General features: G+C 65.7%; 52 protein-coding genes, 2 tRNA genes, 1 other RNA gene and 1 pseudogene (1 of these 56 cut by a window edge). 32 read left to right on the plus strand and 24 right to left on the minus strand.

What is annotated here, in order from left to right:
- Positions 1 to 220 (plus strand): annotated as a pseudogene (locus AC1DT7_RS16735) (IS110 family transposase); the annotation flags it as partial.
- A 266-nt stretch (positions 221 to 486) separates the two neighbouring features.
- Here AC1DT7_RS16735 and thiE read toward each other — a convergent pair.
- The 4 genes from thiE to AC1DT7_RS16755 are packed head-to-tail and all read right to left on the minus strand — an operon-like array spanning position 487 to position 3,134.
- Complete coding sequence (gene thiE / locus AC1DT7_RS16740; RefSeq protein ID WP_478037168.1) at positions 487 to 1,167, minus strand: thiamine phosphate synthase; 681 nt, start codon at positions 1,165 to 1,167, stop codon at positions 487 to 489.
- Positions 1,160 to 1,837 (minus strand): O-methyltransferase, encoded by a 678-nt coding sequence (locus AC1DT7_RS16745; protein ID WP_478037169.1) that lies wholly within the window; start codon positions 1,835 to 1,837, stop codon positions 1,160 to 1,162. Before AC1DT7_RS16745 ends, thiE begins: the two co-directional genes overlap by 8 nt.
- Complete coding sequence (locus AC1DT7_RS16750) at positions 1,834 to 2,220, minus strand: putative quinol monooxygenase (protein WP_478037170.1); 387 nt, start codon at positions 2,218 to 2,220, stop codon at positions 1,834 to 1,836. Before AC1DT7_RS16750 ends, AC1DT7_RS16745 begins: the two co-directional genes overlap by 4 nt.
- Positions 2,221 to 2,225: 5 nt before the next feature.
- Positions 2,226 to 3,134, minus strand: coding sequence for a class I fructose-bisphosphate aldolase (locus AC1DT7_RS16755; RefSeq protein ID WP_478037171.1), 909 nt, complete (start codon positions 3,132 to 3,134; stop codon positions 2,226 to 2,228).
- 289 nt (positions 3,135 to 3,423) lie between these two features.
- On the opposite strand from AC1DT7_RS16755, the gene AC1DT7_RS16760 reads away from it, so the two are divergent.
- Both AC1DT7_RS16760 and AC1DT7_RS16765 read left to right on the plus strand, forming a co-directional pair.
- Positions 3,424 to 3,945 carry a TlpA family protein disulfide reductase gene (locus AC1DT7_RS16760; RefSeq protein WP_478037172.1) on the plus strand — a complete coding sequence of 174 codons (522 nt, stop codon included), beginning with the start codon at positions 3,424 to 3,426 and terminating at the stop codon, positions 3,943 to 3,945.
- A gap of 375 nt (positions 3,946 to 4,320) precedes the next feature.
- Complete coding sequence (locus tag AC1DT7_RS16765) at positions 4,321 to 4,812, plus strand: hypothetical protein (protein WP_478037173.1); 492 nt, start codon at positions 4,321 to 4,323, stop codon at positions 4,810 to 4,812.
- Positions 4,813 to 5,040: 228 nt separating this feature from the next.
- Here AC1DT7_RS16765 and AC1DT7_RS16770 read toward each other — a convergent pair whose 3' ends face one another.
- The 3 genes from AC1DT7_RS16770 to gap are packed head-to-tail and all read right to left on the minus strand — an operon-like array spanning position 5,041 to position 7,710.
- Positions 5,041 to 6,243 (minus strand): phosphoglycerate kinase, encoded by a 1,203-nt coding sequence (locus AC1DT7_RS16770; RefSeq protein ID WP_478037174.1) that lies wholly within the window; start codon positions 6,241 to 6,243, stop codon positions 5,041 to 5,043.
- Positions 6,240 to 6,695: an MOSC domain-containing protein gene (locus AC1DT7_RS16775; protein WP_478037175.1), complete on the minus strand. Its 456-nt coding sequence runs from the start codon at positions 6,693 to 6,695 to the stop codon at positions 6,240 to 6,242. Before AC1DT7_RS16775 ends, AC1DT7_RS16770 begins: the two co-directional genes overlap by 4 nt.
- Positions 6,696 to 6,699: 4 nt before the next feature.
- Positions 6,700 to 7,710: a type I glyceraldehyde-3-phosphate dehydrogenase gene (gap, locus tag AC1DT7_RS16780; RefSeq protein WP_478037176.1), complete on the minus strand. Its 1,011-nt coding sequence runs from the start codon at positions 7,708 to 7,710 to the stop codon at positions 6,700 to 6,702.
- 166 nt (positions 7,711 to 7,876) lie between these two features.
- Here gap and AC1DT7_RS16785 point away from each other — a divergent pair, with 166 nt between their 5' ends.
- From AC1DT7_RS16785 to AC1DT7_RS16810, 6 genes are all read left to right on the plus strand, one after another.
- Entirely contained in the window at positions 7,877 to 8,077 is a 201-nt protein-coding gene (locus AC1DT7_RS16785; protein WP_478037177.1) for a hypothetical protein, read from the plus strand.
- On the plus strand, positions 8,077 to 8,379 hold the full coding sequence (locus AC1DT7_RS16790; RefSeq protein WP_478037178.1) for a cell division protein ZapA: 303 nt from the start codon (positions 8,077 to 8,079) through the stop codon (positions 8,377 to 8,379). Before AC1DT7_RS16785 ends, AC1DT7_RS16790 begins: the two co-directional genes overlap by 1 nt.
- An 11-nt stretch (positions 8,380 to 8,390) precedes the next feature.
- Positions 8,391 to 8,547, plus strand: a non-coding RNA gene (gene ssrS / locus AC1DT7_RS16795) — 6S RNA.
- Positions 8,548 to 8,720: 173 nt separating this feature from the next.
- The gene (locus AC1DT7_RS16800; RefSeq protein WP_478037179.1) at positions 8,721 to 9,269 is read left to right on the plus strand and encodes a 5-formyltetrahydrofolate cyclo-ligase; all 549 of its coding nucleotides are present in this window, start codon (positions 8,721 to 8,723) and stop codon (positions 9,267 to 9,269) included.
- Positions 9,266 to 9,481 carry a DUF2842 domain-containing protein gene (locus tag AC1DT7_RS16805; protein WP_478037180.1) on the plus strand — a complete coding sequence of 72 codons (216 nt, stop codon included), beginning with the start codon at positions 9,266 to 9,268 and terminating at the stop codon, positions 9,479 to 9,481. Before AC1DT7_RS16800 ends, AC1DT7_RS16805 begins: the two co-directional genes overlap by 4 nt.
- Before the next feature lie 119 nt (positions 9,482 to 9,600).
- Positions 9,601 to 12,036, plus strand: coding sequence for a protein kinase domain-containing protein (locus AC1DT7_RS16810; protein ID WP_478037181.1), 2,436 nt, complete (start codon positions 9,601 to 9,603; stop codon positions 12,034 to 12,036).
- A 27-nt stretch (positions 12,037 to 12,063) separates the two neighbouring features.
- Here AC1DT7_RS16810 and AC1DT7_RS16815 read toward each other — a convergent pair whose 3' ends face one another.
- Complete coding sequence (locus tag AC1DT7_RS16815; protein WP_478037182.1) at positions 12,064 to 12,567, minus strand: ECF-type sigma factor; 504 nt, start codon at positions 12,565 to 12,567, stop codon at positions 12,064 to 12,066.
- A 231-nt stretch (positions 12,568 to 12,798) separates the two neighbouring features.
- Between AC1DT7_RS16815 and AC1DT7_RS16820 the strand changes: the two genes are divergently transcribed.
- From AC1DT7_RS16820 to AC1DT7_RS16830, 3 genes are all read left to right on the plus strand, one after another.
- Positions 12,799 to 15,462 carry a YadA-like family protein gene (locus AC1DT7_RS16820; protein ID WP_478037183.1) on the plus strand — a complete coding sequence of 888 codons (2,664 nt, stop codon included), beginning with the start codon at positions 12,799 to 12,801 and terminating at the stop codon, positions 15,460 to 15,462.
- Between the two features lie 68 nt (positions 15,463 to 15,530).
- Positions 15,531 to 16,001: a DUF3617 domain-containing protein gene (locus tag AC1DT7_RS16825; RefSeq protein WP_478037184.1), complete on the plus strand. Its 471-nt coding sequence runs from the start codon at positions 15,531 to 15,533 to the stop codon at positions 15,999 to 16,001.
- 88 nt (positions 16,002 to 16,089) lie between these two features.
- Positions 16,090 to 16,422, plus strand: coding sequence for a hypothetical protein (locus AC1DT7_RS16830; RefSeq protein WP_478037185.1), 333 nt, complete (start codon positions 16,090 to 16,092; stop codon positions 16,420 to 16,422).
- Positions 16,423 to 16,514: 92 nt separating this feature from the next.
- On the opposite strand, the gene AC1DT7_RS16835 is transcribed toward AC1DT7_RS16830, so the two are convergent.
- Positions 16,515 to 16,591: transfer RNA gene (locus tag AC1DT7_RS16835), tRNA-Asp, on the minus strand.
- A gap of 167 nt (positions 16,592 to 16,758) precedes the next feature.
- Complete coding sequence (locus tag AC1DT7_RS16840) at positions 16,759 to 17,883, minus strand: AI-2E family transporter (RefSeq protein WP_478037246.1); 1,125 nt, start codon at positions 17,881 to 17,883, stop codon at positions 16,759 to 16,761.
- 183 nt (positions 17,884 to 18,066) lie between these two features.
- Between AC1DT7_RS16840 and glpK the strand changes: the two genes are divergently transcribed.
- Both glpK and AC1DT7_RS16850 read left to right on the plus strand, forming a co-directional pair.
- Positions 18,067 to 19,557, plus strand: a complete 1,491-nt coding sequence (glpK, locus tag AC1DT7_RS16845) for a glycerol kinase GlpK (protein ID WP_478037186.1) — start codon at positions 18,067 to 18,069, stop codon at positions 19,555 to 19,557.
- A complete protein-coding gene (locus tag AC1DT7_RS16850) occupies positions 19,554 to 20,360 on the plus strand; it encodes a hypothetical protein (protein WP_478037187.1) in 807 nt (268 codons plus the stop codon). Before glpK ends, AC1DT7_RS16850 begins: the two co-directional genes overlap by 4 nt.
- Before the next feature lie 23 nt (positions 20,361 to 20,383).
- Here the strand turns inward: AC1DT7_RS16850 and AC1DT7_RS16855 are convergent, their stop codons facing one another.
- Positions 20,384 to 21,205, minus strand: coding sequence for a class I SAM-dependent methyltransferase (locus AC1DT7_RS16855; protein WP_478037188.1), 822 nt, complete (start codon positions 21,203 to 21,205; stop codon positions 20,384 to 20,386).
- 195 nt (positions 21,206 to 21,400) lie between these two features.
- On the opposite strand from AC1DT7_RS16855, the gene AC1DT7_RS16860 reads away from it, so the two are divergent.
- Positions 21,401 to 21,865, plus strand: a complete 465-nt coding sequence (locus AC1DT7_RS16860; protein WP_478037189.1) for a YcxB family protein — start codon at positions 21,401 to 21,403, stop codon at positions 21,863 to 21,865.
- Positions 21,866 to 21,897: 32 nt separating this feature from the next.
- On the opposite strand, the gene AC1DT7_RS16865 is transcribed toward AC1DT7_RS16860, so the two are convergent.
- Positions 21,898 to 23,604: a class I adenylate-forming enzyme family protein gene (locus AC1DT7_RS16865; RefSeq protein ID WP_478037247.1), complete on the minus strand. Its 1,707-nt coding sequence runs from the start codon at positions 23,602 to 23,604 to the stop codon at positions 21,898 to 21,900.
- A gap of 202 nt (positions 23,605 to 23,806) precedes the next feature.
- Between AC1DT7_RS16865 and AC1DT7_RS16870 the strand changes: the two genes are divergently transcribed.
- The 7 genes from AC1DT7_RS16870 (at position 23,807) to AC1DT7_RS16900 (ending at position 32,309) form a co-directional block, all read left to right on the plus strand.
- Positions 23,807 to 25,027 (plus strand): serine hydrolase domain-containing protein, encoded by a 1,221-nt coding sequence (locus tag AC1DT7_RS16870; RefSeq protein ID WP_478037190.1) that lies wholly within the window; start codon positions 23,807 to 23,809, stop codon positions 25,025 to 25,027.
- 57 nt (positions 25,028 to 25,084) lie between these two features.
- Positions 25,085 to 27,115 (plus strand): 3-hydroxyacyl-CoA dehydrogenase NAD-binding domain-containing protein, encoded by a 2,031-nt coding sequence (locus AC1DT7_RS16875; protein WP_478037191.1) that lies wholly within the window; start codon positions 25,085 to 25,087, stop codon positions 27,113 to 27,115.
- Positions 27,112 to 28,425, plus strand: a complete 1,314-nt coding sequence (locus AC1DT7_RS16880; RefSeq protein WP_478037192.1) for an amidase family protein — start codon at positions 27,112 to 27,114, stop codon at positions 28,423 to 28,425. Before AC1DT7_RS16875 ends, AC1DT7_RS16880 begins: the two co-directional genes overlap by 4 nt.
- A complete protein-coding gene (locus AC1DT7_RS16885) occupies positions 28,422 to 28,859 on the plus strand; it encodes a VOC family protein (protein WP_478037193.1) in 438 nt (145 codons plus the stop codon). Before AC1DT7_RS16880 ends, AC1DT7_RS16885 begins: the two co-directional genes overlap by 4 nt.
- A 4-nt stretch (positions 28,860 to 28,863) precedes the next feature.
- Positions 28,864 to 30,045: an acyl-CoA dehydrogenase family protein gene (locus AC1DT7_RS16890; protein WP_478037194.1), complete on the plus strand. Its 1,182-nt coding sequence runs from the start codon at positions 28,864 to 28,866 to the stop codon at positions 30,043 to 30,045.
- Positions 30,046 to 30,150: 105 nt separating this feature from the next.
- A complete protein-coding gene (locus AC1DT7_RS16895) occupies positions 30,151 to 31,278 on the plus strand; it encodes an acyl-CoA dehydrogenase family protein (protein WP_478037195.1) in 1,128 nt (375 codons plus the stop codon).
- A gap of 140 nt (positions 31,279 to 31,418) precedes the next feature.
- Complete coding sequence (locus AC1DT7_RS16900) at positions 31,419 to 32,309, plus strand: acyl-CoA thioesterase (protein ID WP_478037196.1); 891 nt, start codon at positions 31,419 to 31,421, stop codon at positions 32,307 to 32,309.
- 289 nt (positions 32,310 to 32,598) lie between these two features.
- On the opposite strand, the gene AC1DT7_RS16905 is transcribed toward AC1DT7_RS16900, so the two are convergent.
- Entirely contained in the window at positions 32,599 to 32,904 is a 306-nt protein-coding gene (locus AC1DT7_RS16905) for a hypothetical protein (protein WP_478037197.1), read from the minus strand.
- Between the two features lie 243 nt (positions 32,905 to 33,147).
- Positions 33,148 to 33,414 (minus strand): helix-turn-helix domain-containing protein, encoded by a 267-nt coding sequence (locus tag AC1DT7_RS16910; protein WP_478037198.1) that lies wholly within the window; start codon positions 33,412 to 33,414, stop codon positions 33,148 to 33,150.
- A gap of 66 nt (positions 33,415 to 33,480) precedes the next feature.
- Here AC1DT7_RS16910 and AC1DT7_RS16915 point away from each other — a divergent pair, with 66 nt between their 5' ends.
- Positions 33,481 to 33,894 (plus strand): helix-turn-helix domain-containing protein, encoded by a 414-nt coding sequence (locus tag AC1DT7_RS16915; protein WP_478037199.1) that lies wholly within the window; start codon positions 33,481 to 33,483, stop codon positions 33,892 to 33,894.
- Between the two features lie 6 nt (positions 33,895 to 33,900).
- On the opposite strand, the gene AC1DT7_RS16920 is transcribed toward AC1DT7_RS16915, so the two are convergent.
- From AC1DT7_RS16920 to AC1DT7_RS16940, 5 genes are all read right to left on the minus strand, one after another.
- Positions 33,901 to 34,701 (minus strand): SDR family NAD(P)-dependent oxidoreductase, encoded by an 801-nt coding sequence (locus tag AC1DT7_RS16920; RefSeq protein WP_478037200.1) that lies wholly within the window; start codon positions 34,699 to 34,701, stop codon positions 33,901 to 33,903.
- 265 nt (positions 34,702 to 34,966) lie between these two features.
- Positions 34,967 to 35,731, minus strand: a complete 765-nt coding sequence (locus tag AC1DT7_RS16925; protein ID WP_478037201.1) for an SDR family oxidoreductase — start codon at positions 35,729 to 35,731, stop codon at positions 34,967 to 34,969.
- Positions 35,732 to 35,827: 96 nt separating this feature from the next.
- On the minus strand, positions 35,828 to 36,895 hold the full coding sequence (locus AC1DT7_RS16930; protein WP_478037202.1) for a phosphotransferase family protein: 1,068 nt from the start codon (positions 36,893 to 36,895) through the stop codon (positions 35,828 to 35,830).
- Positions 36,895 to 37,980, minus strand: coding sequence for a Zn-dependent alcohol dehydrogenase (locus tag AC1DT7_RS16935; protein WP_478037203.1), 1,086 nt, complete (start codon positions 37,978 to 37,980; stop codon positions 36,895 to 36,897). Before AC1DT7_RS16935 ends, AC1DT7_RS16930 begins: the two co-directional genes overlap by 1 nt.
- 95 nt (positions 37,981 to 38,075) lie before the next feature.
- Positions 38,076 to 39,353: an acyl-CoA dehydrogenase family protein gene (locus tag AC1DT7_RS16940; RefSeq protein WP_478037204.1), complete on the minus strand. Its 1,278-nt coding sequence runs from the start codon at positions 39,351 to 39,353 to the stop codon at positions 38,076 to 38,078.
- Between the two features lie 142 nt (positions 39,354 to 39,495).
- Between AC1DT7_RS16940 and AC1DT7_RS16945 the strand changes: the two genes are divergently transcribed.
- The 5 genes from AC1DT7_RS16945 (at position 39,496) to AC1DT7_RS16965 (ending at position 45,234) form a co-directional block, all read left to right on the plus strand.
- On the plus strand, positions 39,496 to 40,740 hold the full coding sequence (locus AC1DT7_RS16945) for a TetR/AcrR family transcriptional regulator (protein WP_478037205.1): 1,245 nt from the start codon (positions 39,496 to 39,498) through the stop codon (positions 40,738 to 40,740).
- A 64-nt stretch (positions 40,741 to 40,804) separates the two neighbouring features.
- A complete protein-coding gene (locus AC1DT7_RS16950) occupies positions 40,805 to 41,989 on the plus strand; it encodes an acyl-CoA dehydrogenase (RefSeq protein WP_478037206.1) in 1,185 nt (394 codons plus the stop codon).
- A 139-nt stretch (positions 41,990 to 42,128) separates the two neighbouring features.
- Positions 42,129 to 43,265: a CaiB/BaiF CoA transferase family protein gene (locus AC1DT7_RS16955; RefSeq protein WP_478037207.1), complete on the plus strand. Its 1,137-nt coding sequence runs from the start codon at positions 42,129 to 42,131 to the stop codon at positions 43,263 to 43,265.
- Entirely contained in the window at positions 43,262 to 44,401 is a 1,140-nt protein-coding gene (locus AC1DT7_RS16960) for a CaiB/BaiF CoA transferase family protein (RefSeq protein ID WP_478037208.1), read from the plus strand. The genes AC1DT7_RS16955 and AC1DT7_RS16960 overlap by 4 nt, the downstream gene beginning before the upstream one ends.
- 71 nt (positions 44,402 to 44,472) lie before the next feature.
- A complete protein-coding gene (locus AC1DT7_RS16965) occupies positions 44,473 to 45,234 on the plus strand; it encodes a class II aldolase/adducin family protein (RefSeq protein WP_478037209.1) in 762 nt (253 codons plus the stop codon).
- Positions 45,235 to 45,387: 153 nt separating this feature from the next.
- Here AC1DT7_RS16965 and AC1DT7_RS16970 read toward each other — a convergent pair whose 3' ends face one another.
- A complete protein-coding gene (locus tag AC1DT7_RS16970; RefSeq protein ID WP_478037210.1) occupies positions 45,388 to 46,188 on the minus strand; it encodes a DODA-type extradiol aromatic ring-opening family dioxygenase in 801 nt (266 codons plus the stop codon).
- A gap of 92 nt (positions 46,189 to 46,280) precedes the next feature.
- Between AC1DT7_RS16970 and AC1DT7_RS16975 the strand changes: the two genes are divergently transcribed.
- The 4 genes from AC1DT7_RS16975 (at position 46,281) to AC1DT7_RS16990 (ending at position 50,116) form a co-directional block, all read left to right on the plus strand.
- Entirely contained in the window at positions 46,281 to 46,832 is a 552-nt protein-coding gene (locus AC1DT7_RS16975; RefSeq protein WP_478037211.1) for a (2Fe-2S)-binding protein, read from the plus strand.
- A 123-nt stretch (positions 46,833 to 46,955) separates the two neighbouring features.
- A complete protein-coding gene (locus tag AC1DT7_RS16980) occupies positions 46,956 to 48,008 on the plus strand; it encodes an RcnB family protein (RefSeq protein WP_478037212.1) in 1,053 nt (350 codons plus the stop codon).
- Positions 48,009 to 48,104: 96 nt separating this feature from the next.
- Complete coding sequence (locus tag AC1DT7_RS16985; RefSeq protein ID WP_478037213.1) at positions 48,105 to 48,803, plus strand: prolyl hydroxylase family protein; 699 nt, start codon at positions 48,105 to 48,107, stop codon at positions 48,801 to 48,803.
- A 32-nt stretch (positions 48,804 to 48,835) separates the two neighbouring features.
- Positions 48,836 to 50,116, plus strand: a complete 1,281-nt coding sequence (locus AC1DT7_RS16990) for a glycosyltransferase (RefSeq protein WP_478037214.1) — start codon at positions 48,836 to 48,838, stop codon at positions 50,114 to 50,116.
- Between the two features lie 458 nt (positions 50,117 to 50,574).
- Here AC1DT7_RS16990 and AC1DT7_RS16995 read toward each other — a convergent pair.
- The 4 genes from AC1DT7_RS16995 to AC1DT7_RS17010 all read right to left on the minus strand — a co-directional run.
- Positions 50,575 to 50,650: transfer RNA gene (locus AC1DT7_RS16995), tRNA-Glu, on the minus strand.
- 119 nt (positions 50,651 to 50,769) lie between these two features.
- Positions 50,770 to 52,533, minus strand: coding sequence for a single-stranded-DNA-specific exonuclease RecJ (gene recJ / locus AC1DT7_RS17000; RefSeq protein ID WP_478037215.1), 1,764 nt, complete (start codon positions 52,531 to 52,533; stop codon positions 50,770 to 50,772).
- 184 nt (positions 52,534 to 52,717) lie between these two features.
- A complete protein-coding gene (locus AC1DT7_RS17005; RefSeq protein ID WP_478037216.1) occupies positions 52,718 to 55,213 on the minus strand; it encodes an ABC transporter permease in 2,496 nt (831 codons plus the stop codon).
- Positions 55,210 to 55,639 carry the 3' portion of an ABC transporter ATP-binding protein gene (locus tag AC1DT7_RS17010; protein WP_478037217.1) on the minus strand. Its footprint extends 245 nt past the window's final position, so 430 of the gene's 675 nt are visible here — the last part of the coding sequence; the start codon falls outside the window, past its right edge; its stop codon occupies positions 55,210 to 55,212. The genes AC1DT7_RS17005 and AC1DT7_RS17010 overlap by 4 nt, the downstream gene beginning before the upstream one ends.

Consider the following 55,639-nt stretch of genomic DNA (forward strand, 5'->3'; position numbering starts at 1 on the left):
CCGACCCGTCCGAGGCGGAAGGGCTTCCGTCCGCACCATCCTCTTCCTCGTCGCCAATATCGCCCGCAAGTTCGACCCGACCCTGAACGACTTCCATCAACGACTCACCCAACAGGGAAAACCAAAAATGGTCGTCCGCATCGCCCTTGCAAGAAAACTCCTCGTCAGACTCAATTCAAAGGCACGCGAAACACGCGCACAACTCGCCATCGCTCTTTGAAATCGTTGACACGCCAGATAGTCGCTCAGTGCTGAAAAATACAATTTCCCTGCTCGGGCAGGTAAATTCCCTGTTCCAGACAACGGGAATTTTACCTTAACGCGCTATAATAACGCGCTATAATAACGCGCTATAATAACGCGCTATAATAACGCGCTAATTCGTGCACTTTTCGCGCAAAAAACCCGAAAGAATTCTAAATTCCCTGATAATTCCCTGTTATGGTGCCTGAAACAGGGAATTTCCGGCACATCGAATCCGTCGCCTCAGCCAAGCAACGCGCCGAACGCCTTGATCGCTTCAGCCTCGTCCCCGCCCCACACCGCGTTCGACACAGCGATGAAGTCGGCACCGGCGGCCACCAGCGGCGCCGCGTTGACGGGCGTGATGCCGCCTATCGCGACGCAGGGGATTTCGAACACGGTCGACCACCAGCTCAGGATAGAGGGGTCGGGATGATGGCTGACCATTTTGGTGGTGGTCGGATAGAAGCTGCCGAACGCGACATAATCGGCCCCGGCCTCGCCGGCTTCCATCGCGAGATGCCGGCTGTCATGGCATGTCACGCCGATCTGGGCGGTCGGACCGAGCACCGAGCGCGCCTCGCGCGGATCGCCGTCGCCCTGGCCGAGATGCACGCCATCGGCGCCAAGGCGCTTCGCCAGCGAGATACTGTCGTTGACGATAAACGCCACCTCCCGTTCGGCACAGATGGCGCGGAGCGGTTCGCCGAGCCGGGCCGCCTCGTGCTGGTCCACGTCCTTCACGCGGAACTGAAAGGCGGCGACCGGACCGGCGTCGAGCGCGCGCGCCAGCCGGTCGGGAAAGGTGCCGCCGACGTCGAGCGGCGATATGAGATAAAGCTGGCAGGGGGGCCGGCGGACATCGCGGGTGAACTGGGCCGCGAAGTTGGGATCTAGTGGGCCGAGGGGATCTTCTTCAGTCATTCGGCGCGCCTAGCATAGCCAGCAGGAACCCGTCCCACTTCTTCGCGCCTACCGTCTGGACGGCCGTCGCGCTGAGGCGGGGCTCCGCGGCAACCGCCTCGAACAGCGCGCGCGTGCCCTGAATCCGGTCGTCGTCGCTGTCCGCATCGAGCACCCCGCCCTCGCGCACGACATTGTCGATGATGATCGTAGCTCCAGGCCGCCCGAGCGCGATCGCGGCGCGGAGATAGGAAACGTTGCTCGGCTTGTCGGCGTCGATGAAGATCAGGTCGAACGGGCCCTCCCCCGCCGACATCATCGCGTCGAGCGTCTCGACCGCCGGGCCGACCCGGATATCGACCCTGTCCGCGAGTCCCGCGGCAACGACATTACCCCGCGCGACCTCGGCATGATGCGGTTCGAGCTCGAGCGTGACCAGCGTGCCGCCCTCGGGCAGCGCCCGCGCCAGCCAGATCGTCGAATAGCCGCCGAGCGTTCCGACTTCCAGGATGCGCCGGGCACCCGCCATGCGTGCGAGCAGATGAAGCATCTTGCCCTGCGCCGCAGAGACGTCGATCGCGGGCAGCCCGCCTGCGTGGTTCGCCGCCAGCGCCGCATCGAGCACCGGATCGGTGCCGATCAGATGGCCGACGATATAATCGTCGACCGCCGTCCAGGCGGCCTCGCTCATTTCCTCGCCGGGCCGCTGATCGGACGAGTCTGGGCGATGGTATCGAAACCGGCGATCAGCGGCCGTCCTTTGGCAATCGCAGCACGAACAGCCGGCAAAGCAAGCGAGGCCTCATGCGCCGCCTTGTTCTCCCAGATCTCGGTGACCCACAGGGCATCGGCGTCAATGAGGTCCTCGGCCACGATATAGGCCAGGCACCCCGGCATCGACTCCGATCCGCCGGCAAGCGCCCCGGCCAGTGCGTCGCGCTGGCCGGGCTTCGCCGTGATCTTCCCGATCAGGCCATAGGTGGCAGTGTCCGCCGCCATGGCGGACGCCGGCCAGCCGATCATCGCGATGGCCACGGCACTGCCAATGACCTTGCGACGACCGATGGCAGGCATCTCGCTTATTCCTCGTTCTTGTAGATGCGGACCAGCTTGTCGAGCATCGCCAGCGCCTCGTCGCGCGGGCGCTGGAAGGTGTTGCGGCCGATGATCGAGCCGTTGCCGCCACCGTCGCGGATGTCGCGCGCATCCTGATAGACCGCATCGGCGCCCTTGGCCGCGCCACCCGAGAACACCACGATGCGGCGGCCGGCGAAGCTCGCCTGCACCACATGCTTTACGCGGTCCGACTGCTTCGACCAGTCGGTGCCCTCATACATCGGCTTGGCTTCCTTCTGCTCGATATGATCGCTGGGCAGCTTCACCTTGATGATGTGCGCCCCGAGCAGCGCCGCCATGTGCGCTGCATAGGCGCCGACATCGAGCGCGAGCTCGCCCGACTTGGGCAGCGCGCCACCGCGCGGATAGGACCAGATGACGGTGGCGATGCCGACCGACTTGGCTTCGGCCGACAGCTCGCGGATCTGGCCGATCATGTCGAACAGGTCGTCGGAACCTGGATAGATGGTGAAGCCGATCGCCGAGCAACCGAGCCGCACCGCGTCCTCGACGCTGGCGGTGACCGCCTGGTTCGCGCCCTGCGCCCAGCTGTTCGAGCTGTTGACCTTCAGGATGGTGGGGATCTGGCCGGCAAAGGTCTCGGCGCCCGCCTCGATCATGCCAAGCGGCGCCGCATAGGCCGACAGCCCGGCGTCGATCGCGATCTGGTAATGATAATGGGGGTCATAGGCGGCCGGGTTGACCGCGAAGCTGCGGGCCGGGCCATGCTCGAAACCCTGGTCGACTGGCAGGATGATCAGCTTGCCGGTGCCGCCGAGCTTGCCCTGCATCAGGATGCGCGCGAGGTTCGCCTTCACGCCGGCGTTTTCGGACTCGTACTTGTCGAGAATGGCCTTCACGGTCGGCGTCATCGTGATCCCTTTGCTGCTGCAGATGTTGCGCGGTTGTTAGCTCGCGAAAGCGTCAGGGGCAACGGGCGCGCTGCGATGCGGCAGAGGGTTTTTACTGGGCGCGAACAGGGACAGGCCTTGGCGACGGTGCTTCGTATCTTATTCGCCGGGAACGGGTTCTTCCCGCTATTGGTCCGAAATGGGGACAACGACACTGGCGCGAAAGCGCCTGCGATGCTTGAGACCATTCGCCGATTTTGACGTGCACCGGCCCGGGTATCAGGCTCGCGACCAAAGGGAGGGGGATTTGATGCGGCCATCATTCACGAACGGGGTGAAGCTGCTCGGCCTGGTCGCTGCGACCATTTTCCTGACCGCCGCCAGGGCCCCGAAGGTCGGCGAGCCTGCGCCCGATTTCGAGCTGACCATGATCGACGGATCGAAGGTGACGCTCGGCCAGCTTCGCGGGCAGGTCGTGGTCCTCAACTTCTGGGCGACATGGTGCGTGCCATGCCGGGAGGAACTGCCCCTGCTCGACGGATATTATGAGATCCAGCAGAAGGCCGGCCTGAAGGTCTTCGCGATCGCGACGGAGGATTCCCTGCCGCTGTTCAAGATGAAGAAGCTGTTTGCGGCGATGCACATCCCGTCGGCGCGGAAGATCAAAGGTCCCTACACCGTGTTGGGGGGTGTGCCGACCAACTACATCATCGATCGGTCTGGCCGTATCCGCTACGCCAAGGCGGCGGCGTTCAATCTCGATGGGCTCAACCAGACGATCGTGCCGCTGCTCAAGGAGCCGGCGCCGGCGCAGGCTGTCGCTGCCAACTGACGCGGCCATTGGCGGCCGAGTGAGCTCCGATCCGTCGCGCGAACGGGGCCAAATGGCTGATTTCGCCACCTGATCGCTGGCGCTCCCGCGCCACGTTCCGGCAGATAGGCGTCGTTGGAAGCGCTTGGGCGACGACATCCCCGTAGCGGGTCGTGTCCGAAAGGGAGATCAATGCCTCTTCCGGAAAAATGGCGACTTATCGGCATCACCGAACGCCGAAATCGGTCGCCCCTGATCGCTGGCGCACTCTCGATGCTGGCCGCGACGACTGCCTGCTCTCCCGATCCGGATACGCGCGCGGTTCAGGAGATCACCAGCGGCGGGGCAGCGCGCGCACTGCAAAAACAGCTCGACGGGCGCCGGCAATGCGCCTTCGTGCTGACCAGCATCATGCCGATCAAGTTGGACGCCAAGGCCGCCGGGCGTTCCAGCGTCAGGGCGCTTGTCGACAATGGCCTGTTGCAGGAAAAACCGGCGGATGACGGCCAGATCCTCCTCGAACCCACACCCGGCGCCAAAAAATGGTTCTGCGAGCGCCGCGCGTTGAGCGGCGAGAGATCGTTTCTGGAACTCTGTTATGCGCGTCGGCAGATGACCCGGGTCTGGAACGATGGCAGCGCCGGCGGGACACCCCGCCTCCGATACGCGTTCCGACTGATCGACTCCCCCGCCTGGACGCGCGATCCGCGAATCGCCGCCGCATTCCCGTTTCTGCGCCCGGCGCTGTCCGGAGAATTGAAGGCGGAGGAATGGGGCCGTTACCGCGACGGTCGCTGGGAGATACTGCCACCGGGACAACTTCTCCTGCCCGGCGTGATCGAAGGTTTTTCGGCCTGTGCAGGGGAGCCGCACGGCGAATGCGGCTGAAGCCGGGTATCGATCGAGTCAGGAGACTGCATGCCGAGAATTCATAGCGGAGATTTCTCCGTCGATATCGACGAGCGCCTCACGAGCATTCAGGCCGGCCCCGATCTGATCTCGGCCAGGGCGGTGCCACCTGCCCTCACGTCCCCCATGATGACATCTGGACGAAGAAGGCCAGACGCTGCGAGACAGCTGCCGTCGGCCTCAGGGCTGACAACAGCAAGGCCCCGGCTAGGCCGTCAGCGCCGCGACGCCGGGCAATTCCTTGCCTTCCATCCACTCCAGGAACGCCCCGCCGGCCGTCGAGACGAAGGTGAAATCGTCCCCTACCCCCGCCTGGTTGAGCGCCGCCACGGTGTCGCCGCCACCGGCGACCGAGACGAGCGAACCATCGCGGGTAAGCGCCGCCGCAGTGCGGGCAAGCGCCACGGTCGCCGTATCGAAGGGCGGCGTCTCGAAGGCACCAAGCGGGCCGTTCCACACCAAGGTGCGGCAATTCTTGAGCACGTCGGCCAGCGCCTCGACCGCGGCGGGGCCGACATCGAGGATCATCTCGTCGGCCGCGACCTCGTGCACGTTGACGGTACGGACGGGTGGATTGGCGCGGAATTCCTTCGCCACCACCACGTCATAGGGCAGATGGATGGTGCAGTTCGCCCGCTCGGCCGCCTCGAAGATCTCCTCCGCGGTGCCGGTCAGATCATGCTCGCACAGCGACTTGCCGACATCGACGCCGCGTGCGGCGAGGAAAGTGTTGGCCATGCCGCCACCGATGATCAGGTGATCGACCTTGGCGACGAGATGCTTGAGCACGTCGAGCTTGGTCGAGACCTTGGCGCCGCCGACCACCGCAGCGACGGGATGCTCGGGATTGCCCAGCGCCTTGTCGAGCGCGGTCAACTCCGCTTCCATCGCCCGGCCGGCAAAGGCCGGAAGGATATGCGCCAGGCCCTCGGTCGAGGCATGGGCACGATGCGCGGCGGAGAAGGCGTCGTTGACGTAGAAGTCGCCGAGCCTGGCCATTTCGGCCGCCAGTTCGGGATCATTCTTCTCTTCGCCTGCGTGAAATCGGGTATTCTCCAGCACCGCAATGTCGCCGGGCTCGAGCGTGGCGATTGCGTCGGCGGGTCCCGCGCCGACACAATCCTCGATGAAGCGCACCGGGCGACCTAGCACCTCGCTATAGGGCTTGGTCACCAGCGCCAGCGACATCTCCGGGTCGCGCTTGCCCTTGGGACGGCCGTAATGAGCGAGGATCAGGACGATCGCGCCACGATCCGCCAGTTCGGTGACGGTCGGCAGGGTCGCGCGGAAGCGGGTGTCGTCGGTGACGGCACCGTCAGCCATCGGCACGTTCAGATCCTCGCGGACCAGTACGCGCTTGCCGGAGACATCGCCCATATCGTCGAGCGTCTTGAAGGATTTCTCTGTCATTCTTCCACCCTGATACTGTCGCCGACGCGAATCTGGCCGCCGCTGATCACCCGTGCCAGTGCTCCACCGCGCCAGTCCGGCGTCAGCGCGGCCTTAAGCCCCGGCTCCACTTCTTCCATGCGACTGCATGGATCGCATTCGACCATGATCTCGAGCAAGACCTCGTCACCGATCCGCACCATCGCCCCGGGCCGCTGCGGCAGATCGAGCCCGTCGACCAGCAGGTTCGCGCGGCGTACCGACCAATGGTGATCGACGCCTAGCTCGGCCATCGCCGCGTCCCAGTCGGTCCGCTCGATCAGCGAGACCTGCCGCTTCGCCTTGCGGCCCGGCTTCACCGCGCCGCGGAAATCGCCGGCAAGCCCTGCCTCGACCGAGACGCTGACCGAATCGAGTACCTCGATCGGTCCGCGCGGGCGGCCATGGCGGGCAATGCCGGCGAGAACGCCCATCGCCTTAGAGGAACGCGGCCATCGCGCCGGCGGTGTCGACCATGCGGTTCGAGAAGCCCCATTCATTGTCATACCAGCTGACGACACGGACGAGCTTGCCGTCGAGCACGGCGGTTTCCAGGCTGTCGATGGTCGAGCTGGCAGAGGTGTGCATCAGATCGATCGAGACGAGCGGCTCGTCCGTGTAATCGAGGATGCCCTTGAGCGGGCCGCTTTCCGACGCGGCTTTGAGGATCGCGTTGACCTCTTCCTTGGTGGTGTCGCGCTTCGGGGTGAAGGTCAGGTCGACCAGCGAGACGTCGGGCACCGGCACGCGGATGGCCGAGCCGTCCAGCTTGCCCTTCAGTTCGGGAAGCACTTCGCCGACCGCGCGGGCGGCACCGGTGGTGGTCGGGATCATCGACATGGCGGCGGCACGGGCGCGGCGCAGGTCCGGGTGTATCTGGTCGAGGATCTTCTGGTCGTTGGTATAGGCGTGGATCGTGGTCATCAGGCCGCGCTCGATGCCGATCGCGTCGTTCAGCACCTTGGCGACCGGCGCCAGGCAGTTGGTCGTGCACGACGCGTTGGACACGATGTTATGGCCCGCCTCGAGCTTGTCGTTGTTGACGCCGAACACCACGGTCAGGTCGACACCCTTGGCCGGGGCCGAGATCAGCACCTTCTTCGCGCCGGCGGCGATGTGCTTCTGCGCGCTCTCGCGGTCGGTGAAGAAACCGGTGCATTCGAGCACGATGTCCACGCCCAGCTCTGCATGGGGCAGGTTGGCGGGGTCGCGCTCGGCTGTGACGCGGATGCGCTTGCCGTCGACGACCAGGTCGTTGCCCTCGGCCGAGACCTTGCCCGGATATTTGCCATGCACCGAGTCGCGTGAGAACAGCCAGGCGTTGGACTTCGCATCGGCGAGGTCGTTGATCGCGACGAGCTCAAGTCCCGTATCGCCACGCTCGAGTACCGCCCGTGCAACGAGGCGACCGATACGCCCGAAACCGTTGATCGCAACCTTCACCGTCATCGCAAATACCTCCGTCGCGGAAAACCGGGCGCGGCGCTGACATGCGCAAAAGGGCGACCGGCGAGTCTGATAAGCCGCGCGGTCTTTGCGGTGGGCGGACGCGCCCGTCAACCACGGCGGGACCAATTCGTCTTGCCCGCCGGTAAAGCCGTGCTATCCGGATGTGATGGCAGACGAGACGCCTCCGCCCGCGCTCGACCGGATCGATCGCGCGATTGCGAGAATCGAAGCAGCTGTGGCTGACAGGGATCGTGTGGCCGAAGCGGCAGTGCGCCGCCACGCCCTTCTTCGCGCCCGGATCGAGGAAGCGGTATCGACGCTGGACGACGTCATCGCGCGCGGCGAAGCCGGGGATGGGCCGAGCTGATGGCGGACGTCACCCTCACCATCGGGGGCCGCCGCCACACCGTCGCCTGCCGCGACGGCGAGGAATCGCAGTTGCGCAAGCTTGGCGATATGCTCGACCGCCACTGGTCGACCGCGGCGCGCGCGTCCGGCGGGCTCAATGGCGAGCGTACCATGTTGTTCCTCGCGCTCATGTTGGCCGACGAGCTCGACGAGGCATATCGTCGCCCACCCGAGGGCGCCGGCGCGGCAGTGCTGGAGCAGGTTGCCGAGCGGCTGGAAAAACTGGCGGCAACCCTTGAGAAAATGCCCCCGAAAGCCTAAGTAGGTGATGGCGGGCACTGCCCGGTACGAGCCTTACCGATTATCCCTGAGGCGATTATTCTTCCTAGGGGGTTGTCCCTGCGCTGGCCCTGGCCTGTCGTACACGATCCCCACCTGATGCTAACGGCGTCAGAGGATACTCAGGCAAACGGCCATGGCGGTCCCGCCACATGCTATTCGAGACATGCAAGCCCCAGTCCCCTATCCCCTTCCCCGGCGCAGGCCGGGGTCCAGTCGGGGGACGCCGATGAGTGGCGTTGCGCGAGGCCATATTGGCCTTCCCAACTGGACCCCGGCCTTTGCCGGGGAAGCGAAGTGGTAGTGACGGTGTCTTTCTTTCCATGAACCCCGAAAAATCCGCTCTGCGCGCCCGCATCCGTGCCGACCGCGACCGGTTCTTCGCTGGTGGTCCGCCCGCGATCGCCCCCTCCCCTGCTTTCCTCGACCGGCTCGAGCATGGCCTGACGGTCGCCTCCTATGTCCCAATGGGCAGCGAGATCGATCCGTCTCCTCTCGCCCGCGCGGCAGTGGATCGAGGCTGCGCGATCGTGCTGCCGCATGTCACCATTCGCTCCCAGCCGATGCGCTTCCTTGCCTGGGACAGCGAGGCGGCGCTGATCGCCGGGCCGTTCGGCCTGTCGCAGCCGCATCACGAGGCGGCGGCGATGGCGCCCGACATCATCCTTACGCCGCTGCTCGCGTTCGATTCGGCGCTGAACCGACTCGGCCAGGGCGCCGGCTATTACGACCGCGCCTTCGTGCGATTCCCGGACGCGTGGCGGGTCGGGGTTGCCTGGTCGGTGCAACAGGTCGAAAGCCTGCCGCACGACCCGTGGGATGTACCGCTCCACGCCATCGTCACCGAAAGAGACTGGATCACACAGCGATGAATACCCAACCAAGCTGGCGCAAGCCCGTCGGCATGCTTGCCATCCTTGCGCTCATCGCCATCTGGGTCGTGCTAGTCGCGAGTCTCTCCGGCGTGGTCGGCCAGTGGCATGTGCTGCTGCAGCTCGCCTTCTATCTCGTGACCGGAATCGTGTGGCTATGGCTGTTGCCGATGCGCCGCCTGCTACGCTGGATGGAAACGGGTATCTGGTGAAGCCGTTGCGGGGCGACGGCTCGTGAATCGACTTGGAGCCGGCGCGTCGTTACCCTTTCTTTGTCATCGCGACGGGACGGCTCTCCGATCCCGGCACAGGCGATGCGGGGGGACCGCGGATGACAGGCGATGTGAAACCGGCATGGGCCGCGGTCCAGCAACTGTTCGACGATCTGATCGACCTTCCTCCCGCTGAACGAGCCAGGCGCCTCAGCGCGGTTCCGGTACAGCTCGCGTGGCAGGTAGAGGCGTTACTGACCGCCTCGGCCGATCCGGGCATCCTGGACATGAAGCCGCCGGCGCTCGGTGAATCAAATGCCGGCACGGGATACAGCTCGTTGAACCCGGGCGATCCGATCGGCGGATTCGTGATCGATCGGCTGATCGGCCGCGGTGGAATGGGCGAAGTCTATCTCGCCCACCGCGCAGCCGCCGATTTCGATCAACGCGTCGCGCTCAAGATGCTGCGGGCCGAGACCGCCGGGCGCGGCGACATGTTCGCCCAGGAACGCCGGCTGCTCGCCCGGCTGGAGCATCGCGGCATTGCCCGGCTGATCGACGGGGGCATCGCTCCGGACGGCCGCGCCTATATGGCGATGGACTATGTCGACGGCGCGCCGATCTGTGCCTGGTCCAACGACAATAACGCTGACCTGACCCGGAGGCTGACCCTGTTCCGCGAGGTGTGCGAGGCAGTCAGCTATGCCCATGCCAATCTGGTGGTGCACCGCGATCTCACCCCGTCGAACATCCTTATCGACCATAACGGCAATGTCCGCCTTCTGGATTTCGGCATCGCAAAGCTGCTCGACGAAACCAGCATCATGCCGGCGACCACCCAGGCTATGCTCACACCCGATTATGCGGCGCCCGAACAGCTCGACGGCGATACGGCGACCGTCGCGACCGATATCTATGCGCTCGGCGTCATCCTGTACGAGCTCGTGGTCGGGGCGGGCCCATGGCGGCGCGAGGGAAGCTCCATTCCCGCGATCATTCGCCGGGTGCTCCACGACGACCCGCAGTTGCCGAGCAAGGCCGCCGCGCGTCCGGGCGCACCGGTGCCGGCCGCCCGGATCGCTGGCGATCTCGATGCCATCATCCTGAAGGCGATGCGACGCGACCCCGCCGACCGCTATCGCAGCGTCACCGACCTCGCCAACGACGTGCGGCGCCATCAGGAACTGAAGCCCGTGCATGCGCGGGGCGGCTCGACGCGGTACATGCTGGGCCGCTTCGTCCGGCGCTATCGCTGGGCGGTGGCAGCCAGCGCGGCGACGCTCGCCGCGATCCTGATCGGGTCGGCCGGCATCGCCTGGCAAGCGCGCAAGACGGCAATCGAGCGCGATGTGGCGCTGGGAGAAGCGCGACGCTCCGAGGCGATCGTGCGCATGTTGACGGTGATGTTTCGCGATACGGCCGACACGGACAAGGGCAGCGGCGCGACCGTCAAGCAGATGCTCGACCAGACGGCGACGCGCCTGGTCGATTCACTTGACACCAGCGCCAAGTCGGCGACGCTGATCACCACATTGTCCGACCTGTACGTGAACCTGGAAGACGATGCAGGCGCCGATTCGCTGCTGCAGCGCGCGCTGGCGAAGGGCATCGGCAAGGGCGATGCCGTCGCGACCGCCCAGATCAAGATGCGCCTTGCCTCGTCCGCGGCCTCGCTCGGCCGAACTGCCGAGATAACGCCGTTGCTCGACGCTGCCGAGGCGGTGTTCGAAGCCGAACCCGAGCGATTCCGCAGCGAACGGCTCGAGATCGCGAGCGCCCGCGCCCAGCTGGCCCGGCGCAACGGCGATTACGACACGGCAATCCGCCTGCTCTCCACCAACATGCCGCTCGCCGAACGCGTCTACGCCGAGAACCACCGCGACCTGCTGACGCTCTACAACAACCTGCTGGTCTACATGGTCGAGGCGAACCAGCTGGACGCCATGCCGGCGGTGTTCGTCCGGGCTGATGCCGCGCTGAAACGCACTGGCCAGGAAGGCAGCACGACGGGCCTGGCGATCACGTCGCTGAAAGCTGCCCGGTTACTCAAGATCGGTCAGGCGGCGCAGGCCGAAGCGATTTTTCGCCAGGTCGCGGCCCGGCGCTACACGGTTTTCGGCGAATCCGCCGGGCTAGCAGTCGATCTCCTCCAGCTGGGCCGCACGGAACTGGCGCTTGGCAAATTTGCCGAAGCGCGCCGGGCTCTGGAGCAGGCGCGACCGATGGCGATCGACAATCTGGGGCCGCATGCAGTGATGACCCTGATGATCGAGATCGGGCTGGTCGAGGCCATGGCCGAGACCGGCGATGCGGCGAGCGCGGAACATCTGATGCGCGAGGTGAGCCCACTCGTCGCGGCCATGCCCAAAGTCGGCCTGCCGCATGGCATATTGGCACGCGCGCGCGCCATTACCTTCCTGAAACTGGATCGGTTAAAGGAGGCCAGTGCGGAAGCGGATCGGGGGGAGGCGATTTTCCGCAGTCTGGGCCCGGCCGGCGAATCCTATGTCAAATCCTTCCAGACGCTGCGGCAGCGGATCGCCCGGGCGAGCTGACTGCCGCCTCTACATCGCTGAACCCGTCTATGCCGCCATCTCGTGGTGGATCCAGGCGCGCGCCTGCACCCACCAGCGCCGCACGGTACGGTCGCTGACGCCGAGCACAGTGGCAGTCTCCTGCTCGTCCAGTCCCGCGAAGAAGCGGCAATCGACCAGCAGCGCCAGATTGGGATCGACCGTGGAGAGCGTCTTCAGCGCCTCGCCCAGCCGCACGACCTCACCATCCTCCGGTACGGCATTGGCCAGTGAATCGAGCCGCTCGGTAAAGGCGTAGATCTGCCCCTCGCGCTTCGACGTCATCCGCGCCCGGGCCGCGTCGATCAGGATGTGGCGGATCGCGGTCGCGGCGCAGCCCAGGAAATGCGTCCGGCTCTCCCAACCCTCGCGCTTGCGCAGCTTCACATAGGCTTCGTTGATCAGGGCGGTGGGCTGCAGCGTCTGGGGTGCGCCGGCCCGAAAATGCTCGCGCCCCGCGATCGCCCGCAACTCGTCGTAGAGCGAGGCGACCAGCGCATCGGCCGGACCCACTGAACTTATTTCGGAGGGCGTGTCCGGTTCGATGATTTTTTCTCGTCTTGCGTCGCGTCTCTCGGATCGAACGGCATTCCTATGGGTGCCGCCGGTGCGAGGCAAGCGCGACCTCGTGCCCTGGCGCGCTGGTGGCGTGGGGCACGGTGCGGGACTCAATCATGCGCCATCCCCGGGGTCGACGTTTCTCAACCGGAAGCGGCCGCATGCCGCAAAAAAAGGGAACATCCGATGCGCACTTCCACCAAGCTTCTCACCACCGCCGCGCCGCTGGCGCTGATCGCAAGCCTGACCCTCACCTCGCCGGCCGCCGCCCAGAACGTCGTCTGCGTGGACACCAACGGCAACCCTTCGGGAATCGTTGCCGCCGGTGTCGATGGCTCCGTCGTCTGCGGTCCTGCGGCGACCGTGTCCGGCAATGTCGCAGTCGCCGTCGGCGAGTCGGCGAGCGCCGACGTCCGCGGCGTGGCCGTAGGGTATCAGGCCACCGCCGCCGGCGACGCCACCGCGCTAGGCAGGGCAAGCTCCGCCAACGGCCAATATTCGCTCGCTCTCGGCAATTTTGCCGAAGCATCGCAAGCCGCGGGAATCGCGATCGGCCAGACCGCAAAGGCGTTGCAGCTCCGGGCAATCGCGCTTGGCTCGTTTTCCATTGCCGACGGATATCAGGCGATGGCGTTCGGCACGGGCGCGAAGGCCAATGCCGGCAACAGCATCGCGATCGGATCGGATGTCATCGCGGGCGGCGCGAGCAGCGTGGCGATCGGTGAAAGCTCACAGGCGACCGCCGACTACACCGTCGCGCTCGGGCAGGGCGCCAAGGCCGAGGTCGCGGACAGCGTCGCGATCGGCCATAACGCCGTTGCCGCGCTTACCGGCGGTGCGACGGTCTCGGTGGCGATCGGCTCGAATTCGACCTCCTCCATCGGCGGCGTCGCGATCGGCCCGGGCGCGAACGGCGTGGTCGGCGGTACGGCGATCGGCATGAACACCTCGGCACGCGACGACAGCGTCTCGCTGGGCACGAACTCGACCGACCTGGTCAACATCGGCGGCGGCTCGGCGTCGACACGGTACAGAGTGGTGTCGGTCGGCAGCGGCACCGACCTGTTCGGCCAGAGCATCTTCCAACGCCAGATCATCAATGTCGGTGCCGGGACCGAGGCAACTGACGCGGTCAACAAGGCGCAGCTGGACGCCGTCGCCGCGCTCGCCAACAACCCCTATGTCCGCATCAACAGCAGCGGCGGCGGTGCAAGCGCAGCGGGCGGTGACGCGGTCGCGGTCGGCTCGGGCAGCAGTGCCGCGGGGATTTACAGCACCGCCGTCGGAACCGCGGCGCAGGCGCTCGACCAGCGGTCCATCGCGATCGGCACCGCCGTCACGGCGAACGGCTCCGGCAGCGTCGCGATCGGTGGCGCGGTCGAGGTCGGCGGTTTCGGACACGATACCCGGACATCCGGCAACAACGCGGTTGCCGTCGGCCTGGGCGCCAAGGCCAATGGCGACGGCGCGGTGGCGCTGGGCGCATTGACCGATGCCTCGTTCAACAGCGTGGCTCTCGGGCAGGGCTCGACCACCTATCTCACCAACGGCACCTCCCGCGACAACACGGTGTCGGTGGGCAATGCCGGCACCAATAACGGCGCGGTCGCGTTCCAGCGTCAGATCATCAACGTCGCCGCCGGCACCGAAGAAACCGACGCGGTCAATCTCGGCCAGTTGAACGCCGTTTCGGGCGTCGCCAACACGGCGCTGGCCAATGCTGCAACGGCGCAGACCACCGCCAATCAGGCGCTTGCCGCCGCGAACAATGCGGGTGCGAGCGGTGCAGCCGCGCAGGCGACCGCAAATACCGCGCTGGCCGATGCCGCAACGGCGCAAGGTACGGCCAACACCGCGCTGGCGGACGCTGCGGCGGCGCAGGGGACGGCCAACACCGCTATCGTCAATGCCGCCGCAGCGCAGTCGACGGCGAATACGGCGCTCACGAACGGCGCCTATTTCCGTTCCAACGCGACCGGACCCGGGCCGCAGGCAACCGGCGCCAATTCGATCGCGGTCGGCCCGTCGAGCGTGGCCAGCGGGCCATCTTCGGTGGCGATCGGCGATGGCGCACGGGCGATCAACGGCCAGGCCGTGTCGATCGGCGCCGGCAACATCGCCGCTGGCAACGGCGCGGTGGCGATCGGCGATCCCAATGTCGCGACGGGCCAGGGCGCGGTCGCACTCGGCCATGACAATACCGCGACCGGCCAGGGCGCCGTGGCGATCGGCAACAATACCAGCGCGACGGGCCAGGCCGCCGTCGCCCTGGGTAACAACAGCAACGCCGGGCAAGCCGGCAGCGTCGCGATCGGAGACGGCGTGGCGACGACGCGTGCGGGCCAGGTTGCATTGGGCAATTCCAGCACGACCGTCACCGTTGCCGGGATCGTCTCGTCCGCGAGCAGGAACGCGCAGGCCGGCGCGCTGAGCCTGGTCACTACCGATGGGCTGGGCAATCTTGCGACGTCGGCGCTCGATATAGGCGTGCTTTCCGGCCTCAACGGCCGGACAACGGCGCTGGAGGGGCGGACCACGGCACTCGAGGGGCGCACGACCTTGCTGGAGGGCCGTGCGTCGGCGCTCGAAGGGCGAACCGCGATGCTGGCCCGCCAGGCCCGACAGGCGGAAGCCGGCATCGCCGCCGCGATGGCGCTTGGCGGAACGTTGCTGCCACCCGATTCGAAGTTCGCGATCTCGTTCAATCTGGCGACCTATCGGGGGCAGCAGGGCTTCTCGGGTGCCGCAGTGGCCAAGGTCACCGATCGGATCTGGATGAGCGGCGGCTTCGCCGGATCGACCGTCAGGGGATCGAGCGGCGGCCGCGTCGGCATGACCTTCGGCTGGTGAACACCAAATAAAACAGACCGGGCCCCGGAGGCAATCCACGGCCTCCGGCCCCGAACGGAGAAACGACCATGAACGGCAGAAAATCGATCGAAGCGGGCGTTGCGGTCCTCGCCATCGCCATCGCCATCGGCGCGGGCGCCGCACTGGCGCAGGGCGCGGGCGTGCAGCCCGGCCAGTGGGAAATCGCGATCACCATCAACACGATGGAAATGAAGGGCGTGCCCGCCGGCATTGCGAAGATGATGATCGGCAAAACGACGCGCGTCAGGCACTGCATCACGCCCGAGGCCGCCGCGCGCGGCCCCCAGGACATGTTGAAGTCCGACAAGTCCTGCGTGTTCACGCGCTATTCCATGGTCGGCGGGCGGCTCGATTCGGCGATGAGCTGCCGACAGGGCGGCGGGACGATGACGGCGGTCAGCACCGGCAGCTTCACGCCGACCGGATTCACTGCAACCGGGCGATCCACCACCAGCGGCGAGATGGCTACCACCATGACGAGCACCAGCGTCGGCCGCCGGATTGGTGACTGCAAGTAGCGGCGGCGGCGGTCCGGGCAACAAAACCCAATCGGGGCGCGCGCAAAAACCGGTGCGTCGAGGGCGTCCGCAAGGGAGGGAAGAAAAGATGCGCAACATGATCATCGCGACGGCGTGCGCGCTGGCTGGCTGTGGAGCGCCCTCCGCTCCTGAGGGAAACGCCGCGTCGGCGGCTCCTTCGACCGAGGCGTTGCCCGCCCCGGTACCGACGTTGCCCAAGGTCACGATGGTGGAGGTGAACAGGCTCCAGACCGGGATGACCTATGCCGAGGTGAAGGTCCTGCTGGGCCGGGACGGCTATCTGGGGGCGTCGGAGGGCGGCACGCAGATCTATGCCTGGACCAATATGGACGGCGGCAGCCTGCAAGCGACCTTCAAGGACGGCAAATTGCAGGACAAGGTAGACTTCGGGATCAAATAGCCTGGATTGGTCCGACGTAGAGATTTCGTCGGCCCTGACTGGCAGCGGCGTGTCGCAATCGCGACAGCGCCAATTCTTCCGATGAAGAAGAATGGCGCGAGTGACGGGGCTCGAACCCGCGACCTCCGGCGTGACAGGCCGGCGCTCTAACCAACTGAGCTACACCCGCTTGTGAAGCGTGAGGCGGGCCAACTAGGCGAGGTGCCCGGACCTGTCAACGCTCGTTTTCAAACCCGTTCAACTTTCCCGGAAATGCCTCCGAAAGACTGGTCCAGCCGCGCCCGCAAAGGCCGAAAGGCCATGCACCGACCAAAACGAATCGTAGAGGAGCCGCCCTCAGCCCCCTTCGTCGTCAGCCTGCCCCGCCCGTCCAGCGCTGCGCCGCTGATGGGTCAACGTGCCATGCTCGAACAGGAAACCGGCGATGTCGGGCTTGCCAGCGGCACCGATCACCGTCTGGATGATGATCAGCAGCGGCACGGCGAGCAGCGCGCCCGGCGTGCCCCACACCCATCCCCAAAAGCTCAGCGAGATGAGGATCATGATCGGGTTGATCGTCAGGCGGTGGCCGACGATGAAGGGTGTGATGGCGTTAGCCTCCAGCAGGTGCGCGCCGATCATCATCGCGGCAGGCAGCAACGCGAGCCAAATATCCTGGAAGGTCATCAGCCCGCCAAGCGCGAGCAGCATCGCCGCCACGATCGGCCCGAAATAAGGGATGTAGTTGCACAGGGCGACGATGCCGCCCCACATCAGCGGATAGGGCATGCCCATCAGCCACAGCGCAAAGGCGATTACGAGGCCGAGCGACAGGTTGATCACGGTGATGGTGCCGAGATAGGCCGATGTGTCGTCGACCACGTTCTGGATCACCCGCGCGGTCGCCATCGCGCCGCCGAAGCTCGACCGGCTGGTGATCGTGCGCCGCCGCAGCCGGGTCCACCCCGACAAAAAGAAGTATACGACGAGGATGCCGAAAAAGACCTGGACGATCGCCGTCGGCGCCGAGGTGGCGGCGAGTTCGAGGATGGAGCTGGGCGGACTGACCGCGGTGGTTTGCGCCGGGTGCACCGGCCCCGATGCGGCAAGATGGCGCACCGTGCGGTTCACATATTTCTCGAGGCTCGAATAAAGATCGAGCACCGGCGCGATGTTCATCTGGATCCGGTCGATCCGGTCAGGCAGCTTGCGGAAGAATTCGGTCGCCGGAACGATGATCGCCGCCAGCGCGATGTTCGCCGCGACCAGGAACAGCAGCACACAGGTGAGCGCGGCGAGCGCCGAGGGCACACGGTGCCGCTCGAGCCATTCGAGCACCGGCACCAGCGCGATCGCGATGACCAGGGCGGCGGTGGTCGGCAGGAAGAATTCCGCCCCGGCCTTCAGCGCGAAGGGCATACCGAGCGCGAGACCGATACCGGCGATCAGGGTCAACGCCGCCAGCAGCCGGTCGCGGCGCATGCCGACACGCGTCTCGTCGATCGCCTCCTCGCCGTCGAACGGCAAGCCGAACGCGCCTTCGCCGGGGGCCTTTCCCGTGCCCTTTCCGGAACCCTCCGCCACTCGCCCACCCCTTTACAATTACGCTCGCGGCCGCAGCCTAGCCGCATTCCCTTCGCTTGTAATCCCGACTAGCCTCACCTCATGCGCGATCTGATCCTGGTCATCGACGAAGGCACTACCTCCACCCGGGCAATGCTCTTCGCCCCCGACGGCAAATGCCATACGAGCGAAGCCGCCGAACTGGTGCAGTCCTACCCCGAGAGCGGGCGCGTCGAGCATGATGCGGCCGAGATCTGGGACAAGACATTGTCTGTGTCGCGTACCGTCATCGAGCGCGGCGGAGGAGCGGAGCGGATCGCGGCGATCGGCATCACCAACCAGCGCGAGACCGTGGTATTCTGGGACCGCGAGACCGGCGAGCCGCTCGCGCCGGCGATCGTCTGGCAGGATCGGCGAACCGCGTCGATCTGTCGTGACCTGCGTGAGGCGGGCAATGAGCCCGCGGTTCAGGCCAAGACCGGGCTGCTGCTCGATCCCTATTTTTCCGGCTCGAAGATCGGCTGGGCGATGGCCAACTGGCCGCAGTTGAAGGAGGCCGGTGACCGGCTCGCCGTAGGCACGATCGAGAGTTGGCTGATCTGGAAGCTGACCGGCGGGCTGCACATCACCGACGCGACCAATGCCAGCCGCACTGCGCTGATGGCGATCGGCAGCGGCCAATGGGACGACGGACTGATCGACCTGTTCGGCGCCCCCCGCGCCGCCCTGCCGAAGATCGTCGATTGTGCCGGGCAGTTCGGTGAGACCACCCTGTTCGGGGCGGCGATCCCGATCTGCGGCGTCGCCGGCGATCAGCAGGCGGCAACGATCGGCCAGTCCTGCCTGAAGCCCGGCGAGACCAAGGCGACCTTCGGTACCGGCGCCTTTGTGCTGACCCAGGCCGGGCCGATCCCGCCGACATCGCGCAAGCGGCTGCTGTCGACCATCGCGTGGCAATTGGGCGGCCGACGCTCCTATGCGCTGGAGGGATCGGTGTTCGTAGCCGGCAGCCTGATCAAATGGCTGCGCGATACGCTCCACCTCATCGGCGACGCAGCGGAGACGGAGAAGCTCGCACGCAGCGTCGAGTCGAACGGCGGGGTCTATTTCGTGCCAGCCCTGTCGGGGCTGGGCGCGCCCTGGTGGGAGCCAGATGCGCACGGGACGATCTCCGGCCTCAGCTTTTCCAGCGAGCGGGCGCATATCGTCCGCGCCGCGCTCGAATCCATGGCGCACCAGGCGAACGACCTGAAGACCGCCTTCGCGGCCGACGGCGTCGACTGGAAGACCCTGCGCATCGACGGCGGCATGGTCGCCAACGACTGGATGGCGCAGGACATGGCCGACATACTCGGCGTGAGCGTGGAGCGTCCCAAATTCGCCGAGACCACGGCGCTCGGCGCGGCCATGCTGGCTGGTGTCGGATGCGGGCTGTTCAGGAATCTCGAAGAGGCGGCGGTGATGCGCGGCGAGGTCGAGATGTTCGAGCCGGCGATGGCGAAAGCAATGCGCGACGCGCGGCTGGCCGGATGGAAAAACGCGGTCGACGGCGTGGTGCTGGCGGCGCGAGAGGCAACATCGAAAGTGGCATGATGACCAGCGGACAACAGCGTATCGATCTCCTCACCATCATCGGGCTGGGCATGCTGCTGATGCCGTTGCTCACCATGTGGCATGAGATCGGTGGGCATGCCGCCTTCTGCGCGGCACAGGGCGGTCATGTCGCGACGATCGGCGCCTTTTATGTGGACTGCACCGGGCTGACCGGCGTTCCGATGCTGATGGTCGCCTGCGCAGGCGTGCTGGTCGACACGATCCTGGCCTGTGTCGCCTATGCCCTGTGGAAAACGGCGACGGGCGATCGCGCGCGCCTGATCCTGTGGCTGGTCTGGGTCACCAAGGGGTTCGTGGCAGCGGGCTATTTCTGCTTTTCCGGCGTCAGTGGCGTCGGCGATCTGGGGCCGACCGTCGATGGCGGGCTCGGGCCGCTGGCGATGCCCTGGCTATGGCGCACGGGCGAACTGGTGTTCGGAATCGCGGCCTACGTCCTGCTCGTCCGGGGAGCGATTCGCACTTTGACCGAAATGCTTGGGGATTCTCAGGCGACCGCAGCAGCCCGCAAGACGATCGCACACGGCTATTATGCGACGATCGGAGTTGCGGCCGTACTTGTCGGGCTCCTCAATCCGGTCGGCATCTTCATCACGATCATGTCGGCCGCGGCATCCTCCTTTGGCGGCAATGCCGGCATGATCTCGGTCGGCTATGCCGCGCCGCACGGAGCGACGGTGCGGCCCTTCACCCTATCGCGCAACTGGCCGATCATCGTGGCCGGCGGCCTACTGCTTGCTGGGTTCGCGCTGACCTTCGGACCGTCGCTGCGCTTTCCGGCATGACCCGCGACGACCTAGTGGCAGCCTCATTTCGCCGGTTTGACGAACTTCAGCGTCATGCGGTCGCTCTCCCCAATCGCGGCATATTTCTCGCGGTCCTTGTCGCCTAGGCGGAAGCTCGGCGGGAGGGTCCAGACGCCGTCGGGCCAGTCATGCGTGTCCTTCGGGTTGGCATTGACCTCGCTCGCCCCGGCGAACTGGAAGCCGGCATCCTCGGCGAGCTTCCGGATGGTCGAGACCTTCATATAGCCGCTGCTGCGCTCGCGCTCGCTGTCGGCGCTTTCCGGCAGGCGGTGATCCTCGATGCCAAGCACGCCGCCCGGCTTGAGCATCGCATAGATCTCCTTGAAGGCGTCGGCGCTGTAATCGGCCTTGTCGGGTCGCAGATAGCCCATCCGCCAGTTATGGACGTTGCGGAAGGTCAGCACCTTGTCGACGCTGCCCGGCGCGACGCCRGTGCCGCCGAGCGCGCTCGGGAAGTTGGCGCGGGCGACCTTGCCATAAGCGGCTGCATCCTTGTCGAGCTTGGCGGCGATGCCTTCGCTGGGACGGCCCGGCGGCGCGACGATGGTCAGCTTTCCCTTGGCCGCCACATAAGGGGCGAGGATCTCGGTGAACCAGCCGCCGCCGGGCCAGATCTCCACCACCGAATCGGTGGGTTTCACGCCGAAAAAGGCAAGCGTCTCGGCTGGATGGCGATACGGGTCGCGTGCGACGTTGGCGGGCGTGCGCGTGGAGGATTCGACGGCTGCCGCCAGCATCGGCTCCGACTGGAGCAGCGGCATCGAGACGGCGGCGCCGGCCATCGACAAACAGGCAAGCGAAAGGGCGATGAACGGCGTGCGCATGATGACTCTCCCTAGGCGCGAGATCATTGCCTCGCGGACCGACAATCTGACGTGTCGGTGCCCGCTATACCGTGCCGGGCGACGCCCGGGCAAACGCTAGAGTGTTGCCCGGATGTTGCTGACGTACATTGCCGATCGGATTGAAACACGACGCGCAAGATGCTTGAAGCCGCCGCACCCCCTGAGGATTGCGCCGTGACCATCGACTATGCCTCCCGCCGCGGCGAGATCTGGACCTGGTACTGGAAAGCCTGGCGCCAGCGGCTGTGGAAATCCCACCTGCGGATCTTCGCGACCGTCGCCGGCCTCGCCTATCTGTTCCTCTCTTATCCTGCGCCACTGTCCCTCGCGACGCTCGCCGTTCCGCTGGCGATCGGCGCCGCTCCGGTCGCCCTGTTGATTCTCTATCCGCAGCTCCGCTTCAAACCGCAGACCCGGACCGTCACCATCGGCACGTCGGGCATCACGACCGTCGTCGGGCGGAAGAGCGGCAGGATTTCGTGGAAGAATATCCGCTCCGTCACGGAGGACCGAGGATATGTCGTGGTGCAGGGCAGCAGCGGAAATGCGTTCATTATCCCGCCCCGCGCATTCGAAACGCCTGAGACACGGGCGGGATTCGTTGCAACGATGATGGAGCGAGTCGCGGCAGCGAAGTGAAGGGGAAGCTCAATCAGCTGCCCCTCCCTCGTTCAGGCCGCCTGCCCCACCCTATCCTCGAACAACACCTTCAGATCCTTTTTCAGGATCTTGCCGTTAGCGTTCCTGGGCAGCGTTTCATGCACGAAGCGGATCGCAACCGGCGTCTTGAAGATCGCCAGCCGCTCGCGGACCCAGGCCTGTAGTTCAGCCTCGGTCGCCTCCATGCCGGGCGCTAGGTGCACCACTGCCGCCGGCTCCTCGCCCAGCGTGCGGTGCGGGATGCCGATCAGGGCGCAGTCCGTCACGGCCGGATGCGCATAAAGGACATTCTCCACCTCGCTCGAATAGATGTTCTCGCCGCCCCGGATGATCATGTCCTTGGCCCGGTCGACGATATAGACGAACCCCTCCTCGTCGACGCGCGCAAGATCGCCAGTGCGCACCCACCCGTCGATGAAAGTCGCGGCCGTCGCCTCCGGCTTATTCCAGTACCCTTTCACGATCATCGGCCCGCGCGCCCAGAGCTCCCCGACTTCGCCGATGGGCAACTCGTTGACGCCCTCCTCGTCCATGATCTTCAGGTCGGCGACGGGCACTGGCGGGCCGGCGCTGGTCGGGCGATTGAGATAATCCTCGCTCGAATGGCCGGTGACGGTCGCCATTGTCTCGGTCATGCCCCAGCCGTTTCCGGGCAGCGCGCCGAATTCGGTGTGGATGCGTTTCACCAGCTCGGGCGCGGAGGGCGCGCCGCCATAGGCGATCGCCTCCAGCGACGAGAGATCGTATTTCGGGCGGTCCGGATGTTCGAGGATTTGCCAGGCGACGGTCGGCACGCCGCCGGTGATGTTGACCTTCTCGCGCTCGATGATCTCCATCGCACGGACCGTGTCCCATTTGCGCATGAAGATGAGCGAACTGCCCGCAGCGATCGAGCCCATCATACCCGCACTGCATGCGGTGACATGGAAGAGCGGGATGACGGTGAGTGTCACCCGGGGCGTCGGCGCCGGGATTTCCTCGCCACGGCGGAGCAGCGACCGCGCACCATTATAGCCGCCCGACATGATGTTGGTCGTCATGTTGCGGTGCGTACCGAGAGCACCCTTGGGATTGCCGGTGGTGCCGCTGGTGTAAAAAATCGTCGCCTCGTCGTCGGGCGCAATCTCTACTGCGGGGAAGCCCACCTCGGGCAGTGTCGCATAATCGTGCGGCGTGCCGATCAGCTCCTCGAGCCGCAACGCACTGTCGTCGAGCGCGGCGGAGGCCCGCGAGACGATCATCCGCTCCATCGCCGGCAGCGGGGCGGCGTGCGCTTTCAGTCGCTGATAGCGTTCATCATCGACGAACAGCAGCCGGGCGCCCGAATCGTCGATGCCATATTCCAGCTCACCGGCCGTCCACCAGGCGTTGAGCGGCACGACGATCGCGCCGATGCTCACTACGGCGAAGAAGATCACCGGCCATTCCGGCAGGTTGCGCATCGCGAGCCCGACCCGGTCACCCTTGCCGATGCCCATTTCCTGCAGCTTGTTTGCCAGCGTCGCGACCGCGCGGAAATTCGCGTCATAGGTGACGCGCTCGTCCTCATAGATGGTGAAGACCCGCTCGCCATGCGCCCGCGACGCCTGGGCGAGCCAGGCGAGCGAGGGCGGCGCATTCTTCCAGGTTCGCGTCGGCACGCCGTTGATGGTGACCGTCTCCATCTCGAACCGCCCGCCGGGGCCGGTGAGCGCCGCCTCCACTTCAGGCAGGGTCATTTTCGGCCAGGCCGGATCGAGCGCGATGAGCGGTTCGGTATCCAAGACGCATTCTCTCCATGTCTCATCCGCCGGCGAGCGCAAGCGGGACTTGAATGTCGGGTTTGGCTTATCTGCCATTTTTTCCAAGGTTAGTGTTGATTCGTGCGCCGCTCAAGGCAATAGGAAAGATAAGGTTTCGAATGAGGGGTATGGGCAACACATGAAGATCGCCAAGCCCGAGTCGCACGGTTTCGACGCGTCTCGGCTCGCCCGGATCGATGCGTTTCTGCAGGATCGCTATGTCGATTCCGGCAAGCTGCCCAACGCCCAATTGCTCGTCGGCCGTAACGGCGAGATCGTGCATTTCGCCCATCTGGGTGCTGCGCGTGAGGGCGGAAAAACGATCGACGAGTCGTCGCTGTTCCGCATCGCCTCAATGACCAAGCCGGTCACGTCGATCGCCTTCATGATGCTGGTCGAGGAGGGCAAGGTCGCGGTGGACACGCCGGTCCATCACGTCCTTCCCGAGTTCAAGGGACTCGGGGTGTATAATGGCGGCGGGGGCGGCGTGCCGTTCCAGACGAAGGCAACCGCCGAGCCGATGCGCATGGTGGACCTGCTGCGCCATACCTCGGGCCTGACATACGGCTTCCAAAATCGCTCCAACATCGACGCAGCGTATCGCGAGGGGAAGATCGAGAACTGGCACGGCAATCTCGACCTCGATCAGTTCGTCGCGGCGCTTGGCCAGATCCCGCTGGAATTCTCGCCCGGCGAGGCATGGAATTATTCGGTATCGACCGATGTGCTCGGTGCGGTCGTGCAGCGTGTGTCGGGCATGCCGCTCGCCGAGTTCTTCCGTACCCGCATCTTCGCCCCGCTGAAGATGGACGACACCTTCTTTGCGGTGCCGGCCGGCAAGATCGACCGGCTGACCGACTGCTACACCTTCGTGCCCGGCAAGGGCCGCATCATGTACGACCGCGGCGCAGAGAGCGCGTGGAGCCGCGAGCCGAAGCTGGTTTCGGGCGGCGGCGGGCTCGTATCGACGGCGCTCGACTATCATCGTTTCTGCCGCATGTGCCTGAACGGCGGCGAGCTGGACGGGGCGCGCATCGTCGGTCGCAAGACGATCGAGTTGATGACCCAGAACCACCTGCCCGGCGGATCGGACCTGTCGCGCATGTCCAAGTCGCTGTTCAGCGAGGCCGCCAATGCGGGCACTGGCTTCGGGCTCGGCTTTGCGGTGAATGTCGATGTCGCGCGGTCGATGATCCCCGGCTCCGTCGGCGAATATTATTGGGGCGGGATGTTCTCGACCGCCTTCTTCATTGACCCCGTCGAACGGCTGACCATGGTGTTCATGACCCAGATGAGCCCGTCCAACGTGTACCCCATCCGCCGCGAGCTGAAGACGATGATCTATTCGGCTTTGACCTGATCCCCCGCCGTCCCGCGCCGGACGATGATTCGATATCCAAGATTGTAGGAGAAACCCATGACTTCCCCGATCCGTACCGAACGCCATGACGATGTGCTGGTCATCATCTCGGACAACCCGCCGGTGAATGCCCTCGGCGCTGCCGTCCGCCAGGGTCTCGAGGCCGGCGTGAAGGAAGGTTTGGCCGACGCCAGCATCAAGGCGATGGTGATCCGTTGCGACGGCCGCACCTTCTTCGCCGGCGCCGACATCACCGAATTCGGCAAGCCGATGCAGGAGCCGGGCCTACCCACGCTGGTCGACATGATCGAGGCATCGGACAAGCCGGTGATCGCAGCGATCCACGGCACGGCGCTTGGCGGCGGCTGCGAAGTTACGCTCGGCTGCCATTATCGTATCGCCGTGCCCTCCGCGAAGATCGGCACGCCCGAGGTGAAGCTCGGCCTGCTCCCGGGCGCGGGCGGCACGCAGCGCATTCCGCGCGTCGCCGGGGTGCCGCTGGCGCTGGAGATGACCGCCAAGGGCGATCCGATCTCGGCCAAGCGCGCGCTCGACGCCGGGCTGATCGACAAGCTCGCCGATGAGGACAGCCTGGAAGCGGATGCGATCGCCTTTGCCCGCGAGGTGGCAGACAAGAGCCCCCTGCCCCGCGCGAGCGAAAAGACCGCGACGGCCGATCCGGATGCGGTGGCGGCGTTCAAGAAAGAGAATGCCAAGCGCTTCCGCGGCTTCGACGCGCCGGCCGCCAATATTGCCTGTGTCGAGAAGGCGGCAGACGGTTCGAGCTTCGCAGAAGGCATCGCGTTCGAGCGGCAGGAATTCATGAAGCTGATGATGGGCGTACAGTCTGCCGCCCAGCGCCATATCTTCTTCGCGGAGCGCCAGGCGGCGAAGATCGACGGCGTGCCCGCCGACATCGCGCTGCGTCCGATCAAGCGGGTCGGCGTGATCGGCGCCGGCACGATGGGCGGCGGCATCTCGATGAACTTCCTGTCCGCCGGCATTCCGGTGACGATCGTCGAAATGGCGCAGGAAGCGCTCGACCGCGGCACCGGCGTGATCCGCAAGAATTACGAAGCGAGTGCCGCCAAAGGCCGGATGAAGCCGGAACAGGTCGAGGCGGCGATGGGCGCGCTCAAGCCGACGCTCGATTTCGAGGCGCTCGCCGAGTGCGACCTGATCATCGAGGCCGTCTATGAGAATATGGACGTAAAGAAGGAGATCTTCGGCAGGCTCGACACGATCGCCAAGCCGGGCGCGATCCTCGCCTCCAACACTTCCTATCTCAATGTCGACGAGATCGCGGCCAGCACGAGCCGGCCTGAAGATGTGCTCGGCATGCATTTCTTCTCGCCCGCGAACGTGATGAAGCTGCTGGAAGTGGTGCGCGGTGCGAAGACGGCGCCGGACGTGCTCGCAACGGTGATGGCGCTGTCCAAGACGATCAAGAAGGTCGCCGTGGTCGCCGGCGTCTGCCACGGTTTCATCGGCAACCGCATGCTGATGCCGCGCCAGGTCGAGGCCAACAAGCTGCTGATGGAAGGCGCGACGCCCGAGCAGATCGACCGCGTGCACGTCGCGTTCGGCATGCCGATGGGACCGTTCCAGATGAGCGACCTCGCCGGGGTCGATATCGGCTGGCACCGCGACCCGACGCGGATCGAGAATATCCGCGACGCGCTCGCCGCCGAGGGTCGCTGGGGCCAGAAGACCGGCAAGGGCTTCTATGATTATGACGAGAAGCGGAACCCGACGCCCTCCCCTCGCGTCGCTGAGATCATCGAGGAGTTCCGGTCCAAGTCGAACCTCGCCAAGCGCGAGATCAGCGACGAGGAAATCATCGAGAAGACGCTCTACACGATGGTCAACGAGGGCGCACTGATCCTTGAGGAGAAGATGGCGCAGCGCGCGTCCGACATCGATGTGGTGTGGATCTATGGCTATGGCTGGCCGGTCTATCGCGGCGGCCCGATGTTCTGGGCGGATACCGAGGGACTGAAGAAGATCGTCGCCGGGCTGGAGAAGCACGGCTTCAAGGTCGCGCCGCTGCTGAAGGAGAAGGCCGAAAGCGGCGGGCGGTTCAATTGAGCGAACGCTCGGCCCTCGAAACCGCCGCGGCGATCCGCTCCGGCGAGACGACCGCGCTCCTCGAATGCGAGGCGGCGATCGCCCGTATCGAGGCGCGCGACGGGCCGATCAACGCGGTTGTCGTGCGCGATTTCGATCGGGCGCGGCTACAGGCGGCGGAGATGGACCGCCGCCTCGCCGCCGGCGACACCGCGCCGCTGCTCGGCGTGCCGATGACGATCAAGGAAAGCTACGACATCGCCGGCCTGCCGACGACCTGGGGCTTCGAAGCGCATCGCGGGCATATCGCGCAGAAGGATGCGGTTGCGGTCCAGCGGCTGAAGGCGGCGGGGGCGGTGTTCCTGGGCAAGACCAATGTGCCGGTCAGCCTGGCCGACCTGCAATCGATCAACCCGATCTATGGCCGGACCAACAATCCGTACGATCATGACCGGGTACCAGGCGGTTCGTCGGGCGGATCGGCGGCCGCGCTGGCGAGCGGGATGGTACCGCTCGAATATGGCTCGGATATCGGCGGGTCGATCCGTGTGCCGGCGCATTTCTGCGGTGTGTGGGGCCACAAACCTACCTTTGGCGTGCTGCCGACCGAGGGGCATTTCTTCCCCGGGACTGACGGTGCGCGTGTCGTTCTGTCGGTAATAGGGCCAATGGCGCGCGATGGTGCCGATCTGGCGATGGCGTTCGATCTCGTTGCGGACGTGCCGCAACCAAGATCGGCCATAGAAAGCCCGCGGGGCCTGCGTATCCTGCTGTTGACCGAGCATCCGCTCGCCAGGGCCGAGCCTGCTATCGTCGCAGCGATCGAAAATGCCGCATCGAAGCTCGAGGCAGCCGGCGCACTCGTCTCGCGCTCGACCGATCTGCTCCCCGACCTCGCAAAACAGCAGGGCGATTATATGCGCATGCTCGCCATCGCGATGGCGCGCGGCGTTGCCCCTGAGGGCGGCGAGGCGGCGACCTTGCCTCAATGGTTCGACATGATGGACGTCCAGGCCCGCAATACCCGCGCCTGGACCCGGCTATTCGAGGACTTCGACGTGGTGTTCGCGCCGGCGCTGGGCAGCGCCGCCTTCGCGCATGACGATACCGACCTGCGCCATCGCACGCTGACGATCGATGGCGAGCAGACCGTTTTCGCGATGCAATTCGCCTGGCCCGGCCTCGCCACCTATCCCGGCCTGCCCTCGACTTCCGTGCCCGTCGGCAAGACGGCGGAAGGGCTGCCGATCGGCATGCAGGTGATCGCCGGGCTCAACCGCGACCATACCGCCATTGCGGTGGCCCGCCTTGTCGATGGAGCTATCGGATGAGCACCGCACCACAAGCCGTTTCGCCCGACCTTTCCGCGCTTGGCTTCCGCCTGAATTTCTTCAAGCTGGTGGTACGCGACATCGATGCGATGGCCGACTTCTACGCCCGCGCGTTCGGTTTCGAACAGCGCGGCGAGCGAATCCGGCTCCCGGGGATAGAGGAGGCGATGCTATCGCTGCCAGGCGAGCAGTTCACGCTGGTCCTCTATCACTGGACAGATGGCCGGGAGATCGAGATCGGCAGCGGCCATGGCCCGGTCGGTCTGCTGACCAGCGATGTCGATGCGGCGTATGCCCATGCCCTTGCCAGTGGTGCAACGGACATGCGCGCGCCGCTCGACCTTCCCGGCATGCGCCTCGCCTTTGTGCGCGATCCCGAAGGCCATGAAATCGAGATGATCCAGTTCAAGCGGCCGGCGGCCGCGAAGGAGTGATGTAATGAGTGACGACCAATTCCGCGCCGAGACGCGTGCCTGGCTGGAAGAGAATTGCCCGCCCGAGATGCGCGAGCCGATGCGTTCCGAGAAGGATGCCGTCTGGGGCGGGCGCGACCAGAGTATGCTGACCCCGGCGCAAAAAGCCTGGATGGACCGGATGGGCGCGCGCGGTTGGACCGTGCCCGACTGGCCCAAGGCGTATGGCGGCGGCGGGCTGAGCCCGGCCGAGACCAAGATCCTGCGCGAGGAGATGGGGCGCATCCGGGCGCGCAATCCACTCAACAGCTTCGGCATTTCGATGCTTGGCCCGGCACTGCTGAAATACGGCACCGAGGAACAGAAGCTCGATTACCTGCCCAAGATCGCGCGCGGCGAGATCCGCTGGTGCCAGGGCTATTCCGAACCGAATGCCGGGTCCGATCTGGCGGCGCTCGCCACTTCGGCGGAGGACAAGGGCGACTATTATCTCGTCAACGGTCAGAAGGTGTGGACCAGCTATGCCGACAAGGCCGACTGGATCTTTTGCCTAGTCCGCACCGACAAGACGACCAAGCAGGGCGGGATCAGCTTCGTCCTGTTCGACATGGCGAGCGAAGGCGTATCGACCAAGCCGATCCTGCTGATCTCCGGCTATTCGCCTTTCTGCGAGACCTTCTTCGACAATGTGAAGGTGCCCAAGTCGCAGCGGGTCCATGATGAGAACAAGGGCTGGGACGTCGCGAAATACCTGCTCGGGCATGAGCGCGAGATGATCTCGGGCATGGGTCTTGGCTCGGCCGGCGGCAATCCGCTGATCGACGGCGCAATCGCGACGGTCGGGCTCGACCATGACGGGCGGCTCGCCGATCCGCTGCTGCGGGCGAGCATCGCGCTGTTCGAGGTTCGCTCCAAAGCGTTCGGCATGATGTCCGAGCGGTTCATCGACGAACTGAAAGCGGGCCGCGCGCATCCGGCACAGCCGAGCATGATGAAATATTACGGCACCGAGCTGAACAAGAGCCGCCACGAGCTGATGATGGCGGCTGGCGGATCGGACGCGCTCGAATGGGAGAGCGAACGGTCGTCGGGCGGCGCGGGCGCGCGCGCCTGGCTGCGGACCAAGGCGAACTCGATCGAGGGCGGGACCAGCGAGGTTCAGCTCAACATCATCGCCAAGCGGATCCTGGATCTGCCGAGCAATTAGTGTCGCCCCGGCGAAGGCCGGGGCCGCCGGGTTGCTCTCGAGCAACCCGCGTCACGAACACCATTCAACGGCCCCGGCCTCCGCCGGGGCGACGGGAAGAACGAGATGCCTCTTTACCTCAACGACGAACAAACGATGCTTCGCGACACGGCGCGCGATTTCGTCGCCGAGCATGCCCCTGTGTCGCACATGCGCAAGCTGCGCGACGAGAAGGACGCGGCGGGCTTCTCGCGCGATCTGTGGAAGAGCTTCGCCGAGATGGGCTTCACCGGCATCCTGATCGGCGAGGAAGATGGTGGCTTCGGGCTCGGCCATGTCGATGCCGGGATCGTGCTGGAGGAGATCGGCCGCAACCTGTCCCCCTCGCCTTTCCTCTCCACCGCCATCGCGGCGGTCGAGGCGCTGAAGGGCAGCGCGCAGGCGGGGCGCTGGTATCCGGGCATCCTTGCCGGGGAGACCGTGGCCGCGCTGGCGATCGACGAAAGCGCCAAGCACCGCGACAGCGTGGCGCTCAGGGCCGAGCGGTCGGGCAATGGCTTCCGGCTTTCGGGAAAGAAGCAGTTCGTAACGCACGGCCATATCGCCGATCTGATCATCGTCGCCGCGCGCACCGCCGGATCGGCCGACGACAGCAACGGCATCACCCTGTTCGCGGTCGAGAAGGGCGCTGCCGGGCTGACGGCCGAGGCTGAGCGGCTGGCCGACTCCAGCATCGCGGCGCGGCTCGAATTCGACGGGGTAGAATTGACCGCCGATGCGGTGATCGGCGAGGTCGATGCTGGTGGCGATCCGCTCGCAAGGTTGCTCGCGGCGGGGCGTACCGGCGTCTCGGCCGAACTGCTCGGCGTTGGCGGCGGGGCGATGGACATGACTGTCTCCTATCTCAAGGAGCGCAAGCAGTTCGGCGTGACTATCGGCAGCTTCCAGGCGCTGCAGCACCGCGCCGCGCATCTCTATTCGGAGATGGAGGTGGCCCGCGCCGCCGTGCTCAAGGCGCAGCAGTTGCTCGATGCCGGCGACGCGAAGGCCGATGCAGCCGTGTCAGTCGCGAAGGCGATGACCGCACTTGCCACCACGCTCAGCGTGCAGGAAGGCGTGCAGATGCATGGAGGCATCGGCATGACCGACGAATATGACATCGGCTTCTACATGAAGCGTGCGCGCGTCCTGGCCGAGATGTTCGGCGATGCGAACTTCCACGCCGACAAGATCGCCCGCGCGGGGGGTTATTAGAGTTTTCCGTTCGTGCTGAGCGTGTCGAAGCACTGTTCTTTCTTCCGCCCAAGACAAGGGCAGCCCCCTTCGACTGCCTGCCAAGGCAGACGCTCGGGACAGACTCCAACACGCTCAGGGCGAACGGTTTAGGTGAGACCATGGACATCAATACCCCGCCCGACACGCCACCTGAAGCACTCGCCCAGGGTCTCGTAGACCTGCTCGAGGTCGAAGAGATCGACACCGATCTCTATCGCGGCAAGCGCCAGCCGGGCGGCGTCGGCCGCGTGTTCGGCGGGCAGGTGATCGCGCAGGCGCTTCAGGCCGCGCAGCGCTCGACCGACGCGCCCAAGATGGCGCATTCGCTTCACGCCTATTTCATGCGGCCGGGCAATGAGGATTTCCCGATCATCTTCCGCGTGGTGCGCGATTTCGAAGGGCGCAGCTTCGCGACCCGGCGCGTGATCGCGATGCAGCAGGGCCAGCCGATCCTCAACATGGCAGCAAGCTTTCAGGTGCCCGAGGAAGGGCTTCACCATCAGGACGCGATGCCGGACGTGCCGGGGCCGGACGAGCTCAAATCCGACGTCGAGCTGCGCCGCGAAATGATCGACGAGATCCCGGAGAAATTCAGGCGGCACATGTTGCGCTCGCGGCCGATCGAGATCCGGCCTGTGCATCCGCGCAGTTGGTTCAGGCCGGTCAAACAGGACCCGAAACAGGATAGCTGGTTCCGGCTGGTCGCACCGATCGGTGACGATGCCGCGATGCACCGTGCGATCCTTGCCTACGCCTCGGACATGTCGCTGCTCGGCACCTCGATGCTGGCGCACGGGATCAACTGGCTGACGCACAATGTGCAGACCGCCAGCCTCGACCATGCGCTGTGGCTGCACGAGGAATTCCGCGCCGACGACTGGCTGCTCTATTCCTGCGACAGCCCTTGGGCCGGTCACGCCCGCGGCTTCAACCGCGGTAGCATCTACAGCCGCGACGGGCGACTGGTGGCGAGCGTTGCGCAGGAAGGGCTGATGCGTCTGCGCGAGTAGCTTACGGGCGTAGGTCGATCCGCGTGTGTGCTTCATCGGCCCAATTGTCGAACCAGGGGGGTCAGCGTAGAGCCCAGCAGCGATGCCGTAATGGTCGCCGTCCAGCAGGCGTGGGGAGATGACGTCCATAAACGCGCCGCCACGCAGGATGGCGAGCGCCTCTACATTCATGCTGTCCCGCACGGTGCAGAAACGCTGCAGCAGGCTTAGCCCGTGTCGTCGGAAGCAGCCGATAGTGTGCGATGGTGCAGTTTGACCTGCCTCATTGGCAGATACGGAAAGCCTTTGGTCAGGCCAGACCACCCTGGATGACCGAGAAGCCCGGCGGGAGCTGACGCCTTCCGACGACCGCGTCCTGCTCCTCCACCAGTCGGGCAGCGATTCTGGCGCCGTGATCGGTCAGGAAGGGCATTTCGTGGAACACCAAGACGCCGACCTGCCAATTGCCGACCGTCAGCAGCCCCCGCCGCTCAAGGCTCTGCTCGCTCTCTGCATCGACACCGAAGCGCCAACCGCGATGAAGAGCGCGAAGTGCTGCCCGTTCCGGGTCGCTGAGCGGGCCATGGTCTCGGTCATTGGCGTGCACTGTCATCATAGCTGGCAAATCTCTGCATTTGAGCGATGAACGGGAGATGAAACGGGATCGATGTCGGCGAGTCCCCGCATCAGGCCGTTGCATAGTCGTACCGGCGCACCGGTCGCGGCGTCGATGCAGGGCATGTACTTACGGGGCCGCCCGATAGTTCCGGCCAGGAGCCATTCCTTTTCATATCGGGCGCGGCGGCGCATATCGCCCCGGCGCGCGATCGTCCACCGGGAACATTTGCGCGCGACGCCGTCACTGCTGGCCGTCGTCGGCATTTAGACGATGAAATGCGGACGATGCGCCGGTATCAACCGAAGTTATGGATTCGGCCGCCTCCGCATGCTCCCGCAGCACTCGCTCGATGGCGTCGATCGTGCGCTTGCTCGACCGCCCGCGTAGAACTTCCGAGACCGATTGGGTCGCGAGCGCATGGGCTCGTTCGAACGCGGCGACCGATCCGAACTTCTTGCGGAGCACGGCCTTGACGTCTTCCTTGTGCATTCCCGCAAGCAACGTCACGCCGCACCGTGAATTGTTGAACGATATTTCATACTTATACCGTAATTTCATACCGTGCAAGGCATCATGACCGGCGACGAACAACTTCGCAGGTTTGGTGACCGGCTGCGCGAGATGCGGATTCTTATTGGTGCGAACCAGCAGGAATTCGCCGGCTTGGGCGGCGTGAAGAAGAATAGTCAGGTCGCCTATGAAACAGGCAAGACCGCCCCGACGGTAGAATATCTCTATCGGCTGGCCGGGCACGGTGTGGATATCGGCTATGTCCTGACCGGTCGCCGCGAGGATGGAAGCCAGGGAGAAGAAGAGCGCCAGCTGGTCGATATGTTCGCGAAGCTCGACGTGCGGGAGCGCGATGCGATCGTGACGATGCTGGCGAGCCTGACCGGCAAGCTCGATCCGGAGCGAACACCAGTGGAGCGGCCAGCACGCACGCTCCACGCACCGCGGCGGGATTTCAGAGGCGAAGGCGAGGACTGAGAGCGGTTAGACTGCTGTCTTGCCATATTCCTGACGGATCACCGGATGGCTCGACGACAGGCCGCCATCGACCGCGATGGCCTGACCGTTGACATAACTGGCATCGTCCGACGCGAGGAAGGCGGCGACCTTCGCCAGTTCCTCGGGCTGCGCACCGCGGCGCAGCGGGTTGAGACGGCCGACCCGGTCGAGCTTGCCGGCCTCGCGCGCATAATCGAAAGTGGGTTTGGTCATGCCGGTCTCGGTCAGGCCGGGGCAGATCGCGTTGACCCGAACGTTCGAGCCGGAAAGCTGCTGTGCGGAAACCATGGCCAGATTGATCACACCGGCCTTGGACGCCGAATAGGCCGGGCTGCCCGCGCCCGAACGGATGCCGGCAACACTGGCGGTCAGCACGATGGCACCGCCACCGCGCTCGGCGATCTTCGGGGCTGCATGCTTGATCGCCAGAAAGGGCCCGATCAGATTGACTCGCAGCACCTCGGTGATCAGCGCAACGTCGGTGTCGAAGATATTGGCCATTCCGCCCGAAATGCCGGCGTTGGCGAACATGATATCGAGCCCATCATAATATTCGCAGGCGACCGCTACCGCGCGGATCACATCTTCCTCATTGCCAGCATCGATCCGGATGGCGTGGCCGGTGCCGCCGGCCTTGTCGATCAGGTCGGCAGTCTCCTCGACCGAGTCGGTGATGTCGGCGGCGAGCACGCGCCCGCCCTCGCTGGCGAAGAGCAATGCGGCAGCGCGCCCGATGCCCGAGCCGGCGCCGGTGACGATGATCGATTTTCCCGTGAACCTTGCCATCTGTCTTCCTCCATCATGCCGGACTCGTTCCGCCATCCAGCGGGCGGCTGGCCCGGGCATTTGACTATCAAAGCCTCGCGCCGCAGCTCCGAGAAAGGACCGCCCCACCGTTCCCCGGCGAAGGCCGGGGCCCAGTTGGGGGACGATTCTGACTGGCGCTGAGCGTCGTTACATCAACCTTCCCGACTGGACCCCGGCCTTCGCCGGGGAAGCAAAATTGCGTAGGCGGCATTTGCACCCCAACGATCCAGGGCAAAGTATCGCGTCAGATCGTCACGCCACCATCGATCACGATCGTCTGGCCCGTCATGAAGCTGCTAGCCGAGGAGGCAAGGAATACCACGCCGCCGGCGATCTCTTCCGGGTTACCGATGCGGCGCAGCGGGGTGGTCGCATTGCGGCGTTCCGCCAGCTTCTCGTCCTCCCACAACGCGCGGGCAAAGTCGGTCTTGATCAGGCCCGGTGCGATGCAGTTCACGCGGACATTGTCGGGCCCGAATTCGACCGCAAGGTTGCGGGCGAGTTGCATGTCAGCCGCCTTGGAGATGCAATAGGCGCCGATAACGGGCGATCCGCGCAGGCCGCCGATCGAGGAGACAATGATGATCGACCCCGATTTCCGCGCCCGCATCTCTGGCGCGACCATCATGATCAGCCAGTGGTTGGAGATGATGTTGTTGTCGAGGATCTTGCGGAACTGATCGTCGGCGATCCCTTCCTGCGGGCCGTAATAGGGGTTCGACGCAGCGTTGCAGACGAGGATGTCGACCTGGCCGAAGGCGCTACGGGTTTCGTCGACCAGGTTCTGCAAGCCGGCCTTGTCGGAGATGTTGGCGGCAACGGCAATCGCGGTGCCATCGCCATGTTTCGCGTTGATCTCGGCCGCGACCGTGTCGCAGGCGTCCTGCTTGCGGCTCGAAATGACCACCTTCGCGCCATGCTCGGCCAGCTCGAACGCGCTCGCCTTTCCGATCCCCTTGGAGGAGCCGGTGATAATGGCGACCTTCCCGGTCAGGTCGAACTGGCTCATCCTCTTCCTCCGTCACCCCGGCGGAGGCCGGGGCCGCTATGTGTCTGGCGCTCGCTTCGCTACGAAGCGGCCCCGGCCTCCGCCGGGGCGACGAACTTAGGCCCCTGCCCGCTTCGCGAAGCCCCAGGCGGCCGAGGCAAGGCCGGGCACGCGCTCGGCTGTCTTGGCTGCCTGGGCGCTCGACGCGGTACCGTCGACGATGCGTTTCTTGATGCCCTGGACGATGCCGGTCAGGCGGAAGAGGTTATAGGCGAAATACCAGTCGAGCTGCGGCACGCCGTCGCGCTTCGTCGCCTTGCAATAGCGGGCGACCATATCCTCGATCGTCGGGATGCCCGTCTCCGGCCCGTCCAGCCCCATCACGCCGGAACGGCCCTCCGGCTGCGTGACCCAGTTCATGAGGAAATAGGAGAAGTCCGCCAGCGGATCGCCGAGCGTCGACAGCTCCCAGTCCAGCACCGCGATCACCCGAGCCTCGTCGCCCGCGAAGATCATGTTGTCGATGCGGTAGTCGCCATGCACGATCGAGGTCCGCGTCTGCTCGGGGAGCGTGCGCGGCAGCCAGTCGATCAGCGCCTCGACATCAGGCATATGCTCGGTCTCGGACGCGCGATACTGCTTGGTCCAGCGAGCGACCTGGCGCTCGAAATAATTACCGGGCTTGCCGTAATCGCCAAGGCCGGCCGCGACATAATCGGTATTGTGGAGCGCCGCGAGCGTGTCGACCATCGCGTTGTAGATGTCGCGCCGGCCCTCCAGCGCCATGCCGGGCAACGAACCGTCCCACAGGTTCCTGCCTTCGACCAGCTCCATGATGTAGAACATCGAGCCGATGATTGCGGGCTCCTGACACAGGCCGAAGGGCGCGGGTACCGGGAAGCCGGTCGGATGAAGCCCGGCAATCAGCCGATATTCGCGGTCGACCGCATGGGCGGAGGGAAGTAATTTCCCGAAGGGCTGACGACGCAGGACATAGGATTTTTCGGGCGTATCGACTCGGTAGGTCGGATTGGACTGGCCGCCCTTGAACTTCGACAAGGTGACCGGCCCGGCAAAACCCGGCGTATGCCCGGCCATCCAGCGTTCGACCGCACGCGGATCGATCGTGTCGTCCGCCGGAACCGGGATCGTCCCGACCATGGTGACGTTCGCGTCCTCGGTCATCAGGTGAACTCGATCACCGATCGCACCGTGTCGCCGGTGCGCAGGTTGGCGAAGGCATGGTTGATGTCCTCCAGCCTGATCCGCTCGGCCACCATCGTGTCGAGATCGAGCTTGCCGTCGAGGTACAGCTGGACCAGCCGGGGCATGTCGATCGGGAAACGGGTCGAGCCGAGCAGCGACCCCTGGAGCTTCTTGCCGGTCAGGAAGGTCGGGCCCGGAATGCTGACATTGTTGCCGGGCGCGATCATGCCAAGGATCGTCGCCGTGCCGCCGCGCCGCAGGATAGCCCAGGCGAGCTCCGCGGTGTTGGAGCGTCCGACCGCCTCGATCGCATAATGCACCCCGCCACCGGTCATGCCGATCACCTTCTTGGCGAGGTCGGGGTCCATTGCATCGAGGCTGTGAGTCGCCCCCAGCTTCTCGGCGAGCGCTCGCTTGTCCGGTACCGGATCGATCGCGATGATCTGGCCGGCCCCGGCAATCTTGGCGGCGTTGACCGCGGCAAGGCCGATACCGCCGCAGCCGATCACCGCGACCGTCTCGCCCGGGCGAAGCTGGCTGTCGTTGAAGATCGATCCCGCTCCCGTGATCACCGCGCAGCCGAGCAGGGCGGCGCGATCGAGCGGCATGTCCTTGGAGATCGCGACACAGGCATTCTCATGCACCAGCATCATCTCGGCAAAAGCCGAGAGGTTGAGGAACGGCGCGAGCGGCGTGCCGTCCTTCAGGCTGAGGCGCGGCGGCGCATCCTTGGCGCGACGAGTCGAGGGATCGACGCAGAGCGACGGGCGCCCCGTGACGCACATCTCGCAGCTTCCACAGAACACCGTGAAGAAGGTGATGACGTGATCGCCGACCTTCAGATGCGCGACATCGCTGCCGACCGCCTCGATCACGCCGGCAGCCTCATGCCCCGGCACGGTCGGCATCGGATGCGGGAAGGCGCCATCGACGAAATGCAGGTCCGAGCGGCACACCCCCACCGCGGCGGTACGGATCAGCACCTCGCGCGGACCCGGATTGGAGACCTGGATATCCTCGATCTGCAGTTCGGTCTTCGGCTCGAAAAGGACGGCAGCTTTCATCGTCTTCCTTCGTCACCCCGGCGCAGGCCGGGGCCGCTATGTTGCTTCGGGCGAGCTTCGTAACGAAGCGGCCCCGGCCTGCGCCGGGGCGACGACTACCGCCGTATCGCTTCCTTCGCCGCGACCGCGTCGGGCAGGTCGGCATATTTGCCGAACTCGTTACGGGCAATCGCCCGGTTGTGGACTTCGTCCGGGCCGTCGGCGAAGCGCAGGGTGCGCATCGCGGCCCAGGCATGGGCGAGCCCGAAATCCTGGCTGACCCCGCCGCCGCCATGCGCCTGGATCGCATCGTCGAGGATCTGAAGCGCCATGGTCGGCGCCGCGACCTTGATCATCGCGATCTCGAGCTGCGCCGATTTGTTGCCCGCCTTGTCCATCATGTCCGCGGCCTTGAGGCAGAGCAGGCGAGTCATCTCGATGTCGATGCGCGCCTTGGCGATGCGCTGCTCCCAGATCGAATGGTCGGCGATGCGCTTGCCGAACGCGACGCGGGTGAGCAGCCGCTTCGCCATCGCCTCGATCGCAACCTCGGCAACGCCGATCGTGCGCATGCAATGATGGATGCGGCCCGGCCCGAGGCGGCCCTGCGCGATCTCGAATCCGCGCCCTTCGCCAAGCAGCAGATTCTCGACCGGTACGCGCACATCCTTGAGTTCCACTTCGCCATGCCCGTGCGGCGCGTGATCATACCCATAAACCGAAAGCATGCGCTTGATCGTTACGCCCGGTGCATCGAGCGGCACCAGTATCTGGCTTTGCTGGCTGTGGCGCGAGCTCTCCGGATTGGTCTTGCCCATGACGATCGCGACCTTGCAGCGCGGATCGCCGACGCCGGACGACCACCATTTCGTGCCGTTGATCACATAATGGTCGCCATCGCGGACCATCGAGGTCTGGATGTTGGTCGCGTCGGACGAGGCGACCGCCGGCTCGGTCATCAGGAAGGCGGAACGAATCTCACCGTTCATCAATGGCTTGAGCCATTGCTCCTTCTGCTCACGCGTGCCGTAACGATGGAATACCTCCATGTTGCCGGTGTCGGGCGCCGAGCAGTTGAAGCATTCCGGCGCCCAGCCGATCTTGCCCATCTCCTCGGCGCAGAGCGCATATTCGAGGTTGGTGAGCTGCGTGCCTTCGAATTCGAAACTGTCGTCGACATGGCTCTGGCCGGAGTGCGGCGGCATGAAGAAATTCCATAGCCCCGCCTCCTTGGCCTTGGCCTTCATGTCCTCGATGACGGGAATGACCTTCCAGCGCTCGCCTTCATGCTCCTGGCGGTGATACTCGTCCTGCCGGGGCCGGATATTCTGGTCGATGAAGGTTTTTACGCGGTCCCGAAAATAGGTCTCCCGCTCGCTCAGCGTGAAATCCATGATGCATCCTCCATCGCTCTTCGAGCATGGCGTTAGACCGTACCGCGTTTTCGGTAAAGCGTCTTTGCGGTCGAAATCGCAGAGGGAGAGACGTGCAGAAAAAACACTGTCTCTTCGAAAAGAAGATGTTACAGTTTGGCTTATGCAAGCTGCCGAAGACGTCCAGGGGGAGGAGGAGGCAGGCACGAAGCGGTTCCGCGCCAAGCGGGATGCGATTCTCGCCGCCGCCGCCGAAGCGATCAACGAACAGAGCGCAAAGGGCATGACCTTTGCGGACGTGGCGCGCCGTGTGGGGCTGAACACCACCAGCGTCACCTATTATTTCAAGCGCAAGGAAGATCTGGCGGCCGCCTGTTTCGAGCATACGCTCGAACGGCTTCAGGCGATGCTCGACGAATCGGCCACCAGACCGACGCCGCAGACGCGAGTCGCACATTATCTGGCGCTCAACATGGAGCGTTTCGCCCGCATCCAGCGCGGCGAGGAACAGGCATTCGCCGTGCTGTCCGACCTGCGGGCGATGGAGGATCCGGTGCGCAGCAAGCTGCTCGCCGGCTGGCGCGAGGTGTTCCGCAAGACGCGCGCCTTATGGGGCCCGACCGCAAACCGTGCCGAGACCGACCTGCATGGCGCCCGCGCCCATGTGCTGCTGGAGAATACCTTCTGGCTCCCGATGTGGCTGGTCCGCTACGAACTCGATCAGTTCGATCGGATCGAGGAGCGGCTGATGGACGTGTTCGAGCACGGCATCGCCGGGCCGAAGCAGAACTGGGCACCCGGGCTGATCGACCTCGCCCATGACGAGCCCGAGCCGGGACGCGAAGCGTTCCTGCTCGCGGCGACGCGGCTGATCAACGAGCTCGGCTATCGCGGCGCATCGGTGCAGAAGATCGCGTCCGAGCTGAACGTGACCAAGGGCAGCTTCTACCATCATCTCGATGCAAAGGACGATCTGGTCATCGCCTGCTACAAGCGCAGCTTCGACACGATCGCCGATACGCAGCAACTCGCCGACGATCGCGGTGGCAGCCATTGGCACCGACTGACCAGCACGATCGCCACGCTGCTCGACGTGCAATTCTCCGAGCGCGGGCCGCTCCTGCGCACCACCGCACTGTCGGGCCTGCCCCGCACCGTGCGGCGGGCGATGGTCGAGCGGTCGAACCGGATCGCGCGGCGCTATGCCGGCACGATGATGGACGGGATCGCCGAAGGGTCGATCAGGCCGGTCGACGCCCTGGTCGCATCGCAGGCCCTGATGGCGTTGCAGAACGCAGCCTTCGACATGCGTAAATGGGCAAGCACCATGCCGCGGGAGAAGGCCATCGCCTTCTACGCCTCGACGCTCGCTTTCGGCCTGTTCGACGACCGGGTACTCGACCTCTGAAACACCGCTGAGGCTGGACAACAACCTCGCCCTGCTGGCAGCGGGGCCGCAAGGAGATCAACACATGGCAGCCATGGGCGCATTCGACTGGGCAGACCCCTTCTTTCTCGACGATCAGCTCGAAGATGACGAGCGGATGATCCGCGACTCCGCACGCGCTTATGCCGAGGACAAGCTCGCGCCGCGGATCATCGACGCCTTCGCCAACGAGACTACGGACGTGGAGATCTTCCGCGAGATGGGCGCGCTCGGCCTGCTCGGCCCGACCGTACCTGAGGAATATGGCGGCGTCGGCGCATCCTATGTCGCGTACGGCCTGGTCGCGCGCGAGGTGGAGCGAGTCGATTCGGGCTACCGCTCGATGATGAGCGTCCAGTCGAGCCTGGTGATGTACCCGATCTATGCGTACGGGTCAGAGGAGCAGAAGCGGAAATATCTGCCCAGGCTGGCGAGCGGCGAATGGATCGGCTGTTTCGGGCTGACCGAGCCGGATGCAGGCTCCGACCCGGGCGGGATGAAGACGCGCGCGGTGAAGACCGCGAACGGCTATCGCATCTCGGGTTCAAAGACCTGGATCTCCAACGCGCCGATCGCCGATGTCTTCGTGATCTGGGCCAAGTCCGACGAGCATGGCGGCGGCATTCGGGGTTTCGTGCTCGAAAAGAGCATGAAGGGCCTCAGCACGCCGAAGATCGAGGGCAAGCTTTCCCTGCGTGCCTCGATTACCGGCATGGTGATGATGGACGAGGTAGAGGTCGGCGAGGATGCGTTGCTGCCTGACGTGCAGGGGCTGAAGGGCCCGTTCGGTTGCCTCAACCGCGCGCGCTACGGGATCAGTTGGGGATCGATGGGCGCGGCCGAGTTCTGCTTCCACGCGGCGCGGCAATATGGGCTCGACCGGGCGCAGTTCGGCAAGCCGCTCGCGGCGAACCAACTCTACCAGAAGAAGCTTGCGGATATGGAGACCGAGATCGCGCTTGGGCTTCAGGCGTCGCTCCGCGTCGGACGGCTGATGGATGCCGGCAAGTTCGCGCCGGAGATGATCTCCATCGTGAAGCGCAACAATGTCGGCAAGGCGCTCGATATCGCACGGATGAGCCGCGACATGCATGGCGGTAACGGCATCTCCGGCGAATATCAGGTCATGCGGCACCTGATGAACCTGGAGACGGTCAACACCTATGAGGGCGCGCATGATGTTCACGCGCTGATCCTCGGCCGGGCGATCACGGGGATTGCTGCGTTTTGAATGCGGTCGCCTCTTCCTGCTCCCCGGCGAAGGCCGGGGCCCAGTTGGGACGTCCTGAGTTGACGGGCACTGCGCTCCGTTCCCTCTACCTTCCCAACTGGGCCCCGGCCTTCGCCGGGGAGCAGGCGGGGGAAGACAGATGAGCGCACCTCCCCTCGCCGGCCTCAAGGTCATCGAACTCGCCCGCATCCTCGCCGGGCCATGGGCGGGCCAGACGCTGGCCGATCTCGGCGCGGAAGTGATCAAGGTGGAGAGTCCCGAGGGCGACGACACCCGCAAATGGGGCCCGCCCTTCGTCGAGAACCCGGACGGCAGCCGGGACGCGGGCTATTTCCACGCGACCAATCGCGGCAAGAAATCAGTCGTGATCGATTTCCGCACGACAGAGGGCCAGGCAGAGGTACGCCGGCTGGTCACCGATGCCGATGTGGTGATCGAGAATTTCAAGGTCGGCGGGCTCGCCAAATACGGACTCGATTATACCAGCCTCAGCGCGATCAATCCTCGGCTGGTCTATTGCTCGATCACCGGCTTCGGTCAGGACGGGCCCTATGCCTCACGCGCCGGATACGACTTCATCATCCAGGGCATGAGCGGCATCATGGACCTGACCGGCGAGCCGGACGGGGCGCCGCAAAAGGTCGGCGTTGCCTTCGCCGACATCATGACCGGGCTCTATTCGGTCATCGCGATCCAGGCGGCACTGGCGCAGCGCGAGAAGACCGGGCGCGGACAGCAGATCGACATGGCCTTGCTCGACACGATGGTCGGTGTGCTGGCCAATCAGGCGATGAACTTCTTCGTCAGCGGCGTGACGCCACCGCGGCTGGGCAATGCCCATCTCAACGTCTCGCCCTATGCGGTTTTCCCAACGAGCGACGGGTGGTTCATCCTCGCGGTGGGCAATGACGGGCAGTTCGTCCGCTTCTGCGATGCGCTCGGACTCGATGATCTGAAGGCCGATCAGCGTTTCGTGACCAATGCCGGGCGGCTCGACCATCGCGAGCCATTGTTCGCGGCGATCCGGGAGGCGACATCCCGGTATGAGCGCGATGCCCTGCTGGCGACGCTTGAGGCGGTCGGCGTACCGGCGGGACCGATCAACACCGTCGCCCAGGCCTTTGCAGACCCGCAGGTGCTGCATCGCGGCATGGCACTGACACTCGACCGGGATGGCATGGCCCTGCCCGGCCTGCGCACCCCGATCAAATTCTCCGACTCCTCGCTGGCGCTGGATCGCGCGGCTCCGATGCTCGGACAGGACGACCCGGCATGAACGCTCCGCTTGCCGGCCTGCGCATCCTGGAGATGGCGGGGATCGGCCCGGGCCCATTCTGCGCGATGATGCTGGCCGATCACGGCGCCGAGGTGATCCGGATCGAGCGACCCGGCGAAGGCGGCGGCTTCTCGGTCGCGGCGAAGGACCCATTGTTGCGGTCGCGCCGGGTCATCCAGCTCGACATGAAGAAGCGCGAGGCAGTGCTCACCGTGCAGCGGCTCGCGCAAAGCTGTGACGGGCTGATCGAGGGTTTCCGGCCCGGCGTGATGGAGCGGCTCGGCCTTGGACCGGAGGCGTTGCTCACCGACAATCCCAGGCTTGTCTATGGTCGCATGACCGGCTGGGGTCAGAGCGGGCCGATGGCGGCCGATGTCGGGCACGACATCAATTATATCGCGATCTCGGGCGCGCTGCATGCGTTCGGCGAAGCAGGCGGCAAGCCCGTGGCGCCGATCAACCTTGTCGGGGATTTCGGCGGCGGCGGCATGATGCTCGCCTTCGGCATGCTCGCCGCGATCCTGCAGGCACAGGCGACCGGGCGCGGCCAGGTGGTCGATTGCGCGATGACCGATGGTTCGGCGCTGCTGATGAGCATGATGTGGGGCTTCCGCGCGATGGGCCGCTGGGGCAATGCGCGCGGCACCAACTTGCTCGATGGCGGCGCGCATTTCTACGATACCTATGAGACCGGAGACGGGAAATGGGTCGCGATCGGCGCGATCGAGCCGCAATTCTACAAGGCCCTGCGCGCGGTGATGGGACTCCACGGCGCCGAGTGGGACGCGCAGTTCGCACCCGCCGTCTGGCCCACGCTCTCGGCGGAATTGGCGCGGCGGTTCCGGCAAAGGTCGCAGGCCGCATGGGTCGAGGCCTTTGCGGGGCATGAGGCGTGCTTCGCCCCCGTTCTCGGCTTCGACGAAGCGGCGGCGCATCCGCACAACCGCGCCAGAGGCACCTTTGTGGAGGCCGGCGGCGTCGTCCAGCCGGCCCCTGCCCCACGCTATTCGGTCAGCGACACCGTGACCCCGGTGATGGCGCGCCCAGCCGATACCGATGCGATCCTTGCCGAATATGGCTTCGCGCCGGACGAAATCGCCGCGCTCCACGAAGCGGGTGCGATGGGCAGCGAATAACCGTCGACGCATTGCCTGCCCTGTCCGACCATGCGATATAGGTTGCAAAGAAGAACCCATAGGAGAGCTTTATGGCCACCGCCGTCCTTCGCAATTCGCAGATGAGCGAAGCCGAATGGGAGGCGCGCCAGCAGCTCGCCGCCTGCTACCGCGTGTTCGCGATGCTCGGCTGGTCCGAGATGATCTACAATCACATCACGCTGAAGATCCCGGGCGAGGAAGGCGCGTTCCTGATCAACCCGTTCGGGCTGCATTTCAGCGAGGTGACCGCCTCCAGTCTGGTCAAGATCGACATCGACGGCAACAAGCTGGACGACAGCCCTTATCCGGTGAACCGCGCCGGCTTCGTGCAGCATGCGCTGTTCCACMGGCACCTGCCCGACGCGCATTGCATCATGCACACGCATACCACGGCCGGCATGGCGGTCAGCTCGGTCGAGGGCGGGCTGCGCGCGACCAATTTCTATGCGTGCAACTTCATCGGCCAGATCGCTTATCATGATTTCGAGGGCGTGACGGTGCGCGACGAGGAGGGCGAGCGGCTGCTCGAACATCTCGGCGACAAGCGCGTGATGCTCCTGAAAAACCACGGCATTCTGGTGATGGGACGCACCTTGCCTGAGGCGTTCATCAAGCATTGGTCGCTGCAGCGCGCCTGCGAGATCCAGGTCGCAACGGCCGGCATGGGCACGCCGATCGAGGTCTCGCCCGAGGTGGTTGCGGTGCATCAGCGCGATCTGCACCAGGTCTCCATCCCCGGCGGTCCGGGCAAGGCGGATTTCGAGGCGATGGTGCGTCTGGTCGACAAGATCGACACGGGGTGGCGGAACTAGATTTCTTTCCTCCCCGGAACGGGGAGGGGGACCAGCGAAGCTGGTGGAGGGGCTGGAGCACGGAACGCCTGCCCGCGCTCCAAACCTCTTCACCACCCGCTGAAGAAGCGGGCACTCCCCCTCGCGCGCTTCTCGGCGAAGGAATAGGAACGCTCAGCCGAACCTATAACCTGATATAGCCCAGCCGAGCACATGGTCTCCATAGTCGCGCACCGCTAGATCATCGCCACCGGCGCCGAGTGCCACCATCAGCGGCAGCAGATGCTCCGCTTCCGGATGCGCGAACCGGGCATGAGGCAGTTCTTCCCAGCGCGCAACGCGGTCGGCGCGCGAGGCAGGATCGGGGTCGGTAACCGCGTCGCTCAGCGCCGCATCCCATTCATCGGCTACCGGCGTCACCTGCGGACCACGGGCGCGCAGGTTGTGGAAGCTCATGCCCGACCCGACGATCAGCACGCCCTCCTCCCGCAGCGGCGCGAGGGCACGACCGATGGCAATATGCGCCGCCGGATCGAGATCCTTGCGCAGCGACATCTGGACCAGCGGGATATCGGCATCGGGCACCGCGACCATCATCGGGATGAACACGCCGTGATCCCACCCACGCGCCGTTTCCTCGCGCACGGGGAAGCCTGCGCCCTCGAGCAGCGTTTCCACGCGGCGTGCCACAGCCGGCGCGCCCGGAGCGTCCCAGCGGAGACGATAGGTATGCTCGGGGAAACCATAATAGTCATACAGCAGCGGCTGGCCGTTGCCGACATGCACGGTGACATCCTCCTCCTCCCAATGGCCGGAGACCATCAGGATTGCCTTTGGCCGTTCCGGCAGCGAGGCGATCAGGCCGGCGAGATAGGCCTGCATCGGCCGCCACATCGGATCGGGCGGGCCGCCCGCGGGATCCATGAAGAAGCAGGGACCGCCGCCATGCGGCACGAAGAGTGTTGGAAGTGTCATGGAGTGGATATCGGCCCCGCCCCGCCCCACCGCAATCTCGCACCCGGAAACACGCCGTTTCCCATCCCGGACCTTTCACGTAAGCTGCCGTCATGACCCGCTTCACCGTCAACAACCAGCCCATCGAATATAAGATGGACCCCAAGACCCCGCTGCTTTGGGCATTGCGGGATGCGTCGAACCTGACAGGCGCCAAATATGGCTGCGGCAATGGCGAATGCGGTGCGTGCACGGTGGACATCGACGGCGAGGCGGTGCGATCCTGCCAGGCAACGATCGGGGCGATCGAGGGCAGCTTCGTTACCACGATCGAGGGCCTGTCGCGCGAGCGCGGTCATCCGGTTCAGCTTGCCTGGATCGCGGAGAATGTACCGCAATGCGGCTTCTGCATCCCCGGCATGATCATGGCCGCAGCGGTGCTGATCAAGAAGAACAAGAATCCGTCCGAGGAGGACATCAAGGGCGCGATCACCAATCTGTGCCGTTGCGGAGTCTACCCTCGTGTGGTGGAGGCGGTGATGCGTGCCGCTCGCATCCAGCGCGGCGACGAGACGATCGATGCGGGAGCCTCGCCCGGAATCGACCCGGCCAGCGCGGCGAAAATGGTGCCCGCCCTGACACCAGGGGGCGGCCGGCCGAAGTGACTTTCGATGTTACGAATCCTTTCGCAACGCTGTCACCCCAATTCAGAAACGGGTCATCGCCAATAGTGCAAAACTCTTGCATCGATCGGGCGAATCTTACGCCCGCGTACCGGAAGGACTGAGATGCGTACTTCTTTCATCATCGCGCTTCTGGCGGCAACGGCAGCAATCGTGCCGGCGACCGCCTTTGCGCAGCGTGGCGAGCGCCAGGTGGACGGTGGCGGTGAACGCCAGGGACGTCCGGATTTCCAGCAGTCGCGTCCCCAACCGCAGCCCGCGCAGCAGCCACAACCGGCACAGCAGCCTCGTGTCGAGCGGCCCGCCAATAATGGCGGCGGCTGGAACGGCGGCGGCAACCGTGGTGGCCGCGGCAACTGGCAGGGCCCACGCCCGCAGCAGCCACAGGGCCAGGCACAGCCGCAGCAGCAGCCGCGCCCGCAATTCAATCCGCAAAATTTCCGTCGCGACGGCAATGGCAACGGACGCCCGGATTTCCGCGGCGGCAACCGTGGCGGTGGTGCGGTCGTGCCTGGCCAACAGCCGCAGCAGCCCCAGGTCAATGGCGGCCGTGGCAACTGGCAGCAGGGCCAGGGCAATCGCGACTGGCGGAACAACAATAATGGCGGCCGCCGCGATGACGGGAATGTACGCGGCAATGACGGCCGGCGTGACGACAACAACTGGCGTGGCAATCAGGGCCGCGGCAACGATGGCCGAGGCAATGGCGACTGGCGTGGCAACAATGGTCGCGGCAACGACGGCCGAGGCGACGGCAACTGGCGTGGCAACAGCGGCCGCGGCAACGACGGCAACTGGCGTGGCAATAATGGTCGCGGCGGTGGCTGGAACGGCAATGGCGGCCGCAACTGGAATCGCGGCTGGCGCAGCGACAATCGCTATAACTGGCAGTCGCGCCGTAATCAGTACCGCAACAATTACCATCTGCCGCGCTACTACGCGCCACACGGCTGGGACTATGGCTATCGCCGCTTCGACGTCGGCTTCACCCTGAACTCGATCCTGTTCGAGCAAAATTACTGGATCGACGATTCGGAATATTACGGCCTGCCGGCGGCCTATGGCCCGTATCGCTGGGTACGTTATTACAATGATGCCCTGCTGGTGGACATCTATAGCGGCCAGGTGGTCGATACGGTGTACGACATCTTCTGGTAAGAAGATGGGATGAAGCGAGGGACCCGGCAGCCATGTTGCCGGGCTCCTTGTTTTCCGCCCTTGTTTTTTGAGGACATGACGGCAGATTGCCCCGCGATGTCCCTGTTCTCAAAGAAACCCACGCTCCCGAAAAAGCCGGGTGGCCCCTCCCCGATCCGCAAGATGGCGGGCGAAACGGTCTCGCAGCGGCTCGAGGCGACTCCAGGGGTGCAGCGCGCCAAGATCGACAAGGCACAGGTCTATTATCACCTCGATTTCCTGAGCCCGGCGCAGTGCACATCGCTGATGCGGCTGATCGATACGAACCGGCGGCCCTCAACCCTGCTCTCCGAATCCGGCGATACGGCGTTCCGCACCAGCGAGAGCTGCGACATGGATCGCTGGTCCCCGACGGTACAGCCGATCGACGAATCGATAGCGCACCTGCTCGGCCTGCCCCCCGCGAACGGCGAGACGATGCAAGGGCAGCGTTACGCCCCCGGCCAGCAATTCCGCGCCCATCACGATTTCTTCCACGAAGGCCAGCATTATTGGGAAGCGATGAAGGCCAGCGGCGGCCAGCGCACCTGGACCGCGATGATCTACCTCAACAATGTCGAGGAAGGCGGCGCCACCTGGTTCCCCCAGGCCGGCATCCGCGTTGCGCCCAAGCGCGGGCTGCTGCTCGCGTGGAACAACATGAACCCCGATGGCAGCCCGAACGAATTCACCTTGCATGAGGGGATGCCAGTGGTGAAGGGCACCAAATACATCGTCACCAAGTGGTTCCGCGAGGGCGCCTGGCTGAAGCAGTGAGGCGGCGCGAGCCGAGTGTCGTCGAACCGATCATGCATAAAATCCTGCTTACGACCGTCGGCACCCTGGGCGACCTCCACCCCTTCATCGCGATCGGCCTCGCGCTCAAGCGGCGCGGACATCATCCAATCCTTGCGGTGCCGGAGGATCATGTCGCCAAGGCCAACGCCGCGGGGCTTGATGCCGTGGCGGTATTGCCGAGCTTCGACGCGATCCGCGAGCGCATGGGCATGGGTGAGGACGACGCCGTCAAGCGCGTGATGGCCGACCAGACCTATCTGCTCGAGCAGGTGCTGCTTCCCTGGCTCGAATCCAGCACGGCGGCGCTCGACGAGGTGGTGGCGGGTGCCGACCTGCTGGTCGGGTCGCTGTTCGTGTTCGGCGCACCGATCATCGCGGAAAAGCGCCGCGTACCGCTCGTCTCGGTGATCCTCCAGCCGATGGCGATCCTGTCGGTCCATACGCCGCCCAAGACATCGGATTTCTGGATGCTGATCCAGGCACCTTCGGGCCCGATTGGCGTGCGCTGGAACCGGCTTGCCTATGGACTGATCCGCAAGGTCCTTCGCCGTCGGTACGGCCGGAAGATCGACGAGGTGCGGGCGCAGCATGGGCTCGGCCCTGCCTGCGACCCGTCGATGTTCGACGTGAGTCGCGAAACCGCGCTCACCCTGTGCTGCTATTCGCCCATATTCGGGCCGCCACAGAAGGACGCGCCGGCCAATACCGAGATCGTCGGCTTCCCCGTGTACGACCGCCAGGGCGGGGAGGAAGAGGCGCTGGACCCGGAACTCGAGGCATTCCTTGCCGAAGGGCCGCCGCCGCTGGTCTTCACGCTCGGATCGTTCGCCGTGTACGCGCCGGGCGATTTCTACGAGGAGGCGGCGGTCACCGCCCGTATGTTGGGCGCCCGCGCTGTGCTGCTGACCGGCGAAAAGACCCGGCTGAAGTCCGAGGGAGACATATTGGTCCGCGCCTATGCGCCGCATTCGCTGCTGTTCCCCAGGGCAGCTGTCGTCATCCACCATGGCGGCATCGGCACGACGGGCCAGGCACTGCGCGCGGGTAAGCCGCAACTGGTCGTACCGCATATGGGGGACCAGGCGGACAACGCGCACCGCATCCGCAAGATGGGCGCCGGCCTGGTGCTGAAGGCCCGACGATTCAGCGCGCGCAAGGCAGCGCCGATGATCGCCTCATTGCTGGGCAGCGCCGCCTATCGGAGCGAAGCCGAGCGCATCGGTGCCCTGATCAGGCCGGAGAACGGGGCCGAGGCGGCAGCCATTGCGATCGAGAAGCTGCTCCCGTCCTGAGCGGAGTGTGGAGCAACAGGCTGGTGGTCGGGATTCGCCTCGCCAACGCTGTCGAGGCGGCCTGTCGTCACAACCGTGGCCAAGGACGGCAGCCGTGCAATCTGGAAGAAGCGTTCAATTCGAGGGCTCGGGTATGAGCGCGACTTCTACGTCCATAGAGAGGGTGGCAGACCGGTCTCTGTGGAGACGGCCATCAACAAGACGATCGAGACGCCGCTCAGCCAGAGCGACACTTGGGCAAAAATAGTTTCAGGACAGTCGGACAAACTGGACCGCTACGACAGGCCGATCTTCCTCTGCCCGGAGTGGCGCCGTTCCAGCGGGCGCGCACATTGATGCTCGCCACAGGTGCCGGGGTGAAGATTGTGCGCGCCAGATCGGCGGCCCCGCGGGAGCGAAAAAACCGAGAGTGGAGGAATCGTGGAAGCTGATCGCTATATTATCCAGCTTTTTCAAGCTGGTGACCCCTACGGGAATCGAACCCGTGTTTCAGCCGTGAAAGGGCCGCGTCCTAGACCGCTAGACGAAGGGGCCATACCCGTTACCGAGCGTGGGCGTGCCGGTTAGGCAAATGCGCGGGGCTGGTCAACCCATAGCGTCATCGAATTCACGAAGAGTGGCCGCCTGAAGCTGTGCCAGTCCGGTCGCGGCCCTCAATCAGCCCAGGCAGCGTCGTCGAGATGGAGTTCGGCGGCGGGCTTCGCCCCCCAGTCGTCTATCCGGGCGCGCCCGGCCAGCCACAGGCGGCGATGCGACGGCGCGCCGAGCAGGGCGGCGCCCAGCGCGGTATCGGCCTGGCGGAACGCGACGGCCTTCAGCACACGCCCGTCGTCGCCGCTCACGATCGCCCGGACATGGCCGTTGCCGACGATATCAGCCTTCACGATCCGCACCGGGCCGGCAACCACACGCGGCTGAGGCCAGCCCATGCCATAAGGGCCGCCGGCGTCCATCGCCTCCACCAGCGCCGGAGTAACCCCGCCTGCGGTCAGCAACGCATCGAGTAGCAGCGCCCGATCGCCGATCGAGCGGGCGACCGCAGCCTCGAGGCGTTCCTCCAGGAAATCGCCAAAGGCGTCGAGTTGATCCTCGGCGATCGTCAGCCCGGCCGCCATGGCATGCCCGCCGCCCGCGACGAGCAGTCCGCTGTCCTTCGCAGCCAGCACCGCCGCGCCGAGATCGACGCCCGGAATCGACCTGCCTGACCCCTTGCCGACGCCCTGTTCGTCCAGCGCAATCACCAGCGAGGGGCGACCGAATTTCTCCTTCAGCCGACCGGCGACGATGCCGATCACGCCGGGATGCCAGCCGCGCCCGGCCACGACCATCACGGCCCGGTTTCCCTTGGTGCCGGCAAGCCCCTCGGCAGCCTCCTGCACAAGTGCCTCGATTGCGCGGCGTTCCTCGTTCAGGCGATCGAGCTCGGCAGCGATGCTGGCCGCTTCGGCCGGATCGCGCGTGGTCAGCAGGCGCACCCCGAGATCGGACTTGCCGACCCGCCCGCCGGCGTTGATCCTCGGGCCAAGGGCAAAGCCGAGATCGGTCGAGGTCGGGGCCCGGGTCAGCCGCGAGGCGGAGATCAGCGCGTTAAGCCCGATGTTGCGCCGCTGCGCCATCACCTTCAGCCCCTGAGCGACAAAGGCGCGATTAAGGCCCTTGAGCTGCGCGACATCGGCCACGGTGCCCAGCGCGACGATATCGAGCAGGTCGAGCAGCCGGGGCTCGGGACGCCCCTCGAAGAAGCCGCGCGTCCTGAGCAGCCGGATCAGCGCGGCACCGAGCAGGAAAGCCACGCCGACCGCGGCGAGATGCCCGAATTCGGCGCCTTCGGCCTCGTCGAGCCGGTTCGGGTTGACCAGCGCATGGGCGTGCGGCAAGGCCGCCGCGCATTTGTGGTGATCGACGACGATCACGTCGACACCGGCGACACGTGCCATGTCGAGCGCCTCGAACGCCTGCGCCCCACAATCGACGGTGACGATCAGGCTCGCACCTTCCTCCTTCAGCCTGACGAGCGCCTCGCCCGACGGGCCATATCCTTCCATCAGCCGGTCGGGGATATAGGCGCGCGCCTCGAGCCCGAGATCGCGCAGCAACAGGATCATCAATGCGGCCGAGGTGGCGCCGTCCACATCGTAATCGCCGAAGATCGTTACTTTCTCGCCGGTCTGCACGGCGTCGGCCAGACGCTCGGCGGCGCGGTCCATGTCGCGGAAGATGGAAGGGTCCGGCATGAAACCACGAATGCTCGGCGCCTTGTGGGCCTCCAGCGCGTCGCGCGGGCAGCCGCGGGCAAGCAACAGCTGGGTGACCAGGTCGTCGGGTGCGTAACCTGGGTCGCGCGCATCGGCTTCGAGCATGCGCCAGCGCCAGGGCTGGCCGAGGATCGATCGGTTGATATTGAGGACGGTGTTCACGCACCCCCTGTAGCGCTCAATGAGTCGAGCGCGAAAGGGTGAGACATGAATTGCCAGTGCCGATCAGTTCCCCGGGGCAGTGCCCGGCGAGACGATCGCGCCGATCGGGAAGCGCCCGGATCGCCGTCCCGGTGTGGGCCGCTGGTATCTTGAAAGACGCTTCGGGCCAGGTCGGCAGCGGCAATCAATCCTCGCGCAGCGCCAGCGCGGGGCGTACCTTCAGCACCGGCAGGCTGCCAAGCACGCCGATGCCGAGCGTCACCAGGATCGACGCAGTGAGGGTCAGCGCGACCACGCCCCAGTCGGGTGCCCAGGGCAGGTCGAATACCTGGACGATGACATACCACCCTGCCCCTGCGCCGATCGCTAGCGCCACACCAGCGAGCAGAACGCCGAGCAGGGCATATTCCATCGCCTGGACCGCCAGAACCTGAGCCCTGCTGCCGCCGAGCAGTTTCAGGATCACCGCATCGAGCCGGCGGGCGCGGGCCGAGGCCGCGACCGCGCCGACCAGCACGGCCACGCCCGCTGCGACGGTCACGGCGGCCGCCGCGCGAATGGCGAAGGCGATGCGGCCGAGCAGTTCGCCGAGCTGGCCGATCACGTCGCCGACGCGGATCAGGGTGACGGAGGGCAGGACGGCGCCGACCTCGCGCGCGATCTGCCCGTCGCGGCCGGGCGGAGCATAGACGCTGGCGAGCAGGCTGTGCGGTGCCTCCTCGATCAGGCCGGGCGAGAAGACGATCGCGAAGTTGAGGCCGAGCCCGCTCCAGTCGATGGTGCGCAAAGCCGCGATGCGGGCCGGCACATCGACCCCGAGCACCGCAACGGTGATCTCGTCACCGACCTTCAGGCCGAGCGACGCAGCGGCCTTGTCCTCGATCGAGACCAGCGGCGGACCGCGATAGTCGGCCGGCCACCATTTGCCGGCGCTGATCACGTTGCGTGCCGGCAAGGTTGCGGCCCAGGTGATGGTGCGATCGCCGCGCAGCACCCAGGCATCCTCGGGCAAGTTCTTGATGTCGGTCACGCGCTTTCCCCGGAGCGCGACGACCGAGCCGCGCAGCGACGGCGTCGCCTCGAACCGGGCGTCCGGCGCGGCGCGCCTGACGGCGCTGCGGAAGGTGGCCGCGTCCTCCGGCTGGAGATCGATCGCGAAGAAGCGCGGCGCCTTGGCCGGGGCGGCATTGGCCATTTCGCTCGAAAGGCTGGTGTCGATCACCGCCAGCGCGACGAACAGCGAGAAGCCGAGGCCGAGCGCGACCACCAGCCGGTCGGTCTGCGCGCCGGGCCGATGGAGATTGGCCAGCGCCATGCGCAACAGCAGCCGGCGCGGCCGCGGCAGCCGGGCGATGCCGCGCCGCAGCCCGAGCCCGATGAGCCACAGGGCGACGATGAGGACAGCGATAGCGCCGACAAAGCCCAGAGCGAGGATCGGGTCAGATGCGGTCAGCACGGCCAGCGCGATCAGCGCCGCGAGCAACCCGGCCATTGCCGCGGCCACGCGCCATGACGGCAGGCGGCGGCGCGCAACCGCCCCACGCAGTAGCGTCGCTGCCGGGATGCTGCGCGCCCGGGCCAGTGCCGGCAGGGCGAACAGGATGCCGACGATCAGGCCAAGCGCCGCCGCGCTGAGCAACTGCGCCGGATAGAGCGCGAGGCGCGGCGGAACCGGGAGTGCGTCGCCGGCCACCGCGGCGACGATCGCCGGCACGGCCGCACCGAGAATCAGCCCGCCGCCAACCCCCGCCCCTGCGACCATGCCGAGCTGGATCAGGAACATCGCGGCGATCGTGCTCGACCGTGCGCCGAGCACCTTCAGGGTCGCGATCACCGGCGTCTTGCCGGCAAGATAGGCGCTGACGCCGCTGCCGACGCCCACCCCGGCAATGGCGAGCGCAGCGAGGCCGACCAGCAGGAGGAACTGGCCGAGCTGGGCGATGCCGCGTCGAAGCCCTCCGGCGGCGCTGTCGGCGGTACGTTCGGACCAGCCAGCGCCCGGGAACCGCTCAACCAGCCTTTTGCCCAGCGCCTCGGCATCGATCCCCGGCGTCAACGCAAGGCGATAGCGGCTTTCATAAAGGCTGCCCGGCTGCACCGCATTGGTCGCATCGAGCCCGGCCATGTCGACGATCACGCGCGGCCCGAAGCTGAACCCGTCGCCCAGCGCATCGGGCTCCTCGGCGATGATGCCGATCACCGTGAGGCGCGCGGTGCCGATGCGGATGGGATCGCCGACCTTCAGCCCGAGCCGGTCGGCGAGCGCGGGGGCGATGGCGACCTGACGGCCGTGCGGTCGCGGGGCGATGGCGCCGGCCGCGAGCCTGAAGCTGCCGACCAGCGGCCAGCGATCGTCGACGCCCTTCAGGTCGACCAGCGTCGGCGTCGCGCCGTCCTCGGGCTGGACCATCGCGCGCATGCCGACCGTTTCCGACATGCGACCGCGCGCGGCGAAGGTGGCGGCTTCCTCGACGGTCGCGCGGCGCTGGGAGATGCGGAGTTGCAGGTCGCCGCCAAGCATCGCCCTGCTTTGCCCCTCAAGTGCCGAGAGGATGCTGGCCGACAGGCTGCCGATGCCGGCGAGCGCGGCGGTGCCGAGGAACAGGCAGAGCGCGAGCAGCAACAGGCCGCGCCCGCCGCGCCGAAGGTCCCGCAATGCCAGCCGCCAGGCGAGCCTCACGCGCGGCGCCGGTCAGCGACGATGCGGCCGTCGGCCAGTTCGATCACGCGGGCGCATCGTGCCGCCAAGGCAGGGTCATGCGTGATGACGAACAGGGTCGCGCCGGTGTCACGGTGGCGGGCGAAAAGCAGGTCCATGATCGCGGCACCGGTGGCCGTATCGAGATTGCCGGTCGGCTCGTCGGCGAACAGCAGAGCCGGGCGCGGGGCGAGCGCGCGGGCGATGGCGACACGTTGTTGCTCGCCGCCGGATAGCTGGGCGGGATAATGATCGAGCCGGTGGCCAAGCCCCACCCCTGCCAGTTCGGCCGCTGCGCGGTCGAAGGCGTCGCGCTCGCCGGCCAGTTCGAGCGGGACGGCGACATTCTCCAGCGCGGTCATGGTCGGCAGGAGATGGAAGGCCTGAAGCACGATGCCGATCCGTCCG

It is taken from the genome of Sphingomonas sp. P3_C6, assembly GCF_056402595.1.

Excerpts from the sequence above, each read along its gene's own strand:
- AC1DT7_RS16785 (WP_478037177.1), top strand. The coding sequence starts at position 7,877 with ATGGCAGACGAGACGCCTCCGCCCGCGCTCGACCGGATCGATCGCGCG.
- AC1DT7_RS16935 (WP_478037203.1), bottom strand. The coding sequence starts at position 37,980 with ATGAAAGCTGCCGTCCTTTTCGAGCCGAAGACCGAACTGCAGATCGAG.
- AC1DT7_RS16755 (WP_478037171.1), bottom strand. The coding sequence starts at position 3,134 with ATGACGCCGACCGTGAAGGCCATTCTCGACAAGTACGAGTCCGAAAAC.
- AC1DT7_RS16885 (WP_478037193.1), top strand. The coding sequence starts at position 28,422 with ATGAGCACCGCACCACAAGCCGTTTCGCCCGACCTTTCCGCGCTTGGC.
- AC1DT7_RS16770 (WP_478037174.1), bottom strand. The coding sequence starts at position 6,243 with ATGACAGAGAAATCCTTCAAGACGCTCGACGATATGGGCGATGTCTCC.
- AC1DT7_RS16920 (WP_478037200.1), bottom strand. The coding sequence starts at position 34,701 with ATGGCAAGGTTCACGGGAAAATCGATCATCGTCACCGGCGCCGGCTCG.
- AC1DT7_RS16990 (WP_478037214.1), top strand. The coding sequence starts at position 48,836 with ATGCATAAAATCCTGCTTACGACCGTCGGCACCCTGGGCGACCTCCAC.
- AC1DT7_RS16870 (WP_478037190.1), top strand. The coding sequence starts at position 23,807 with ATGAAGATCGCCAAGCCCGAGTCGCACGGTTTCGACGCGTCTCGGCTC.
- AC1DT7_RS16825 (WP_478037184.1), top strand. The coding sequence starts at position 15,531 with ATGAACGGCAGAAAATCGATCGAAGCGGGCGTTGCGGTCCTCGCCATC.
- AC1DT7_RS16985 (WP_478037213.1), top strand. The coding sequence starts at position 48,105 with ATGTCCCTGTTCTCAAAGAAACCCACGCTCCCGAAAAAGCCGGGTGGC.
- AC1DT7_RS16760 (WP_478037172.1), top strand. The coding sequence starts at position 3,424 with ATGCGGCCATCATTCACGAACGGGGTGAAGCTGCTCGGCCTGGTCGCT.
- AC1DT7_RS16900 (WP_478037196.1), top strand. The coding sequence starts at position 31,419 with ATGGACATCAATACCCCGCCCGACACGCCACCTGAAGCACTCGCCCAG.
- AC1DT7_RS16820 (WP_478037183.1), top strand. The coding sequence starts at position 12,799 with ATGCGCACTTCCACCAAGCTTCTCACCACCGCCGCGCCGCTGGCGCTG.
- AC1DT7_RS16745 (WP_478037169.1), bottom strand. The coding sequence starts at position 1,837 with ATGAGCGAGGCCGCCTGGACGGCGGTCGACGATTATATCGTCGGCCAT.
- AC1DT7_RS16790 (WP_478037178.1), top strand. The coding sequence starts at position 8,077 with ATGGCGGACGTCACCCTCACCATCGGGGGCCGCCGCCACACCGTCGCC.
- AC1DT7_RS16960 (WP_478037208.1), top strand. The coding sequence starts at position 43,262 with ATGAACGCTCCGCTTGCCGGCCTGCGCATCCTGGAGATGGCGGGGATC.
- AC1DT7_RS16915 (WP_478037199.1), top strand. The coding sequence starts at position 33,481 with ATGACCGGCGACGAACAACTTCGCAGGTTTGGTGACCGGCTGCGCGAG.
- glpK (WP_478037186.1), top strand. The coding sequence starts at position 18,067 with ATGCGCGATCTGATCCTGGTCATCGACGAAGGCACTACCTCCACCCGG.
- thiE (WP_478037168.1), bottom strand. The coding sequence starts at position 1,167 with ATGACTGAAGAAGATCCCCTCGGCCCACTAGATCCCAACTTCGCGGCC.
- AC1DT7_RS16890 (WP_478037194.1), top strand. The coding sequence starts at position 28,864 with ATGAGTGACGACCAATTCCGCGCCGAGACGCGTGCCTGGCTGGAAGAG.
- AC1DT7_RS16840 (WP_478037246.1), bottom strand. The coding sequence starts at position 17,883 with ATGCGCCGCGACCGGCTGCTGGCGGCGTTGACCCTGATCGCCGGTATC.
- AC1DT7_RS16975 (WP_478037211.1), top strand. The coding sequence starts at position 46,281 with ATGACCCGCTTCACCGTCAACAACCAGCCCATCGAATATAAGATGGAC.
- AC1DT7_RS16830 (WP_478037185.1), top strand. The coding sequence starts at position 16,090 with ATGCGCAACATGATCATCGCGACGGCGTGCGCGCTGGCTGGCTGTGGA.
- AC1DT7_RS16810 (WP_478037181.1), top strand. The coding sequence starts at position 9,601 with ATGACAGGCGATGTGAAACCGGCATGGGCCGCGGTCCAGCAACTGTTC.
- AC1DT7_RS16805 (WP_478037180.1), top strand. The coding sequence starts at position 9,266 with ATGAATACCCAACCAAGCTGGCGCAAGCCCGTCGGCATGCTTGCCATC.
- AC1DT7_RS16930 (WP_478037202.1), bottom strand. The coding sequence starts at position 36,895 with ATGACCGAGGACGCGAACGTCACCATGGTCGGGACGATCCCGGTTCCG.
- AC1DT7_RS16775 (WP_478037175.1), bottom strand. The coding sequence starts at position 6,695 with ATGGGCGTTCTCGCCGGCATTGCCCGCCATGGCCGCCCGCGCGGACCG.
- AC1DT7_RS16875 (WP_478037191.1), top strand. The coding sequence starts at position 25,085 with ATGACTTCCCCGATCCGTACCGAACGCCATGACGATGTGCTGGTCATC.
- AC1DT7_RS16940 (WP_478037204.1), bottom strand. The coding sequence starts at position 39,353 with ATGGATTTCACGCTGAGCGAGCGGGAGACCTATTTTCGGGACCGCGTA.
- gap (WP_478037176.1), bottom strand. The coding sequence starts at position 7,710 with ATGACGGTGAAGGTTGCGATCAACGGTTTCGGGCGTATCGGTCGCCTC.
- AC1DT7_RS16865 (WP_478037247.1), bottom strand. The coding sequence starts at position 23,604 with ATGACCCTGCCTGAAGTGGAGGCGGCGCTCACCGGCCCCGGCGGGCGG.
- AC1DT7_RS16925 (WP_478037201.1), bottom strand. The coding sequence starts at position 35,731 with ATGAGCCAGTTCGACCTGACCGGGAAGGTCGCCATTATCACCGGCTCC.
- AC1DT7_RS16905 (WP_478037197.1), bottom strand. The coding sequence starts at position 32,904 with ATGATGACAGTGCACGCCAATGACCGAGACCATGGCCCGCTCAGCGAC.
- AC1DT7_RS16895 (WP_478037195.1), top strand. The coding sequence starts at position 30,151 with ATGCCTCTTTACCTCAACGACGAACAAACGATGCTTCGCGACACGGCG.
- AC1DT7_RS16955 (WP_478037207.1), top strand. The coding sequence starts at position 42,129 with ATGAGCGCACCTCCCCTCGCCGGCCTCAAGGTCATCGAACTCGCCCGC.
- AC1DT7_RS16850 (WP_478037187.1), top strand. The coding sequence starts at position 19,554 with ATGATGACCAGCGGACAACAGCGTATCGATCTCCTCACCATCATCGGG.
- AC1DT7_RS16800 (WP_478037179.1), top strand. The coding sequence starts at position 8,721 with ATGAACCCCGAAAAATCCGCTCTGCGCGCCCGCATCCGTGCCGACCGC.
- AC1DT7_RS16945 (WP_478037205.1), top strand. The coding sequence starts at position 39,496 with ATGCAAGCTGCCGAAGACGTCCAGGGGGAGGAGGAGGCAGGCACGAAG.
- AC1DT7_RS16970 (WP_478037210.1), bottom strand. The coding sequence starts at position 46,188 with ATGACACTTCCAACACTCTTCGTGCCGCATGGCGGCGGTCCCTGCTTC.
- AC1DT7_RS16950 (WP_478037206.1), top strand. The coding sequence starts at position 40,805 with ATGGCAGCCATGGGCGCATTCGACTGGGCAGACCCCTTCTTTCTCGAC.
- AC1DT7_RS16980 (WP_478037212.1), top strand. The coding sequence starts at position 46,956 with ATGCGTACTTCTTTCATCATCGCGCTTCTGGCGGCAACGGCAGCAATC.
- AC1DT7_RS16750 (WP_478037170.1), bottom strand. The coding sequence starts at position 2,220 with ATGCCTGCCATCGGTCGTCGCAAGGTCATTGGCAGTGCCGTGGCCATC.